The organism is Spirillospora sp. NPDC048911, assembly GCF_043198015.1.
Taxonomy (GTDB): Bacteria; Actinomycetota; Actinomycetes; order Streptosporangiales; family Streptosporangiaceae; genus Spirillospora.
In genome coordinates this window covers 5,228-60,918 of the sequence record NZ_JBICUD010000004.1, presented here as the reverse complement: position 1 = coordinate 60,918, position 55,691 = coordinate 5,228, and the positions used below count along the sequence as shown (strand labels likewise).

51 protein-coding genes and 2 pseudogenes (1 of these 53 cut by a window edge) are annotated in these 55,691 nt (G+C 71.8%); 19 read left to right on the top strand and 34 right to left on the bottom strand.

All coding sequences use genetic code 11. The annotated features are described in order from the left end of the window. Window positions 1-30: the start of a hypothetical protein gene (locus tag ACGFNU_RS18455; protein WP_392595032.1), read on the bottom strand. The gene continues 420 nt to the left of window position 1, outside the view; the window shows 30 of its 450 coding nt (coding positions 1-30); the start codon lies at window positions 28-30; its stop codon lies off the left edge, out of view. 140 nt (window positions 31-170) lie between these two features. Here ACGFNU_RS18455 and ACGFNU_RS18450 point away from each other — a divergent pair, with 140 nt between their 5' ends. After that, window positions 171-776 carry a DNA-binding response regulator gene (locus ACGFNU_RS18450; RefSeq protein WP_392595030.1) on the top strand — a complete coding sequence of 202 codons (606 nt, stop codon included), beginning with the start codon at window positions 171-173 and terminating at the stop codon, window positions 774-776. A gap of 18 nt (window positions 777-794) precedes the next feature. Here ACGFNU_RS18450 and ACGFNU_RS18445 read toward each other — a convergent pair whose 3' ends face one another. Together ACGFNU_RS18445 and ACGFNU_RS18440 are read right to left on the bottom strand one after the other, a co-directional pair. After that, window positions 795-2,774 carry a right-handed parallel beta-helix repeat-containing protein gene (locus ACGFNU_RS18445; RefSeq protein ID WP_392595028.1) on the bottom strand — a complete coding sequence of 660 codons (1,980 nt, stop codon included), beginning with the start codon at window positions 2,772-2,774 and terminating at the stop codon, window positions 795-797. A 196-nt stretch (window positions 2,775-2,970) separates the two neighbouring features. Further along, a complete protein-coding gene (locus ACGFNU_RS18440) occupies window positions 2,971-3,450 on the bottom strand; it encodes a MarR family winged helix-turn-helix transcriptional regulator (RefSeq protein WP_392595026.1) in 480 nt (159 codons plus the stop codon). A 66-nt stretch (window positions 3,451-3,516) separates the two neighbouring features. Here ACGFNU_RS18440 and ACGFNU_RS18435 point away from each other — a divergent pair, with 66 nt between their 5' ends. From ACGFNU_RS18435 to ACGFNU_RS18420, 4 genes and pseudogenes are all read left to right on the top strand, one after another. After that, on the top strand, window positions 3,517-4,968 hold the full coding sequence (locus tag ACGFNU_RS18435; RefSeq protein WP_392595025.1) for an MFS transporter: 1,452 nt from the start codon (window positions 3,517-3,519) through the stop codon (window positions 4,966-4,968). Between the two features lie 55 nt (window positions 4,969-5,023). After that, window positions 5,024-5,488 (top strand): annotated as a pseudogene (locus ACGFNU_RS18430) (Scr1 family TA system antitoxin-like transcriptional regulator); the annotation flags it as partial. Between the two features lie 25 nt (window positions 5,489-5,513). Beyond that, a complete protein-coding gene (locus tag ACGFNU_RS18425; RefSeq protein WP_392596515.1) occupies window positions 5,514-5,771 on the top strand; it encodes a hypothetical protein in 258 nt (85 codons plus the stop codon). 173 nt (window positions 5,772-5,944) lie between these two features. Further along, complete coding sequence (locus tag ACGFNU_RS18420) at window positions 5,945-6,172, top strand: hypothetical protein (protein WP_392595023.1); 228 nt, start codon at window positions 5,945-5,947, stop codon at window positions 6,170-6,172. On the opposite strand, the gene ACGFNU_RS18415 is transcribed toward ACGFNU_RS18420, so the two are convergent. Continuing rightward, window positions 6,160-7,203: a zinc-dependent alcohol dehydrogenase family protein gene (locus ACGFNU_RS18415; protein WP_392595021.1), complete on the bottom strand. Its 1,044-nt coding sequence runs from the start codon at window positions 7,201-7,203 to the stop codon at window positions 6,160-6,162. The genes ACGFNU_RS18420 and ACGFNU_RS18415 overlap by 13 nt on opposite strands. 28 nt (window positions 7,204-7,231) lie before the next feature. Then, window positions 7,232-8,455 carry an MFS transporter gene (locus tag ACGFNU_RS18410; RefSeq protein WP_392595019.1) on the bottom strand — a complete coding sequence of 408 codons (1,224 nt, stop codon included), beginning with the start codon at window positions 8,453-8,455 and terminating at the stop codon, window positions 7,232-7,234. A gap of 211 nt (window positions 8,456-8,666) precedes the next feature. Between ACGFNU_RS18410 and ACGFNU_RS18405 the strand changes: the two genes are divergently transcribed. Then, window positions 8,667-9,227: an AAA family ATPase gene (locus ACGFNU_RS18405; protein WP_392595017.1), complete on the top strand. Its 561-nt coding sequence runs from the start codon at window positions 8,667-8,669 to the stop codon at window positions 9,225-9,227. Here ACGFNU_RS18405 and ACGFNU_RS18400 read toward each other — a convergent pair. The 4 genes from ACGFNU_RS18400 to ACGFNU_RS18385 form a co-directional block, all read right to left on the bottom strand. Next, a complete protein-coding gene (locus ACGFNU_RS18400) occupies window positions 9,208-10,296 on the bottom strand; it encodes a hypothetical protein (protein ID WP_392595016.1) in 1,089 nt (362 codons plus the stop codon). The genes ACGFNU_RS18405 and ACGFNU_RS18400 overlap by 20 nt on opposite strands. Window positions 10,297-10,536: 240 nt before the next feature. Further along, complete coding sequence (locus ACGFNU_RS18395) at window positions 10,537-11,493, bottom strand: winged helix-turn-helix transcriptional regulator (protein ID WP_392596460.1); 957 nt, start codon at window positions 11,491-11,493, stop codon at window positions 10,537-10,539. Window positions 11,494-11,521: 28 nt separating this feature from the next. Next, complete coding sequence (locus ACGFNU_RS18390) at window positions 11,522-13,042, bottom strand: carotenoid oxygenase family protein (protein ID WP_392595015.1); 1,521 nt, start codon at window positions 13,040-13,042, stop codon at window positions 11,522-11,524. Further along, on the bottom strand, window positions 13,032-14,255 hold the full coding sequence (locus ACGFNU_RS18385; protein WP_392595013.1) for an acetyl-CoA acetyltransferase: 1,224 nt from the start codon (window positions 14,253-14,255) through the stop codon (window positions 13,032-13,034). The genes ACGFNU_RS18390 and ACGFNU_RS18385 overlap by 11 nt, the downstream gene beginning before the upstream one ends. Window positions 14,256-14,301: 46 nt before the next feature. On the opposite strand from ACGFNU_RS18385, the gene ACGFNU_RS18380 reads away from it, so the two are divergent. After that, complete coding sequence (locus ACGFNU_RS18380; RefSeq protein WP_392595012.1) at window positions 14,302-15,483, top strand: acetyl-CoA C-acyltransferase; 1,182 nt, start codon at window positions 14,302-14,304, stop codon at window positions 15,481-15,483. Window positions 15,484-15,970: 487 nt separating this feature from the next. On the opposite strand, the gene ACGFNU_RS18375 is transcribed toward ACGFNU_RS18380, so the two are convergent. From ACGFNU_RS18375 to ACGFNU_RS18365, 3 genes are read right to left on the bottom strand one after another with little or no spacing between them, the layout of a single operon-like run. After that, window positions 15,971-16,705, bottom strand: a complete 735-nt coding sequence (locus ACGFNU_RS18375) for a hypothetical protein (RefSeq protein WP_392595010.1) — start codon at window positions 16,703-16,705, stop codon at window positions 15,971-15,973. A gap of 52 nt (window positions 16,706-16,757) precedes the next feature. After that, window positions 16,758-18,410: a class I adenylate-forming enzyme family protein gene (locus ACGFNU_RS18370; protein ID WP_392595009.1), complete on the bottom strand. Its 1,653-nt coding sequence runs from the start codon at window positions 18,408-18,410 to the stop codon at window positions 16,758-16,760. Between the two features lie 9 nt (window positions 18,411-18,419). Continuing rightward, window positions 18,420-19,385 carry an LLM class F420-dependent oxidoreductase gene (locus ACGFNU_RS18365; RefSeq protein ID WP_392595007.1) on the bottom strand — a complete coding sequence of 322 codons (966 nt, stop codon included), beginning with the start codon at window positions 19,383-19,385 and terminating at the stop codon, window positions 18,420-18,422. A gap of 191 nt (window positions 19,386-19,576) precedes the next feature. Between ACGFNU_RS18365 and ACGFNU_RS18360 the strand changes: the two genes are divergently transcribed. From ACGFNU_RS18360 to ACGFNU_RS18350, 3 genes are all read left to right on the top strand, one after another. Further along, window positions 19,577-20,662, top strand: a complete 1,086-nt coding sequence (locus tag ACGFNU_RS18360; protein ID WP_392595006.1) for an S-(hydroxymethyl)mycothiol dehydrogenase — start codon at window positions 19,577-19,579, stop codon at window positions 20,660-20,662. Continuing rightward, a complete protein-coding gene (locus ACGFNU_RS18355) occupies window positions 20,662-21,291 on the top strand; it encodes an MBL fold metallo-hydrolase (protein WP_392595004.1) in 630 nt (209 codons plus the stop codon). The genes ACGFNU_RS18360 and ACGFNU_RS18355 overlap by 1 nt, the downstream gene beginning before the upstream one ends. A 134-nt stretch (window positions 21,292-21,425) precedes the next feature. Beyond that, a complete protein-coding gene (locus ACGFNU_RS18350; protein WP_392595002.1) occupies window positions 21,426-22,211 on the top strand; it encodes a hypothetical protein in 786 nt (261 codons plus the stop codon). A 15-nt stretch (window positions 22,212-22,226) separates the two neighbouring features. Here the strand turns inward: ACGFNU_RS18350 and ACGFNU_RS18345 are convergent, their stop codons facing one another. Beyond that, on the bottom strand, window positions 22,227-23,813 hold the full coding sequence (locus ACGFNU_RS18345; protein WP_392595000.1) for an adenylate/guanylate cyclase domain-containing protein: 1,587 nt from the start codon (window positions 23,811-23,813) through the stop codon (window positions 22,227-22,229). Between the two features lie 171 nt (window positions 23,814-23,984). Between ACGFNU_RS18345 and ACGFNU_RS18340 the strand changes: the two genes are divergently transcribed. Both ACGFNU_RS18340 and ACGFNU_RS18335 read left to right on the top strand, forming a co-directional pair. Further along, the gene (locus tag ACGFNU_RS18340; protein ID WP_392594998.1) at window positions 23,985-24,317 is read left to right on the top strand and encodes an SPW repeat protein; all 333 of its coding nucleotides are present in this window, start codon (window positions 23,985-23,987) and stop codon (window positions 24,315-24,317) included. Window positions 24,318-24,387: 70 nt separating this feature from the next. Next, window positions 24,388-24,963, top strand: a complete 576-nt coding sequence (locus tag ACGFNU_RS18335; protein WP_392594996.1) for a TetR/AcrR family transcriptional regulator — start codon at window positions 24,388-24,390, stop codon at window positions 24,961-24,963. A gap of 15 nt (window positions 24,964-24,978) precedes the next feature. On the opposite strand, the gene ACGFNU_RS18330 is transcribed toward ACGFNU_RS18335, so the two are convergent. After that, complete coding sequence (locus ACGFNU_RS18330; RefSeq protein ID WP_392594994.1) at window positions 24,979-25,473, bottom strand: winged helix-turn-helix transcriptional regulator; 495 nt, start codon at window positions 25,471-25,473, stop codon at window positions 24,979-24,981. Window positions 25,474-25,583: 110 nt separating this feature from the next. On the opposite strand from ACGFNU_RS18330, the gene ACGFNU_RS18325 reads away from it, so the two are divergent. Next, on the top strand, window positions 25,584-26,990 hold the full coding sequence (locus ACGFNU_RS18325; RefSeq protein WP_392594992.1) for an MFS transporter: 1,407 nt from the start codon (window positions 25,584-25,586) through the stop codon (window positions 26,988-26,990). Window positions 26,991-27,002: 12 nt separating this feature from the next. Here the strand turns inward: ACGFNU_RS18325 and ACGFNU_RS18320 are convergent, their stop codons facing one another. The 3 genes from ACGFNU_RS18320 to ACGFNU_RS18310 are packed head-to-tail and all read right to left on the bottom strand — an operon-like array spanning window position 27,003 to window position 29,752. Then, on the bottom strand, window positions 27,003-28,412 hold the full coding sequence (locus ACGFNU_RS18320) for a VWA domain-containing protein (protein WP_392594990.1): 1,410 nt from the start codon (window positions 28,410-28,412) through the stop codon (window positions 27,003-27,005). Window positions 28,413-28,414: 2 nt separating this feature from the next. Further along, window positions 28,415-29,323: an AAA family ATPase gene (locus tag ACGFNU_RS18315; protein WP_392594988.1), complete on the bottom strand. Its 909-nt coding sequence runs from the start codon at window positions 29,321-29,323 to the stop codon at window positions 28,415-28,417. 3 nt (window positions 29,324-29,326) lie between these two features. Continuing rightward, the gene (locus tag ACGFNU_RS18310; RefSeq protein ID WP_392594987.1) at window positions 29,327-29,752 is read right to left on the bottom strand and encodes a hypothetical protein; all 426 of its coding nucleotides are present in this window, start codon (window positions 29,750-29,752) and stop codon (window positions 29,327-29,329) included. A 152-nt stretch (window positions 29,753-29,904) separates the two neighbouring features. Between ACGFNU_RS18310 and ACGFNU_RS18305 the strand changes: the two genes are divergently transcribed. Then, window positions 29,905-30,270, top strand: coding sequence for a hypothetical protein (locus tag ACGFNU_RS18305; RefSeq protein WP_392594985.1), 366 nt, complete (start codon window positions 29,905-29,907; stop codon window positions 30,268-30,270). A gap of 108 nt (window positions 30,271-30,378) precedes the next feature. Here the strand turns inward: ACGFNU_RS18305 and ACGFNU_RS18300 are convergent, their stop codons facing one another. From ACGFNU_RS18300 to ACGFNU_RS18250, 11 genes and pseudogenes are all read right to left on the bottom strand, one after another. Next, entirely contained in the window at window positions 30,379-32,574 is a 2,196-nt protein-coding gene (locus tag ACGFNU_RS18300; protein ID WP_392594983.1) for an acyl-CoA dehydrogenase, read from the bottom strand. Between the two features lie 112 nt (window positions 32,575-32,686). Next, window positions 32,687-33,700 (bottom strand): TerC family protein, encoded by a 1,014-nt coding sequence (locus ACGFNU_RS18295; RefSeq protein ID WP_392594981.1) that lies wholly within the window; start codon window positions 33,698-33,700, stop codon window positions 32,687-32,689. 239 nt (window positions 33,701-33,939) lie between these two features. Further along, on the bottom strand, window positions 33,940-35,184 hold the full coding sequence (locus ACGFNU_RS18290; RefSeq protein WP_392594979.1) for a glycosyltransferase family 4 protein: 1,245 nt from the start codon (window positions 35,182-35,184) through the stop codon (window positions 33,940-33,942). Continuing rightward, entirely contained in the window at window positions 35,177-36,802 is a 1,626-nt protein-coding gene (gene murJ, locus ACGFNU_RS18285; protein WP_392594977.1) for a murein biosynthesis integral membrane protein MurJ, read from the bottom strand. The genes ACGFNU_RS18290 and murJ overlap by 8 nt, the downstream gene beginning before the upstream one ends. 13 nt (window positions 36,803-36,815) lie before the next feature. Next, the gene (locus ACGFNU_RS18280; RefSeq protein ID WP_392594975.1) at window positions 36,816-37,904 is read right to left on the bottom strand and encodes a hypothetical protein; all 1,089 of its coding nucleotides are present in this window, start codon (window positions 37,902-37,904) and stop codon (window positions 36,816-36,818) included. Beyond that, a complete protein-coding gene (locus ACGFNU_RS18275; protein WP_392594973.1) occupies window positions 37,901-38,860 on the bottom strand; it encodes a copper transporter in 960 nt (319 codons plus the stop codon). Before ACGFNU_RS18275 ends, ACGFNU_RS18280 begins: the two co-directional genes overlap by 4 nt. Then, window positions 38,857-40,095 carry a putative cytokinetic ring protein SteA gene (gene steA, locus ACGFNU_RS18270; protein WP_392594971.1) on the bottom strand — a complete coding sequence of 413 codons (1,239 nt, stop codon included), beginning with the start codon at window positions 40,093-40,095 and terminating at the stop codon, window positions 38,857-38,859. Before steA ends, ACGFNU_RS18275 begins: the two co-directional genes overlap by 4 nt. A gap of 222 nt (window positions 40,096-40,317) precedes the next feature. Next, window positions 40,318-42,015, bottom strand: coding sequence for a DNA repair protein RecN (gene recN / locus ACGFNU_RS18265; protein ID WP_392594969.1), 1,698 nt, complete (start codon window positions 42,013-42,015; stop codon window positions 40,318-40,320). A 235-nt stretch (window positions 42,016-42,250) separates the two neighbouring features. Then, window positions 42,251-43,126 (bottom strand): annotated as a pseudogene (locus tag ACGFNU_RS18260) (NAD kinase); the annotation flags it as partial. An 11-nt stretch (window positions 43,127-43,137) separates the two neighbouring features. Next, a complete protein-coding gene (locus ACGFNU_RS18255; RefSeq protein WP_392594968.1) occupies window positions 43,138-43,947 on the bottom strand; it encodes a TlyA family RNA methyltransferase in 810 nt (269 codons plus the stop codon). Beyond that, complete coding sequence (locus ACGFNU_RS18250; RefSeq protein ID WP_392594966.1) at window positions 43,944-44,285, bottom strand: hypothetical protein; 342 nt, start codon at window positions 44,283-44,285, stop codon at window positions 43,944-43,946. The genes ACGFNU_RS18255 and ACGFNU_RS18250 overlap by 4 nt, the downstream gene beginning before the upstream one ends. Window positions 44,286-44,765: 480 nt before the next feature. Here ACGFNU_RS18250 and ACGFNU_RS18245 point away from each other — a divergent pair, with 480 nt between their 5' ends. Further along, window positions 44,766-45,107 carry an SCP2 sterol-binding domain-containing protein gene (locus ACGFNU_RS18245; protein WP_392594964.1) on the top strand — a complete coding sequence of 114 codons (342 nt, stop codon included), beginning with the start codon at window positions 44,766-44,768 and terminating at the stop codon, window positions 45,105-45,107. 52 nt (window positions 45,108-45,159) lie between these two features. On the opposite strand, the gene ACGFNU_RS18240 is transcribed toward ACGFNU_RS18245, so the two are convergent. Beyond that, window positions 45,160-46,200, bottom strand: a complete 1,041-nt coding sequence (locus ACGFNU_RS18240; protein WP_392594962.1) for a glycerophosphodiester phosphodiesterase family protein — start codon at window positions 46,198-46,200, stop codon at window positions 45,160-45,162. 173 nt (window positions 46,201-46,373) lie between these two features. Between ACGFNU_RS18240 and ACGFNU_RS18235 the strand changes: the two genes are divergently transcribed. Continuing rightward, a complete protein-coding gene (locus ACGFNU_RS18235; RefSeq protein WP_392594960.1) occupies window positions 46,374-47,660 on the top strand; it encodes a vanadium-dependent haloperoxidase in 1,287 nt (428 codons plus the stop codon). 32 nt (window positions 47,661-47,692) lie between these two features. Here the strand turns inward: ACGFNU_RS18235 and ACGFNU_RS18230 are convergent, their stop codons facing one another. Then, entirely contained in the window at window positions 47,693-48,697 is a 1,005-nt protein-coding gene (locus tag ACGFNU_RS18230) for an HAD-IIA family hydrolase (protein WP_392596458.1), read from the bottom strand. A gap of 41 nt (window positions 48,698-48,738) precedes the next feature. Then, window positions 48,739-49,176, bottom strand: a complete 438-nt coding sequence (locus ACGFNU_RS18225) for a tetratricopeptide repeat protein (protein WP_392594958.1) — start codon at window positions 49,174-49,176, stop codon at window positions 48,739-48,741. Between the two features lie 66 nt (window positions 49,177-49,242). Here ACGFNU_RS18225 and ACGFNU_RS18220 point away from each other — a divergent pair, with 66 nt between their 5' ends. After that, window positions 49,243-50,556 (top strand): DUF1015 family protein, encoded by a 1,314-nt coding sequence (locus ACGFNU_RS18220; RefSeq protein WP_392594956.1) that lies wholly within the window; start codon window positions 49,243-49,245, stop codon window positions 50,554-50,556. Here ACGFNU_RS18220 and ACGFNU_RS18215 read toward each other — a convergent pair. Next, window positions 50,553-50,933, bottom strand: a complete 381-nt coding sequence (locus ACGFNU_RS18215; protein ID WP_392594954.1) for a single-stranded DNA-binding protein — start codon at window positions 50,931-50,933, stop codon at window positions 50,553-50,555. The two genes, ACGFNU_RS18220 and ACGFNU_RS18215, sit on opposite strands and share 4 nt — an antisense overlap. Before the next feature lie 107 nt (window positions 50,934-51,040). On the opposite strand from ACGFNU_RS18215, the gene ACGFNU_RS18210 reads away from it, so the two are divergent. Next, window positions 51,041-51,979: an MBL fold metallo-hydrolase gene (locus tag ACGFNU_RS18210; protein ID WP_392594952.1), complete on the top strand. Its 939-nt coding sequence runs from the start codon at window positions 51,041-51,043 to the stop codon at window positions 51,977-51,979. Between the two features lie 38 nt (window positions 51,980-52,017). On the opposite strand, the gene ACGFNU_RS18205 is transcribed toward ACGFNU_RS18210, so the two are convergent. Then, entirely contained in the window at window positions 52,018-53,187 is a 1,170-nt protein-coding gene (locus ACGFNU_RS18205; protein ID WP_392594950.1) for an alkaline phosphatase PhoX, read from the bottom strand. 166 nt (window positions 53,188-53,353) lie between these two features. Between ACGFNU_RS18205 and ACGFNU_RS18200 the strand changes: the two genes are divergently transcribed. After that, window positions 53,354-53,530: a hypothetical protein gene (locus ACGFNU_RS18200; protein WP_392594948.1), complete on the top strand. Its 177-nt coding sequence runs from the start codon at window positions 53,354-53,356 to the stop codon at window positions 53,528-53,530. Window positions 53,531-53,888: 358 nt separating this feature from the next. Here ACGFNU_RS18200 and ACGFNU_RS18195 read toward each other — a convergent pair whose 3' ends face one another. Further along, on the bottom strand, window positions 53,889-54,956 hold the full coding sequence (locus ACGFNU_RS18195; RefSeq protein WP_392594946.1) for a hypothetical protein: 1,068 nt from the start codon (window positions 54,954-54,956) through the stop codon (window positions 53,889-53,891). Window positions 54,957-55,691: the final 735 nt, after the last annotated feature.

The following is a 55,691-nucleotide window of genomic DNA, read 5'->3' as shown; positions in this document are numbered from 1 at the left end:
GCCGACCTGGGCTTCGTTCGTTGGCTGCATGGTGCCGAGTGTCGTCTCACCTGGGCGGACGCGACCAGTGCCGGAAGCGCGAACCCGCGGTGGAATGCGCACGGTCTCCGATGTGCATTCTGCATATTCACCGGTGTTAGGTTGATGGCTGATCACGCCGGGAGGAACAGATGATCCGGGTCCTGATCGCCGAGGACATGCGCATCCTCCGCGACACCCTCGTCGCCCTGCTGGACCTGGAAGAGGACTTCGAGATCGTCGCCGCGCTCGCCGACGGCGACGGCATCGTGCCGGCCGCGCTCCGGCACCGCCCCGACGTCGCCGTCCTCGACATCGATCTCCCGGGCACCGACGGGCTCACCGCCGCCGCGCGACTGCACGAGCGACTGCCGGAATGCCGCACGCTGATCCTCACCGGCCTGGGCAGGCCGGGCACGCTCCGCCGCGCCCTCGCCGCGCACGTGTCGGGCTTCCTGCTCAAGGACGCGCCGTCCCAGGAACTGATCGACGCGGTCCGGCGGGTGGCCGCCGGAGACCGCGTGATCGACCCGAAGCTGGCGCTGGCCGCGCTCGAGACCGCTGACAACCCGCTCTCGCCCCGGGAGGCCGAGGCCCTCAAACGCCATGCGGCCGGGGCCTCGGCCAACGAGATCGCCGCCGAGATGTACTTGTCCTACGGCACCGTACGCAACTACCTGGCGTCGGCCGTCACCAAGCTTGGCGCGCGCAACCGGGTGGACGCCGCACGCATCGCCGACGAGGCGGGCTGGCTGTAGCCGAACCCGGCCGCCCGCTCAGGGCGTGTGAAGCAGGTGCCGGAAGGGCGGCAGCAGCCCGGCATTGCGCACAATCGCCGCGCAGGCTGGATTGCCGGCGCAGGCCTGGCCCGGGTTGGACGGGGTCAGCAGCGTGTTGCGTTCGAACGTCAGCTTCCGGGGGTCGCCGCAGCCCTCCTCCGGGTTCTGCTCGTCGGCGGGCGGCCAGGCCCCGGGATAGTCCCGGCGCTTCAGCCATTCCGGTACGGCGTCGTCCCAGAAGTTGCCGCGGTACCGCACGTTCTGCACGGGCCGGTTGCCCCACTCCTCGCTGCAGCCGCCGATGGAGGCCACGTAGCCGTAGACGACGTTGCGGTCGACGGTGAACCAGTTGGAACTGTCGTCGGTGTAGATCCCGACGTTCCATTCAGGAGTGAACTTGCTGTCGGTGACCGCGTTGCCGCTGACGACGGCGCCGTTCGCGAAGGACGTGCCCTGCTCGCCGCGCAGGTAGATCCCGCCGCCATCGGCCAGGAGCCGGTTGGTGCGGAAGACGCGGTTGTCGACGATGCGGTGGCCGCGCGTGATGCCCCGCAGGTCCTCGCTGGGCCCGGACAGGATGCCGCTGTACGGCACGTCGTTGACCTGGTTGTGCGCGATGGTCGTGTCCTGGGTGGCGGTGTCCCAGATGGCGGACGACGCGCGGTAGTCCGCTCCGGTGCCGTGGATCCAGTTGTTGGTGAGCTGGTTGCCGCGGTTGGTCCCCGTCATGTCCGGCACGGTCACGCCGATGAGGATGCCGCCGTCGGAGATGTCGGTGATGACGTTGCCGTTGACGACGTTGTACGAACTGTTCTTGGAGAACTCCAGGGCTTGGGCGCCCAGGTGGACGAAGCGGTTGCCCTCGACGGTGATCCGTTCGGCCGTGCGGAAGGCGACGTTGCCCGGCACGGTCAGCATCGTGGCGTCCTCGCCCTTTCGCGGCCGCATGTACATGCTCCAGGCGGCGGCGAATCCGGCGGGCCGGCTGGGCTCCGGCCAGCCCGCGTGAGCGAACGTCAGCCCCTTGAACGCGACGTCGCGCAGTGGGCGGCCCGGCCGGCCCGTGCCGCTCACGAGGGTCTCCAGGACGGGAGCGATCACCTCGACGCGGCGCATGTCCTCCCCCGGTCGCGGCCGGTAGAGCAGCGCGTGCCGGCCAGGCCGCGTACGGTCGAGATACCAGCCGCCGGGCTTGCGCTCGAAGGCGGTGGAGTTCTCCACCGCGAACCAGTCCTTGAGCGAGTCCGCGCCGTAGAGATCTTGTGCCATCTTCCAGCAGGGCTGATCCATGGTGATCGTGGTCCGCCTGGAATCGCTGGAGATCCCGGCCACGCCGCACCGGCCTTCGAGGTAGCCGAATCTGTAGATGAACTCGATGTCGCGGGGCCTGCTCCAGGTTTTCGGGATGGCGCTCGTGGTGGTGTAGCCGGTCTTGGTCATCTTCAGCTTGCCGGCGAGACCCGAGTTGCCGCGGACGAATCGCGACGCTCGCTTGTCATCGACGTAGAGCTGGCGGGTTTCGAGGCCGCCGACGTCCGCGCGCCAGAACCCCTTCAGTTTCTCGTCGGGCCGCCATCCGGTGATCTGCCGTCCACCGCTGACGGTCACCTTCTCCTGGCGAGGCGTCCCGTACCCGTACGCCTGGTAGATCACCCGATGGCCGTGACGCCCCGAGTCGCCCGCGGCCTCGGTCAGCTTGAGCGGAGCGTTCAGCCGGTAGGTCCCGGCGCGGAGGTTCACGACGATGTCCGACGCCATCCGTGCCGTGCGTTCCCGTACGGCCTTCTGCGCGCGGGCCGGTGTGGCGAAGGGCTGCTTGATCGTGCCCGGCCAGGTGTCCTTGCCCCATGGCGCGACGTACAACTGCTCGGGGCCGGCCTGTGCCGAAGCCGGCACCGGCATCATCCCTGCGGCCCCTCCGATCACCAGCGGCGCCACCACGCCCGCCGCCGCCGCACGCTTACCAAAGATTCCCATTCCGCCTCCCGGCCGGGTCGATGGACCTCGCCTCAACCCTGCGCACGGGCGGGCCGGGTGCGCGTCGGCCGATCGTCGACCGTGTGCTCATCCTTAGGTCGCGCGATCACTAGACCTCGGATGGACGCGTCGAGCCGGTCGCCGGATTCGCCGGCGCCGGGCGGCTCGGCGGGCTTGGCCCGGCTTTCCCGCGGGCCTAGGAGCGCGGCCAGGGACGTCCGCTGCGACGTTCGATGCTGGTGTTGAAACGCCTGAGATACGACGCGAAGGCGGTGATGTCTTCGTCGGGCCAGTCGGACATGATGTCGTCCAGGGCCTCGATGAAGGTCTCGCGCGCCTCGTCGAGCTCGCGTTCGCCCTTGTCGGTGACGCGGAACTTGCGGGCGATCCCGCCGTCGGGGTCGGGGATGCGTTCGAGCAGGCCGGCGCGCATCGCCGCCGCGGTCTGCCGCGTCAGCGTGGAGAAGTCGAGCGCGAGCGCGTGGCTCAGCTCACCGACCGCCATCGGCCCCTGGGCGCGCAGCCGGCTGAGCAGGACGTAGGCGCTGCGGTCCAGCGCTCCGGTCCGGTGGCGCCCGATCTGGTAGCGGCTGAGCAGCATCTGCTCGTACTCGATCTCATCGGTGGGCCTGCCCACGTACGCCTCCTGCCGGTACCGGTACCTCCATTCTCCCACCTTTGCATCGTACAAGTTATGTGTAGACTGCAAACGATTTGTACGATGCAAGTCGGAGGAGTCTCCATGGAAGTCCCCCAGCCCACCGCCCGCGCGGGCGGCGTGGTCGCCACGCTGGCCCTGGCGGGCACCACAGCGGCGATCATGCAGACGCTGGTCACCCCGCTCATCGCGGATCTGCCGCGGATCCTGCACACCACCTCCGCCAACGCCGCCTGGGTGATCACCGTCACGCTGCTGGTGGCGGGCGTCTGCGTGCCGGTGGTCGGCCGCCTGGGCGACCTGGTGGGCAAGCGCCGGATGCTGCTGGCGTGCTCGGTGCCGCTGGTGGCGGGCTCGATCGTGTGCGCGCTGTCGTCCTCGGTCATCCCGATGATCGTCGGGCGCGGGCTGCAGGGGATGGGCATGGGCATGGTCCCGCTCGGCATCGCCCTGCTGCGCGACGTGGTGCCGCAGGAGAAGCTCAGCTCGTCCATCGCGCTGGTCAGTGCGTCCATGGGCATCGGCGGCGGGCTCGGCCTGCCGATCGCCTCCGCGGTCGCCGAGTACGCCAGCTGGCGCGTGCTGTTCTGGGGCTCGGCGATCCTGGCCGCGGCGATCGCGGTGATGATCTGGGCCCTGATCCCGAACGTGCCGGCCAGCGCCAAGGGTCAGCGCTTCGACGCGCCCGGCGCGATCGGCCTGGCCATCGGGCTGGTCAGCCTCCTGCTCGCCGTGTCCAAGGGCGCCGACTGGGGCTGGTCGTCGGCCACCACGATCGCCCTCTTCGCCACCGCCGTGATCGCGCTCGTGGCCTGGGCCTGCTGGGAGCTGCGCACCCGCGAGCCCATCGTCGACCTGCGCACCACGGCCCGCCCCCGCGTGCTGCTGACCAACCTCGCCTCGATCTTCGTCGGCTTCGGCATGTACGCGTCGATGCTGATCGTGCCGCAGCTGCTGCAGTACCCGACGGCGACCGGCTACGGCCTGGGCCAGTCGATGCTCGCGGCCGGCCTCTGGATGGCCCCCGGCGGCATCATGATGATGATCGTCTCCCCGCTCGGCGGCAAGCTCACCAACGCCCGCGGCCCCAAGGTCACCCTGATCAGCGGCATCCTCGTCCTGGCCGCGGGCTACGGCGCCTCCCTCGCCCTGATGGGCTCGGCCTGGGGCCTCATGCTCGCCCTGATGATCATCAACAGCGGCGTCGGCCTGGCCTACGGCGCGATGCCCGCCCTGATCATGGGCTCCGTCCCCCTCTCGGAGACCGCCGCCGCCAACGGCTTCAACACCCTCATGCGCTCGATCGGCACCTCGGTCGGCGCCGCGGTGATCGGCGTGGTGCTCTCCCAGCTGACCCTGACCATGGGCGGCCACACCCTCACCTCCGAGGACGGCTTCCGCACCGGCCTCATGCTGGGCGCCGGCATAGCCCTCCTCGCCGCCCTGATAGCCGCCGCAATCCCCAAAGCCCGCCCCACCCCCACCCCCGACGCGTCCTCCGCTCCCGCCAGAATCCCCACCACCCAAGAAAACTAAATGCCGGTGCGGTGGGGGCTGGGGTGGTGGAGTCGGGGGGCTCGGGAGGTGGTTTGTGGGCGGTGATCTTGCCTTGGGGGGTGGGCCGGTGTTGTCGCGGGTGACGTTGGGGCTTCGGCTTCGGCGTCATCGGGAGGCGTGCGGTCTTTCGCAGGAGAAGGCGGCTTCTGTCGTTCGGGCCGCGGTCGGGGAGTTGGAGGTTGGCCGGACCGCTGTCGACCTGCGGCAGGTGATCGAGCTGTGCGACCTGTACGGGGTGCGCGACCATGTGGAGCGCACGACGTTGCTCGGGCTGGCGCGGGAGTCCGATACGCCTGGCTGGTGGGAGCCCTATGGGGTTCCTTCATGGTTCGAGCAGTTCCTCGGTCTGGAGCAGGCCGCGCGCGTGATGCGGGGTTACGAGGTCCAGTTCATACCGGCGCTGCTGCAGACCGAGGAATACGCGCGTGAACTCGTTGGGGATGACGAGTTGCGGCTGGAGCTTCGGATGCGGCGTGGGCGGATCTTGCACCGGGATGATCCCCCGCATCTGTGGGTGGTCATCGATGAGGCGGCCCTGCGGCGTCCCGTCGCAGGACGCGTTGGCTTTGCTGACCGACGCCGCCGCCACCGGTCATGTCGAGGCGCTGGCGTTGCTGCAGGCCAGTCCGCGAGATTTGGACAGGTCATTGACTGTCCGCCATGCTCATGAGCTGGCCAGGGCCGCGCACGACGCCGGTTTCGCCGGGGCCTCGCTGGCCTTCTACGAGTGCGTCGCGCGATTCACGGTGGCCGCGCACTTCACGGAGTCCCCCCAGGTCTGAGCGCGTGCGTCGGCTGGACGTCCGGCGGTCGCGGGCCGTTCTGCCGCGTTCTTTTCGGCTCCGCGGCGTTCCGATGGCCGGGTTTCTCCGGTTTGCAAAGGGGCGAGGAGCATCGTTGTTCTCGCAGGCTCAGGTTCCGCCATGCCCCCGCTAGAACGAGAGAAGCCGCCGACATGCAGGTGCCGTCCCCCCTCGCGCACGGAGGCGTCCCGCCGTGTCCGGCGTCCTGGGACCGGCAGGCGCTCCATGGTCCGCGCTCGGCCGACGAGGCCGTCCTCGCCATCGCCCTCACCCTGCGATGGATGCTGAGCACCGGACGCCGGCTCCACGAGTGGCCGCAACCGCACGAGCTGGGCGGCGAGAACCTCATCGAGTTCTGGGCCGATGATCACATCGGGTGACGGGGTGGGACGATCATCGTCACGCCCGGGGTGTTCATCGCGGCCAGGGCCGCGGGGGCGTCACCGAGGCCGATGGTCCGGCTCACCAGCAGGTCCGGCCGGAGGGTGCCCGCCCGCACCATCGCCATCATCGGGCCGTAGGCGTGGGCGGCCATGCCGTGGCTGCCCAGGATCTCCAGCTCGTGGGCGATGACCAGCTCCATCGGGAGATCGGCGCGCCCGGCGGCCGTCGGGAGCAGGCCCACCTGGACGTGCCGGCCGCGGCGGCGGAGACCGGCGATCGACGCGCGTGCCGTCGCCGGGCTGCCCAGGGCGTCCAGCGAGACCTGTACACCACCCTCGCTGATGTCACGGACGGCTGTGGCGGCGTCCGTTTCGGACGCGTCCACGGTGGCGACGGCACCGAGGCGGGAGGCCAGGTCGAGCGAGGCCGCCGAGACGTCCACCGCGATGACCCGGGCGCCGGCGGCCGCCGCGATCATCACCGCGGACAGGCCGACGCCGCCGCAGCCGTGGACGGCGACCCACTCCCCCGGCGCGACGCGGCCCTGGGCGACGACCGCGCGGAACGCCGTGGCGAACCGGCATCCGAGGCCCGCCGCCGTCGTGAACGCCATCTCGTCCGGCATACCGACGAGGTTGACGTCGGCGTTCTCGATCACGACGTACTCGGCGAACGAGCCCCAGTGCGTGAATCCGGGCTGCGTCTGGTTCTCGCAGACCTGCTGATCGCCGTTCAGGCACGACCGGCAGCGTCCGCACGCGCACACGAACGGCACGGTCACGCGGGCGCCGGGCTTCCAGCCGGTGACGCCCGGCCCCAGCTCGGCCACGGTCCCGGCGAGCTCGTGCCCGGGCACGTGCGGGAAGACCGTGATGTCCGCGTCGTGGCCCTGCCAGCCGTGCCAGTCGCTGCGGCACAGGCCGGTCGCCTCGACGCGGATCACCACCCCGCCGGACGGGGCCACCGGGTCGGGCGCCTCGCGGACCTCGAGGGGCGCGCCGAACGCCTCGTACATCACGGCCTGCATCGACCCTCCTCAGGTGATCGATCAGAGCCTATTCGGCCGTCGGCCGCGAGGTTCCGCGCAGGGCCACGGCGGTGGCGAGCGTGGCCAGCAGACCGCCCGTTCCGGCGGCGATGAGGGCGGTGCGCGGGCTGGTGAGGTCGAGCAGCAGGCCGCCGCCCAGATAGGAGAGCGCGGCGGCGACGCCGATGGCGCCGTAGAGGGAGCCGAAGACGCGGCCGAGCAGCTGGGCGGGGACGTTGCGCTGGATCAGGGTGTTGGAGGCGACGTCCATCGCGGCGAGGCCGATGCCGCGGGTGGCCTGGACGGCGAAGGCGGCGCCGACCGCCCAGGCGAAGCCGGTGAGCAGGTTGCCCGCGCTGCTGATCGCGAATCCCGCCAGGAGGAGGACGGGCAGCGCCAGACGGGGGCGGGCGAGCAGGGCGTAGCCCGCGAAGAGGCCGATCCCGACGGCGGCGAGGAGCAGCCCGACGGCGGCGTCGCCGCCGTGCAGGGTGTCCTTGGCCAGGAAGACCAGCGCGACGTCGTCGATCCCGTTGCAGGCGACGACGGCGATGAAGCCGAGGCCGACGGCGCGCAGCAGCGGCGTGGTCACGATGTACCGGAGGCCGGTGATCGTGTCGTTCAGGACCGTCGACGGCTCGTCCGCGACGGGCGGCCGCGCGGCGGGCAGGAACGCCAGGAGGACGGCCGACAGCAGGAAGCTCGCCGCGTCGATCAGCAGGACGCCGCGCACGTCGAGCAGGGGCAGCAGCACCGCGGCGAGCAGGGGCCCGAGCGCCTCGCCACCGTTCGTGCCGAAGCCGATGGCCGCGTTCGCCCCTTCAAGATCACGGTCGCGGACGAGGGCGGGCACGACGGCCCGTGACGCGGGCTGGAAGACCTGCCCCGCGATCGACCGCAGCCCAACCAGGACGAGGATCACCGGCAGCGGGAACGCCGTGACGCCGAGCGCGATCGCCGCGATCAGGGCGGCCTGCGCCAGCTCGCAGACGATCATGACCCGGCGCAGCTCGAACCGGTCGGCGACCACGCCGGTCAGCGGGCCGAGCAGCGCGGGCGCGAAGTCGCCGACGAGGAGCAGGAGCGCGACGGCCAAGGCCTGGCCCGTGGTGTCCGCCACGTACACCATCAGGGCCACGAGGCTGAGCGAGTCGCCGAGGAAGGAGATCGCGCGGGCGGTCCACAGCCGGCGGAACGGGGGGACGGTGCGGAGGAGACGCACCGCGCCCATGCCGTCGTTCTCAGTGACCATGAACGGCAGTTTTCCGCATGATGAGACGCCCTTGTCCGTGATCTCCGATACGGTGGCCCATCCCCCGCCGGAACCACCGGCGCCGGGTGTTCGTTGTTCTGACCACCGCCGATCTCGGGGACCGAGACCAGGAGAGACAATCCGCGAACTCAACGAAAGGGCCACCACCGCCGCGCAGGTCACCGAGCTGCGCTATCCGGCCGGATCGCTGGTGCTCGTCGCCGGGCTGCCCGGCGCGGGAAAGAGCACCCTGCTCGACCGGCTGTACGGCCTGCGCGGCGACGAGACCCTGCCCGTGGTCTCCGGCGACGCACGAGTGATCGACTCACGGCAGTCCCGCAACTGGTGGGCGCGCTTCCTGGCCCCCGTGCCGCAGCGGGCCCGCGTCCCGATCGTGCATGCCAGCCACGTCTGGCGCATCGCCCGGGCGATGCGCCAGGGCCACGCCGTCGTCGCCCACACCCGCGGCACCTGGCCGCACATCCTGCGCGGCTTCGCCTGGCTGGCGCGGCGGCGCGACGCCGAGGTGCACCTGATCCTGCTCGACGTGGACGCGCGGACGGCGCGCCGCGGCCAGCACGCCCGGGGCAGGGTCGTGACGACCACGGCCTTCGCGCGGCACGTCCGGCGCTGGCGGCCGCTGATGGAGCGCGCCCGCGAGGGGCACCTCCCGCCGGCCGACGGCGTCACGGTGCTCGACCGCGCCGCCGCCGACCGCCTGAAGGCCATCGCGTTCGACGAGAGGGCCGGGGCTACGCCGCGAGCGCGCTGAACCAGCGGACCGCCCGCGCGGTGCCCGCCACGTTGGCTCCCAGGTGACGGGAGCCGCCGTAGGCGTGGTCGCCGAGGTCCACGACCGGCACGTCCACGCCGCGCCTGCTCAGCGCGATCCGGCAGTGGCCGGTGTTGAGCGTGCCGGCCTGCTCGTCCCTGCTCACCTTGTAGAGCCGGATCGGGACGCGCGGCGTCCAGGCCTCGCACACCTCTCCGTCCACGGTCAGCGCCCGCGCGAACGAGCCGCCCGGCTTGCGCAGCAGCTCGAACCCGCGCGGGGTGAGCAGCTCGTCGATCGTGTCGGGCAGGCCCTTCAGCATCTCCTGGCCGGGGGTGGTGCCGTCGAAGAGCTTCTCGACCCTGCTCGCGTACGGCTCCTGGAAGACCTCGGCGGGCGTCTTGTAAAGGCCGTGCTGGCGGTTCCAGGAGGTGAGGAGGTACGAGGTGTAGGCAACTGTCATCTTCGGGTGCAGTTCACGGCGGAGCATGGCGGGGATCTGCGCGCCCTTGAAGTCGTACGCGCCCGCGATGGGAGCGACCGCCCGCACCCGGAACCATGGGTCCTGGCCCTCCTGGAGCGCCCGCGCGAGCCCCAGCGCGGCCGAGGCGCCCTGAGAGAATCCCGTGGTGAACACCTGGCGTTCCAGCGTCCGGCCCGTGCGCGGCGCGAACTGCTTGGCGGCGCGCAACATGTCCAGCGAAGCGGTCGTCTCGGACGGGACGTCCTTCCACGGGTGCACACCGGGCCCGAGCCCGAGGCCGAGGTAGTCGGGCACGACGGCGGCGAAACCGGCGGCCGCGAAGGTCACGCCGGGCGCCTGGCCCCAGACCTCCGGATCCGTGGAGGGCGCGTCGGGCTTGTAGCTCGCGGTGCCGTGCGTGTACGAAACGGTGCGCAGCCGCCGGGCGTCGTTGCGCGGCAGCACGAGGAGGCCGCTGGCGGTCGTCGGCCGGTTGCGGGTGTCAACGGTGCGGTAGATCAACCTGAACGTGTCCACTCCATGACGGACGGCTTTCGCGTCGAATCCGTCGCTGGCCAGCCAAGCGCGCGTCCCCTGGGCCGTCATGCCCCGGAGGTATTCGGCGGAGACAAGCTCTCCCCTCGCGGGGGCGGCAGCTTGACGACCGGGGGAATCGGAAGCGGCGGCCACTGCGCCGCCCGCGAGCGCGGCACCGGTGGAGGCGATCAATGCGGTTGCGGTGAAACGTGTCATCGGGTGGGCCATGCCGGTCCCTCTCAAGGTCGTGTCGATGTGCCTCAAGCGTGTTGCGCGGCACACCGGACCCGCATCGCCCGCCCTGGTTATCTAGCTCGTGCTACTTGAGAGCGAGGATTCCTCGACCACCACGACGTCCTTCTCGATCAGCGTCTCCCCGCACCGGTCGCAGACCAGCCGCGGCTCGAAGCCCGCCCCGCACGCGCGATGCACCGACACCAGCGCGGGCCCGTCGGGCGCGTGGAACCACCGCTGTCCCCAGCCGATCGCCGTCATCACGACCGGGAAGAACGCGCGGCCCTTGTCGGTGAGGCGGTAGGCGTTCCAGTCGGCGCGGTCGGCGCTGGGCTCGCCGACGAGCACGCCGAGACCGACGAACGTACGGAGCCGGTCGGCGACCATCGCCGGCGGCGCTCCCATGATCTGCTGGAACTCCCCGAAGCGACGCGCGCCCAGGAACGCCGCGCCGAGGAGCATCACCGACCAGCGGTTGCCGAGCAGGGCCATCGTCTCGGGGAACAGCCCGGCCCCTCCCCCCGCCCCGGACGCCGCCGACCGGCGCCGGGTGGCGGCGGCGGGTATGGAACGCCCGTCTCCGCCGCTGGGGCCGAGCGTGCTCCGCACGTCGCGCGGCTGGACGGTCTCGCCGCAGGCGGCGCAGGCGAGTCTCGGCTCCATGTGGCCGCCGCACGCGCGGTGCCGCATCCACGGGAGACTCTCGGTGTGGCCGGGCACCCAGCGGTACTCCCACGCCCAGATGGCCACCAGAATGGGCCACACCTCGCGGCCCCGGGGCGTGAGGCGGTACTCGTACCTCGTCGGCCTCGTCTGGTACGCGTCGCGCGCTAGCAGCCCCATGCGGGTGAGCAGGGCGAGCCGTGCCGACAGGACCGAGTCGGAGATGGCCAGCCGCTCGCGCCAGCCGGCGTAGCGGCGCACCCCCTGATGGGCGTACCGGAGGATGAGCAGCGTCCACTCGTCCCCGATGAGGCCCATGGTGACGCCGATGGCGTTCTCGCCGCCGGCACCGAGCCGGGTCGGCGTCACCTCGTCCAAACGTCGGCCTTCCTGAGCCTCAGAGCCCGATCGCGTCCGGCGCCTCGCGCGCGTCCCGGTCGCGCCAGCCCGGCAGCGCCGAGCCGGGCGCCCACGCCGAATGGGTGCCGCTGGAGATCCGCTCCGGCAGCCGGACGCGGGCCACCGGCCCGTCGGTCAGCCGCGCCGCGTCGAACACCAGGCATTCGGAACGATCGGTGTTCATGTCCGTCGTCAGTGTAATCAGATAGCCGTCGTCTTCCGCGCTGCCGCCCGACCTTGGCGCCATCGCGGTTTCGCTGCCGTAGACACCCTCGGGCAGCGCGAAGCGTTCCTCCGTACCTGCGATGAGGTCGTGCTTGACGATGCCGTCGAACAGGAACCAGCTCGGCTTCTGGGTGGTGGCGTAGGTATAGCGGTACGAACGGCCCCCACGGCTCGGATTGATCATCCCGAACTCGGTGCAGCGCTCGCTGAGCCGCTCCTCCTTCGCCTGCCCCGTCGCCAGGTTGAGCCGCCATCTGTGCAGATGGGTCTGCATGCGTTCCAGGGCGAGGAACCGGAACATCCGCTGGTAGACGCCCTCGCCCTTCGGGTCCAGCGGCTCTGGGCAGCCCTGGAAGAAGCCGTCCAGGATGATCTCGTCGCCGTCCTCGTACGCGTTCACGAAATGCAGCACGTACGTGGGATCGGCCTCGAACCACCGGATCTGCGAGCTGTCTCCCCGGCGCGGGATCACTCCGAACCGGCTCGGTATGTCCTTGTGGAACCGCGAGGCGTACTTGCCCCGGGCGAGCAGCTCCGGCTCCCAGAACAGCGGGAAGTCGTTGAGAATCGCGTAGTTCTCGGTGAACGCCATGTCGTGCGGGAGGCGCGCCCCCGGCAACGGGACGTCCACGTAATGCGCCAGCCGATCATCAGCGTCCACCACCCCGTACCGCAGGTAGGGCGCCTCGGTCGCATAGCTGAAGAAGAGCAGCTCACCGGTGTGGTCGTCGGTCTTGGTGTGCGCGGACACGCCCCAGCCGGATGGAAAACCCCCGCCCCATGTCGCCTTGCCCATCGTCTCCAGCGTGAGGGGGTCGAGTCTGTAGAGGTCGCCGCACTGCCAGAAGCTGCTCAACGCCACTCCGTTGTGCACGACGACATCCGTGCTGGAAGCGTCTTTCATCCGCGTACGCGCGCCCCAGCCGTCGCTGCGCTTGGAAAGCGCGGGCCGGTCTGCGATGCCCGCCCACAACGACTCGCCCGCCTCCTGCTCCGCGACGAACCCGTCCGTGCGCACGAACCGGTTGCGATAGAACGCCTTGCCGTCGCGGAACCCCACGACATGCACCATGCCGTCGCCGTCGAACGGGTGGTAGAGCCTGATCGCCGGATGGACGGGGTTCTCGGTGTTGCGCAGGTAGACCCCGTCCAGATCAGCCGGGATCTCGCCCACGACTTCCAGATCGTCGGCACGCCACTCGGTGGTCTGCGGCCGCCAGGGCCCGGTGCGGTACGGGTGGTCGTCGTCCTCCGGAAGGGTCGACAAGGCACGGCCCACGACCTCAACGTCCATCGGTGCCCTCCTCCACGACCAGCGACACGGTGGTCGTCGTACTGCCGCCAATGTTGAGCGTGCCGAACCGGCGCGCCCCCTCGACCTGGTAGTCCCCCGCCTGCCCGGTCACCTGCCGACTCGCGTCGAGCAGCATGCGGACGCCGGTCGCGCCCACCGGATGACCGCCCCCGATGAGGCCGCCGCCGGGGTTGACGGGGATGCGCCCGCCGATCTCCAGCTCGCCGTTCTCGACGGCCTTCCAGCTCTCGCCGGGCCCGGTGACGCCGAAGTGGTCGATGGCCATGTACTCCGACATCGAGAAGCAGTCGTGCGTCTCGATCCCGTCCAGCTCGTCCACGCCGCCGATCCCGGCCCGCCCGAACGCGTCGAGGACCGCCTGCCGCACGTGCGGCAGCACGTAGGCGTCTCCCGCACTCCGCTCGATCTTCCGCCGGAGCGGCAGCCCCACGGTCCGGTGCCCCCACCCGGAAATCCTCGCCACCCTCCGCTTCTCCGGATGAGCCTGAAGCCACCGATCCGAGACGAGCACCACGCCCGCGCCCCCGTCGGTCATCTGGCTGCAGTCCTGGCGCCGCACGCGCCGCTCGACCAGCGGGTTGGCCTCGTCATCGGCGGTGAAGCTCGCCGCGGTGAACGTCCAGCCGCGCGTCTGGGCGTTGGGATTGGCACGCGCGTTCCGGACGTTCAGCTCGGCGATCGCGTGCAAATGCTTGTCATCGAGCCCGTACCGCCGGTCGTACTCGTCGGCCAGCTCGCCGAACATGTAGGGCCACATGAACGTGGCGTCCTGCCCCTCGTGACCCGTCCACGCGGCGGCCCCCAGGTGCTGAGCGGCGACATCACCGGGAACGGTCTTCTCCAGCTCGATGCCCACGACCAAGGCACAGTCGTACCGTCCGGCCTCCAGATCGGCCATGGCCGCGAGAACCGCGATGCCGCCCGAAGCACAGGCCGCCTCATGCCGCGATGAAGGCACTCCCCAGAGCCGTTCCTCCACCGTCGCGGGCATGCCGCCGAGCTGCCCCTGCCCGGTGAACAGCTGGCCGAAGGCGTTCCCGACATGAATGACCTCGACGTCCTCCGGCTCGACCCCGGCGCTGCTCATCGTGCCCGCGACCACCTCGGCCGTGAGATCGGAGAACTCCAGCCCGTCCCGTGCCCAGTTGCGCGCGAAGTCCGTCTGATGACCGCCCAGCACCCAGATGCCCATGTGCGTCACACTACAACTAACAGAGTTACTAGCGAAGGGGTCCGCCATGACTTCCGCCTACGTCCTCGACTACCTGCGCACCCCGCGCGGCAAGGGCTCCCCACGCGGCTCCCTTCACACCACCAGCCCCGTCGATCTGGTGGTCACCCTCCAGAGAGCCCTGGCCGAACGCGGCCTGGACCCCTCCGCCGTCGAAGACGTGATCATCGGAACGGCCACGCAGGTGAACGAGCAGGGCGCCAACCTCGCCCGCACCGCGAACCTCCTGGCGGGCTGGGGCGCCACGGTCCCCGGCGCGACGGTCAACCGCTTCTGCGCCTCCGGCGTGGACGCCGTCGCCCAGACAGCCGCGCGCATCCGATCAGGCGACCTCACCCTCGCCGTGGCGGGCGGCGTCGAGAGCACCTCCCGGGTCCCGATGTTCAGCGACAACGGCCCGCTCTTCTGCGACCCCGCCACGATCGAGCGCATCGGCTCGGTCCACATGGGCATCGCCGCCGACCTCAACGCCACCCTCGAAGGCTGGACCCGCGACGAACTCGACTCCTACGGCCTGGAAACCCAGCAGAAAGCCGCCAAAGCCTGGGCCGAGGGAGCCTTCACGAAAAGCGTCGTCCCCATCTCCGGCCTGACCCACGACGAGCTGATCCGCGAAACAACACCGCAAACGCTCGCCGCCCTCCCACCCGCCTTCGCCGAGCTCCCCGACCAAGACAAGATCGCCCTGGCGGCCCACCCCGAAGCAGGCGAACTCCGTCACCTCCACACCGTCGGCACCTCCCCCGCACTGGCCGACGCCGCCGCTCTCCTGCTCCTCGGCGACGACAAGGCCGCCGAACGCACCGGCCTCCGCCCCCGGGCCCGCATCGTCGCCTCCACCACCACGAGCACCGACCCGGTCATCATGCTCACCGCAGGCCAGTCAGCGGTCGAAAAAGTGATCGCCAAAGCAGGCCTTCGCCCCGCCGACATCGACGTCTTCGAGTTCGCCGAAGCCTTCGCCGCCCTCTGCCTTCGCTTCCGCCGCGACCTGGACGCGGGCCCCGACCGCCTCAACCCGAACGGCGGCACCATCGCCATGGGCCACGCCTTCGGCGCCACCGGCGCCATCATGGTCGGCGGCTGCGTAGACGAACTAGAACGCCGCGACGCCCGCTACGGCGTAGCAGCAGTAAGCGGCGCCGCAGGCCTAGGCACAGCAGTCCTCCTAGAACGCCTCCCTACCTAGCCCCAGCCGGGGGGAAGACCGCCCCTATGCATTCGGATTCGCCCGCCGAGAAGATCCGGATCGCGGAGAGCCTGGATGCCATCGATGTAAACGACGACGGATGGATTGGACGCCAGCGGCGCGAGGTCGACACCTTCGGCGATCCATCGATGAAGAGTGTGGTCAGGTGGGGCAACTCGGCCAGTGGAGTGAGGTCACGGACATTCTGGCAGTCACCGAGGACCAGTGACTGCAGCCGCCGAAGCCCGCGAAGCGGCGAGAGATCCTCGATCGCCGTGGTGTGCAGGCTGAGCCCCTGCAACCCGTGGCACGCGGCCAGCGGAGAGAAGTCCTGAATCTCCTCACAATGAGCCAGGTTTGCGCAGCTTGATGACGAACGGCGTCCGGCCGTTCTCCTCGCTCAGATCGCCAGCAAACATTCCACGCACGGCGCTGACGGCGAGCCAGCGCAGGAGGGTGCTCTTGCCCGCGCCAGCCTCGCCACGAATCAGCAGCTGAGGCTGATGTACGCCACGCTCAGGGTGGTGCGGGGCCGGTAGCGCTCGATGCGGACGCCGAATAGCTCAATGGTGTCGAGGGTCGCGCCGATGTGGGTGAGATAGCGGCGGCGGAATTCCTCGTCGTCCGCCCTGCCTTCCGGGGCGTCCAGAGTCCTGGCGGGAAGGCGTTCAAGGATGTCGGTGACCATCTCGGCCAGGCCCGACATGCGCGAGAGCATCTCGGCCGAGGCGCGCGGGCCGAACTGTGGCAGGTGGCGGACGATCTGGATCAGGCATTCGCAGCACTCTTCTAGCACGACGTCATAGAGGCGAGTTCCCGCTTCGCCCAGCATCGCGGCCGTGCCGGGCCTGCTGTGGGCGGCTCGGATCTCACGGGCCAGACGGGCCGGGTCGGTGTCGAGGTCGAGGAGTGCCTCGTCCGACAGGTCGGCGGCGTCGAGGGCGTCCACGACCGCATGGAGGGCGGCGGTTTTGTCGTTCTCGCTCAGGCCGCCGTATTCGGGGCCACAGAGCCTGATGACACGCTCGGCCACAGTGTCGGCGATCTCGGTGAGCTGGCGTTCGATCCGGCGGCGATGAATGCGGTCCGGGAAGCGGAGCTGGATCAGGTCGATGAGATCTTTGTTGCGCTCGTCCTTCGCTTGACGTCCGGCCAGCCAGAGTCGACCCGCGCGTCCGCCTACGGCTTTTCCGACCGCGAGCGCCACCGTCTCGATCGCCAACGCGTCCTCCCCTGGGACATATCAGGATCTCTCCCGAATCGTCCCACGGGGGTCAGAGGGTGGTGCGGAGATTTCGTTTGAGGACCTTGCCCACCGGGTTGCGCGGTAGGGCTTCTCGGAGTTCTAGGCGTTCGGGGAGTTTGTACGAGGCGATCCTGAGGTCGCGCAGGTAGGCGACCAGGGCATCCAGGGTCAGGGTCGTGCCGGGACTCGGGACTACTACGGCGCAGATCTTCTCGCCCAGAACCTCGTCGGGGTAGCCGATGACGGCGACCTCGGCGACGGCGGGGTGGCCGGCGATGAGGGCTTCGAGTTCGGCGGCGGCGATGTTCATGCCCCCGCGGATCACGAGGTCCTTGGCGCGGTCGATGTAGCGGATGAACTGGTGGCGGTCTCCGGCGATCTCGAAGATGTCGCCGCTCCTGAGGTAGCCCTGGTCGTCGAAGGGGCTGGCGAGCTGAGACGCGTTCAGGTAGCCGGCGAAGACCTGCGGGCCCTTGACGCGCAGCTCGCCGGGACGGCCGGGTTCGGTGATGTCCTTCTCGGTGACCAGGTCGACGATGCGCATGGTGGTCCAGTCGGCGGCGCGGGTCGACCAGGTGGTGCCGGGGACGCCGTAGCGGGGGAAGTAGCGCGCGCGTTGATCGGGGTCCGGCACGTCGTACGGGTCGGTGAGCATGCCGACGCCTTCGTTGGAGCCGAAGAAGTTGATGACGCCGATGCCGTGTTCCTCCTGCCAGCCGCGGACCATCGCCGGAGACAGCGGCGCCGAGCCCGAGCCGATGCGGGTCAGGGAGGAGATGTCGATGGCCTGGAGCAGATCCTCGCGGGCCAGCAGCATGGTGAGGAGCGCCGGCGCGGCGACGGTGTAGGTGACGCGTTCCTCGGCGATCTGCCGCAGGAACGTGGGCAGGTCGAACGGGTGGTGCTGGACGAAGACGCCGCCGGCCAGCAGCCACGGCAGGAAGAGACCGGCGAAGCCCGCCATGTTGACCATCGGGAACGGGTTGAGCAGCACGTCGGACGCCGTCATGCGCGGCGCCTCCAGGCAGATCGTGGCGATCGCCAGCCAGTCGTCGTGGCACCGGGGAACGCCCTTCGGGGTGCTCTCGGTGCCGGACGTCCAGCAGATGGTGACGCAGTCGTTCGGGTCCGCCTTGTGGACCGGGGCCGGTTCGCAGGGCTTGGCGAGCTCCTCGTCCAGGGAGATGACGTCCGGTGGAAGATCGGTGCCGTACGCCAGGGTCGGCAGGCCGAGCACCATCGCTTCGGCGGCCATCGCGCGATCACTGAAGCGGCCGACGGTGACGTACGCGTCGAATCTCGCCAAGCGAGACAGCTGGGTGGTCTCGTGTTCGCGGTACTGCATCGGCATCGGTGAGACGACCACGCCGAGGCGCCAGCAGGCGAGATAGAAGGCGACCTGCTCGACCGTGTTAGGAAGTTGGACGCCGACGACTTTGCCCTGGGTGAGGCCGTACTTGGCCAGGACGGCGGCGAGGCCGTCGACCTCGGCGTCCAGTTCCCGCCAGGTGAGACGGCGGGCCTCGCGGCCGGTCAGGGCGGCCTTGTTCGCGGGGTCGACTACGGCCAGGCGGTCGGGGCCCTCCGCGACGCGGGCGCGGAAGAGCTCGTCGAACGTGCCGTTCCCCCACCAGCCCGCCGCCGTGTACTCGGCGACCCGTTCGGCCGGGTGCAGTCCCATCGTTCCTCCTCAGATCAGCGACCTGATGGCCCGGAGCGTGCGCTCGCCGCCGGGGTCGTCGTCGGTACTGGCGGGGATGAGCACGACCTCGTCCGCGCCCGCCGCGGCGTACTCCGCCAGGCGGCCGGCGACCGCGGCGAGATCGCCCACGAGGCCGATGGCGGCGATCGCCTCGGCGGGCACCGCGTTCAGGAGCTCGCGCGGATGCGGGCGGGTCCGCGCGAAGGCCACGAGGTCCCCGAAGCCCGCCTCGATGAACATCTCTCCGTAACCCGGCGCGGCCAGGTAGCCGACGATGCCGCGCCGGAGCTGTTCCAGCGCGGCGGGCGACGGGTCGACGGCGGCCGTGACCCAGACGGCGACGCGCGGTGCCCGCTCGCCGGAGGCGGCGCGCATGTCGCGCACGAGGGCGGCGGCCGAGGCGGGAGTGATCAGGTTGAGGACCATGCGATCGGCGAGGGCGGCGGCGGTGCGGACGGCGGCCGGGCCGAACGCGGCGATCGTCAGCTCGGACTTCGGCGCGGGCAGGCGCAGCCGGTAGCCGCGGGTGCGGACCACCGCGCCGTCGAGCGTGACCTTCTCCCCGTCCAGGAACGCGCGGACCGCGGTGGCGGACTCGCTGAGGGCGAGGGCGGGGCGGCGGCGGTCGCGGCCGTGCCATTCGGTCACGACGACCGGGCTGGACGTGCCGAGGGCGACGCCGACGCGGCGTCCGGTGAGGTCGGCGAGGGACGCCACGCCGCGGGCGATCGACATGGGGTCGCGGACGGCGACGGCCAGCGGCCCGACCGTGAGCGCGATGCGCTCGGTGCGCTGGGCGACGGCGGTGGCGAGCGCGAAGACGTCGTAGGTGGCCATCTCGCCGAGCCACAGCTCGCCGTAGCCGAGCCGGTCCGCCGCCTCCACCGTGGGCGCCCACTCCGAGGCCGGGCGGTCCTGCCAGTACCCCGGCGAGACCGACAACACAGGCAGCATGCGCCGTCCCTCTCCCTCGTCACGCGGACCAGGCCAAACTACAATAAACGAAGTTACTCGGGAGGGGCCCGTGGCCGGACCCGGACGGCCGAAGGCCGCGCGGGGACGGGGGCGAGGTCCGCCTGGAGCCGAGCCGCATGCTGATCGGTAGGGTCGTACCGGGCTATAACGAGGAGAGGCGGGCAGCGGCAATGGCGCAGCAGGTACGCGGAGTGATCGCTCCGGGCAAGGGCGAGCCGGTCCGGATCGAGACCATCACGATCCCCGACCCCGGGCCGGGCGAGGCGGTCGTCCAGGTGCAGGCCTGCGGGGTCTGTCACACGGACCTGCACTATCGCGAGGGCGGCATCAACGACGAGTTCCCGTTCCTGCTCGGGCACGAGGCCGCCGGCATCGTGGAGTCGGTGGGCGAGGGCGTCACCGAGGTGGCGCCGGGCGACTTCGTGATCCTCAACTGGCGCGCGGTGTGCGGGCAGTGCCGGGCCTGCCTGCGCGGTCGTCCCTGGTACTGCTTCAACACCCACAACGCCGCGCAGAAGATGACCCTCAGCGACGGCACCGAACTCTCCCCCGCGCTGGGCATCGGCGCGTTCGCGGACAAGACCCTGGTGGCCGCCGGGCAGTGCACCAAGGTCAACGCGGCCGCCTCGCCGGCCGCCGCCGGGCTGCTGGGCTGCGGCGTCATGGCGGGGCTCGGCGCCGCCATCAACACCGGCAACGTGGGCCGCGGCGACAGCGTGGCGGTCATCGGCTGCGGCGGGGTCGGCGCGGCCGCCGTGCTCGGCGCCCGGCTGGCCGGCGCGGAGAAGATCATCGCCATCGACCTGGACGAGCGCAAGCTCGCCACCGCCACCGGCCTGGGCGCCACGCACACCGTCCACGCCAAGGACACCGACGTCGTCGAGGCCGTGCAGGAGCTCACCGGCGGCTTCGGCGCCGACGTGGTCATCGAGGCGGTGGGCCGTCCCGAGACCTACAAGCAGGCCTTCTACGCCCGCGACCTGGCCGGCACCGTCGTGCTGGTCGGCGTCCCCACGCCCGACATGAAGCTGGAGCTGCCGCTCCTCGACGTGTTCGGCCGCGGCGGCTCGCTGAAGTCCTCCTGGTACGGCGACTGCCTGCCGAGCCGCGACTTCCCGATGCTCATCGACCTCTACCTTCAGGGACGTCTGGACCTGGACGCGTTCGTGTCCGAGACGATCCCGGTGGACGGCGTCGAGGCCGCCTTCGAGAAGATGCACCACGGCGACGTCCTCCGCTCGGTGGTGGTCTTCTGATGGCCGCACGCATCGATCACCTCGTCACGTCCGGCACGTTCTCCCTGGACGGCGGCACGTGGGAGGTCGACAACAACGTCTGGATCGTCGGCGACGACGCCGAGGCGATCGTCATCGACGCCGCGCACGACGCCGACGCCATCGCGGCGGCCGTGGGCGACCGCCGGCTGGTGGCGATCGTCTCCACCCACGGCCATGACGACCACATCGACGCGGCGCCCGCGCTCGCGGCCCGCACCGGCGCGCCGGTGTTCCTGCACCCGGACGACCTCATGCTCTGGAAGCAGAAGCACCCCGACGTCAGCCCCCAGGCCGAACTGGCCGACGGCCAGACCATCTCGGTCGCCGGGACGGACCTGACGGTGCTGCACACGCCCGGCCACAGCCCCGGCGCGGTGTGCCTGTACGCGGCCGGCCTGGGCACGGTCTTCTCCGGCGACACCCTCTTCCAGGGCGGCCCCGGCGCGACCGGACGGTCGTTCTCCGACTTCCCGACGATCATCACGTCCATCCGGGACCGGCTGCTCACCCTTCCGGCCGAGACAGTGGTCCGTACCGGACACGGTGACAGCACCACCATCGGCGACGAGGCCCCGCACCTGGAGGAGTGGATCGCGCGCGGCCACTGACCGCGCCACCGCCACCGCCACCGCCACCGCCACCGACACCGACAAAGAGCACCGAACCGGACACCTCGGGCGCATCGACGGGATAGAGTCCGCATTCGGTGCTACAGATGGTGGCCGCCGAGACGGGAGAGGCGATGCGGGGCAGAGCACGGCCCGTTCCGGCCGCCCTGCTCGCCTTCGCCGCCCTCTCCGCCGTCGCGACCACGGGGTGCGGCACCGGGTCCTCCGCGTCGGCCGACGCGCCGCCGGTCGCCATCCCGCCCTTCGCCAGCGAATACCCCATGACCCCGGTGACGCCCGTTCCGGATCCGGGCCGGGCGAGCGAGCCTCCCCGCCCGCTCTCGCCCGGCCCCGGCAGCAAGCCGGTCGGCAAGCCCGGACGCTGGCGGGTCACCGTCTACTACACGCTGGTCGAACGGTTCCACCACGGGAAGCCCAAGGCCGTGCGTGGGTGCACCGAGTTCCACTGCGAGTGGGGCAAGAAGCCGCTCGGCTCGTACCCGGAGGACTTCGTCAAGGCCGTGCAGATCGAGGGCAGCGGCCGGATCACCGCGGGACCGCAGCGCGGCCGCTACCTCAACTGGTCGTCCAGTGTCGGCTGGTGGCTGGACGACACGACCCGCGACTCGGCGGGCAAGCCGCTGCGCCCGTGGAGCACGGCGGCGGCCGACCGGGACGTGCTGGCCCGTGGCCGCAAGTTCCTCATCACCGACTGCGGGAAGAACGATGACGGACGCCGGATCAAGGCCGCCACCTGCGCGAAGTTCCGGTCCCACGAGTGGACGGTGACCGACGTCTTCCGGCCGGGCTGGGGCGGCGACCACCACGCCGACATCTACATCGGCGAAGAGACCGGCCCGAACTTCACCAAGTCACCCCTCTACACCGAACTCCACGGCGCCACCCTCTACACCCGCTGACCGCGCTCCACGCGGTCAGCGTTCGGGTTTGCGGGGTTCGGCGAGGCGGGTCGCGGCGGCGCGGCCTCGGAGCGTGACCTCCTCGCCCAGCCACCAGCGCGCGGCCTCCTCCGGGTCGGCCGCCTGGACGACCGAACCGGCGGCGAGGACGCGGCCGGCGGTCGACTTGGCCAGGTCGGTAAGGCGGGCCGCCTCGTTCACGGGGTCGCCGATCACGGTGTACTCGAAGCGTTCCTCGGCGCCGATGTGCCCGGCCACGGCCTCGCCCGCCGAGACGCCGACGCCCGCCGCCACGCCGGGCACCTCGTCCCGCAGCCGCTCGGCCAGCTCGCGCGCGGCGGCCAGCGCCCGGGTGGTCGCGCCGTCCAGGTCCAGCGGCGCGCCGAAGATCGCCAGCGCGGCGTCGCCCTCGAACTTGTTGATCCAGCCGCCGTGGCTGCCGATCACCTCGACCACGACGGCGAAGAAGTCGTTGAGCAGCTTGACCACCTCGGTGGGCGGCCGGTCGGCGGCCAGCCGGGTGGAACCGACGATGTCCACGAAGATCACCGCGACCTCGCGCAGCTCGCCGCCGAGGTCGATGCCGCGCTCCAGCGCCACCCGCGCGACGTCCTCCCCCACCTGCCTGCCGAAGAGGTCCTGGAGCCGCGCGTGCTCGCGCAGGCCGGACGCCATGTGGTTGAACCCCGCCTGGAGCAGGCCGACCTCGCTGGCGTCGTAGACGGGCACCTCCACGTCCAGGTCGCCGCGCTCGACGCGGGCCAGGCCCAGCCGCACCGACTCGACCGGGTCGGCGATGGCCCGCGCGGCCCCGTAGGTGACGCCGAGGCCGACGACGAGCGCGATGCCGCCGAGCGCCAGGACCGCCAGCGCGAAGTCGCGGACGGTCACCCTGGCCAGCAGGAACGAGCCGACCGCCAGCACGATCAGGCCGAGGATGGGCACAGCCGTGCCCAGCGCCCAGGCCAGCACCGACCTGGCCACCACGCCCGGCAGCCCGGTGTGCTGCGGCATGCCGGTGTGCAGCGCCGTGGTCACCGCGCGCCGGAGGATGCGCTCGCTGAGCAGGTAGACGACGGTGCAGGTGGTCAGGCCGCCCAGGAGGCTGGTCAGGCCGAGCTTGACCGCCAGGAGGGCGTCGAACGGGGCGTTGATGATCACCCAGCCGACCGTGCCGATCCCCCACAGCGTGAGGTGGACGGCCATCAGGCGCAACGGCCCGTACAGCAGCAGGAGGCGCTCGCGCTTGTCGGGCGCGCGGTCCAGCTCGACGAGCCGCCGGGCGCGCCGGAAGAAGCGCTCGCCCAGGACGAGGCCGACCGGCACCGCCGCGATCACGTACGCGCCGAAGACCAGGAAGTTGATCAGGGCCAGCCGGTCGGAGACCGGGCCGTCGGGATTGGGGACGATCACCGTGAACAGCAGCACGACCAGGGCGCCGACCAGGTTGGCCAGCCCGGTGGAGACGGTCACCAGCAGCCGCGCGCGGCGGACGATCTGGCCGCGGGAGTCGCCGGGGCGGCCGTCGATCAGCCGCCACAGGGGACCGAACGGGGTCCGCTGCGGCCGCACCGCCACGGCGTCCGCCTCTTCGATCTCCATGAGGGTGCAGGTTATCCGGTGATTTCTGGTGTTCCGCTCCCGGGCCGCCTGGAGAACCTCACCACGCCGCCACGGAGCGCGACCGTCCACGGCGGATTGACCGGCCGGTCAATCCGGGAATCATTCGAAATGGACAAAGAAGTCCAAACGTGATCCCCCTGGAGGTGGGGAATGGACAAGATCGCATGGCAGGACGCCGTCGCCTTCGTGGCCGGCGTCGCCGCGCTCCTCGCGCCCGAACTGTGGGCGGACGGCATGGGCCGGGAGCCCCTGATGGTGCTGGGCGCCCTGCTCGCGCTCGCGGGCCTGTACGCGCTGCTCGGCGCGGCCGGGCCGTCGGGATGGACGGCCACCGCGTTCGCGCTGCTGCTCTTCGTCGCGCCGTGGGCGTTCGGCTTCACCGGTGAGAGCGCTGCAGCCTGGACGGCATGGATCGCCGGCGGCGTCGCGACTATCGTCGGCCTGTGGGGAGCCACCCGGGCACGTGGCGTCGCCGCGGCCTGAACGACGGTCCCGAGGTGGTCCCTGGCGCGCGAGCGCCCAGGGGCCACAAGCCTTTTCAGGAGGCGCCGGCATGAGGGCATCGAAGAAGGACGACGAGGCCGATGCCCGCACCCGCATCCTGGACGCGGCCGAGAGCCTGTTCGCCGAGCGGGGCTACGACGCGAGCTCGACGGCCCGCATCGCCCGGCTCGCCCGCGTCCCCAAGGGCCTGGTCTTCCACTACTTCCCGCAGAAGATCGACGTCCTGATCGCCCTGATCGACGAGCGCACGTTCATCGAGGAGCTGACCGAGGAGGCCGTCGAGGCGGTGCCCGGCGATCCCGCGGGCACGCTCCGCCGGCTGGCCCGCCGCTTCCCGCTGCGCGCCTCCCCGGCCATGCGCCGGATCCTCTTCCGCGAGGCCGACACCCACACGTCCGTCCGCGACCGGCTCGGGCGGCTCAACAGCGAGGTCTTCGGCCGGGCCCGGCGCGCCCTCGAACTGGCCCTGCCCGGCGCCCGCGGCGACCAGGCCCGCCTGGAGGCCGCCGCCGCCACGTTCGCCGCCGTCCTCATCTACCAGGAGAACCTCTCCCAGCTCACCGGGCAGGCGGTGGACCCCGACGCCGTCGCCGATCTCATCGCCCGTGCGCTGGGCGCCACCTGACCACGTTCGCCGCCTTCAGGGACGGATCGGCTCGAGCATGCGGTGCGGCTCGCGCAGGAGCTTGCTGACCGGGTCGTCCCGGCGTTCGGAACCCGCCCCGGGACGCAGCTCGATCTCGCCGGGGGCGACGAGCGCGGTGCACGAGGGGCAGCGGCCGTCGGGGTCGATGCGCGTGCCGCAGGAGGCGTGGAAGAAGAGGCGGTACGGGAGCGAGCCGTGCAGGTCCTCGCCCCAGCGGCCGAGGGTGTGGACGACCGGCCACAGGCCGAGCCCGCGGGACGTCAGGACGTACTCGTGGCCCTGCTTGTCGAGCACCCCGGCCTCGACGAGCTTCTGCAGGCGGTCGGAGAGCACCGCCTTGGGGACGTCGAGGTGCGAGCGGAAGTCGCTGAAGCGGCGGACGCCGTAGAACGCGTCGCGGACGATCAGGAGCGTCCAGCGCTCGCCGACGATCTCCAGGGCCCGGGCCAGGGAGCAGTCCTGCGAGGTGTAGTCCTTGCCGAGTGCCATGCCCGCAAGACTACCCGCCAGGGAGTTCATTCACCGAACCACATGTGCTAGCGTCCCACCATTGGTTCGTTCACTGAACTTACAGGATGTGCGAAGAGCTTGGAGAGCGCATGACGACCTTGGTCTCCCCCCGTGCCGGTGCCCGTCCCGGCGCCTCCACCGCGGCGCTCGTCCTGCCCGGCGCGGCCACGCTGCTCGCGCTGATGAACTACACCGCGCCCCTGGCCACGCTCACCGACACCTCCGCCGGCCTGCACGCGGGCGCCACCGCGCAGATCTGGGTGATGAGCTCGATCAGCCTCGGCCTCGCCGCGTCCCTGCTGGCGGTCGGCAGCCTCGCCGACGACCACGGCCGCAAGCGCCTGTTCGTGATCGGGGCGGTCCTGCTGGCCGTGGCGAGCGCCGCCTGCGCGATCGCGCCGACCGCCGCCGTCTTCATCGCCGGACGGATCGTCCAGGGCGCCGCCAGCGCCGCCCTGCTCGCCGCCGGCCTCGGCATCATCGGGCACTCCTTCACCACGGGCCCCGAACGCGCCCGCGCCACCGGGATCTGGGGGGCGATGCTCGGCCTCGGGATCGCGCTCGGCCCGATCGCCTCGGCGGGCCTGGCCGCCGCCATGGACTGGCGGCTCTGGTACTGGGTGACGCTCGCGGCCTCAGCCCTGCTCGCGGCCGCGGCCGGCACCCTCACCGAGTCGCGCGCCGCCCGCCGCCGGGGCCTCGACGTGCCGGGCCTGGTGACCATGACCGCGGGCGTCGCCGCGCTGCTCAGCGCGATCACCCTGGGCCGGACGGGCTGGACACGGCCCGGAGTCCTCATCCTCTTCGCGGTGGCGGGCGCCCTCCTGGCCGCGTTCGTCGCCGTCCAGGCCCGCGGCCGCGAGCCGATGCTCGACCTCGCGCTGTTCCGCCGCCCCCTCTTCCTCCTGTCGATCATCGGCGCGCTCGTCACCGGCCTGGCCGTCATCGGGGTCATGAGCTACCTGGCCACCGTGATGGACCTGGCGCTCGGGCTGACCCCGCTCACCTCCGCCCTGGTGCTGGGGGTCTGGTCGGGCATGTCGTTCGTCGCCGCCCTCCAGGCCCGCAGGCTGCCCGCCCGGCTCTCCGCGCGCCACCTGCTGGCCATCGGCCTCGCCCTCAGCGCGCTCGGCGACGTCGCCATGCTCGGCCTCACCCCCGGCGAGCACTGGTGGCGCCTGGTGCCCGGCCTCGCCGTGGCGGGGATCGGCAGCGGCCTCGCCAACGCCATGCTGGCCCGCCTGGCGGTCGAGAGCGTCCCCGCCGACCGCGCCGGCATGGGCTCGGGCGCCAACAACACCGCCCGCTACGTCGGCGCCTCGGTCGGCGTCGCCATGGTGGTCGCGATCGCCACGAGCGGCGTCGACGCGCACGCCCCGGACGCCGCCCGGGCCCTCACCCACGGCACCGACATCGCCCTGCTCGTCTCCGCCGCCCTGGCCCTCGCCGGCGCCGCCCTGGCGATCCTCATCCGTGAACGGCCTCAAGCCCGGTGACCCCGGCGTTCGTTACGCGAGTTCCTCGATGAATTCGGCCAGCTGCGTCAGGTTGCGGCACTCGTACATCGGCACGAGCTCGCCGTAGCGGGAGGCGGCCGAGTCGCCGGTGTCCCACTGGGAGCGCGGCTCGGGGTTGAGCCAGTACGCGTGCCGCGCCTGATCCACCATGCGGCGCAGGATCGGCAGGGACAGCTCGCCGTAGTTGGAACGGGCGTCGCCGAGGACGAGGAGCGAGGTCTTCGGCGTGATCGCGTCCGCGTACTTCTCGTCGAACACCTTGATGGCGTGGCCGTAGTTGCTGCGCCCGGTGATCCAGACCAGGTCGGCCTCCCTGGCCATCCGGGTCATCGCGTCGACGACGTCGGTGCCGGGCGCGAAGTACTTGGTGATCTCGTCGGTCGCGTCGATGAACGCGAACGCGCGGACCTTGCTGAACTGCTCGCGCAGCGCGAACGTCAGCAGCAGCGTGAAGTGCGCGAACGCCGAGACCGAGTCGCTGGCGTCGCAGAGGATCACCAGCTCGGGCTTGTGCGGCCGGCGGGGCCGGTGGTGCGTGGTCAGCGGGACGCCCCCGGTCGCCAGCGACGCGCGCACCGTCCGGCGGAAGTCCAGACGGCCCCGGTTGCCCAGCCGGTGCTTCTGGGCGAGCCGCGAGGCCAGGCGGCGGGCGAGCGGGTAGACCTCGCGGCGCAGCGCGGCCAGGTCGGCGCGGGAGGCGGCGGCGAAGTCGAGCCGTTCCAGCGGCGGGCGGACGGCCAGGCGCGCGGTCCGTTCGACCCCGGTGTCCTCGGCGATCCGCCGGCGGACCTCGGTGGCGACCTGGCCTTCGAAGCGCGAGATCCGGTCACGGAAGGTCCGGCGGGCCACCTGCTCGGCCATGCCACCGCGGTCCCGGCCGGTGAGCACGGCGTTCAGCAGCCGGGCCATCAGGGTCTCGGGCGACATGGCGCGCAGCACGCCGGACGAGAACCACGACTCCTGGCCAGGCGTCTGCCCGTACTCCGCGACCGCCGTCCGCGCGAACTGGCGCAGGCCCTGGTCGTCGCCCGACAGCAGCAGCTCGAAGAGCTCCTCGCGGCGCGCCTGGACCTCCGGATCGAGCGCGGGCGGTACGCGGCGTTCGCCGGGATCCCGCCGCCGGAGCGGCCGGTCCGGCTGGACCGCGCCGTCGCCGAGCGCCGCGGGGAACCACAGGTCGAAGAGCGTGTCGAACGTCCGCCGGTGCACGGGCCGCTTGACGAGCGTGGCGGCGTACGCGGCGCGCAGCGACTCGCGCTCGACGAGGTCGATGACCTGCATGGCGCGGACCGCGTCCAGGCCCTCGGCGACCGACACCGGCAGGCCCGCCTCGCGGAGTGCGGCGACGAAGGCGGTGTGCCGGTCGACGAGCGAGCGCCGGGCGCCGGTGGGGGTCGTCATGGTCAGCTCTTGAGGCCCAGCTTGTCGAGGCCCAGCTTGTCGAGGCCCAGTTCCCTGGTCGCGCGTTCCTGGTCGGAGACGTGCTTGAGGACGACGCCGAGCGTGCGGGCGACGGCGGCCTCGTCGAGCTCGTCCAGGCCGAGGGCGAGCAGCGTCCGGGCCCAGTCGATGGTCTCGGCGATCGACGGCGCCTTCTTGATCTCCAGGCCGCGGAGCGTTCCCACGGTGCGGACCAGCTGCTCGGCCAGTTCGGCCTCGATGCCGGGGACCTGCGCCAGGACGATGTCGCGCTCGCGATCGGGCCGCGGGTAGTCGAGGTGCAGGTAGAGGCAGCGGCGCTTGAGCGCCTCCGACAGCTCGCGGGCGGCGTTGGACGTGAGGACGACGAACGGCCTGCGCACCGCCTTGACCGTGCCCAGCTCCGGGATGGTCACCTGGAAGTCCGACAGCACCTCCAGCAGCAGCCCCTCCACCTCGACGTCGGCCTTGTCGGTCTCGTCGATGAGCAGCACCGTGGCGCCGTTGCGCCGGATGGCGGCCAGCAGCGGGCGTTCGAGGAGGAACTCGTCGGTGAAGATGTCGTCGTGCGTGGAGTCCCAGGCCTGGTCGCTCGGCGCCGCCTGGATGCGCAGGAGCTGCTTCTTGTAGTTCCACTCGTACAGCGCGCGGGCCTCGTCCAGGCCCTCGTAGCACTGCAGCCGGATCAGCTCCGCGTCGGCGGCCCTGGCGACCGCCTTGGCCAGCTCGGTCTTGCCCACCCCCGCCGGCCCCTCGACCAGCAGCGGCTTGCCGAGCGCCTGCGCCAGGAACACGGTGGTGGCGATCGAGTCGTCCGCGAGATAGCCGGCGTTGGCGAGCTCCCGCGCGACGTCGGCGGGCGAGATGAAGAGCGAGTCAGGATTGAGGCTCAAAGATCATGCCTTCGCTTTCGTGTAGGTCTGGTTCGTGCCGGCGAAGGTCATCTTCTTGCCGTCGGCGCTGACCTCCGCGCCCCAGTACGAGGCGGTCTTCGGGTCACCGCCCTGCCAGGAGAAGCGGAACTTGCTCCTGCTCTCCGGAATGGCCTGGCCGCTCCAGAGCGTGTTCTTGTCCTTCATCCAGACGCCCGTGCCGTCCGGCTTGAAGAAGAAGTAGTCCTTCCGGGTTCCTACCCAGCGGCCGGCGAGCGCCTTCACGTCGGCGGGCGCCACCTTGGGCAGCGGGGCCAGCTTCGTGGCCGCCGCCTCGGTCTTGTCCGGGGAGTCGGCCTTCTTCTCGCCGCCGCCGCAACCGGTGAGGACGAGAGCGGTGGCGGCCGCCGCGCCGGCCAGGGACAGGATCGAACGGGCCCGCACGCTCACGTGGACCTCCGGAAGGAGAGGAGGGAGGAAGGACGAAGAGTCGGCAGTTTACCGGCGCGTAGCACCCTGACCCCCCTCATCCCTGGGAGGTACGTGACGTTTCGTTCCCAGGAGGGAAGCGGGCGCCCGTACCGGCGGCCTATAACCGAAGAATGACGACTCCACGCCTGCCCCGGGACGATCTCACCGCGGCGCTGGCCGCCCGCAGGGAGCTGGGTCCCGACTATGACGACGCCTTCATCGAGTCGGTCGTCGACCGGATCGAGCAGACGCTCGACGCGCGCATGGGCGTGCAGCCGCGCCCCGCGCCGATGCCCGCGTACGCGCCGCCTCCCGCGCCGCAGCGGGCGGGCACCGGCGGCGGAGCCGACCTCGCGCTCGCCATCGTGTCGCTGGCGGCGGCCATCCCGCTGACCGCCATCGCCGTGGTGAACGAGGGGATGGGCGCGCTGATCATCGTGTGGTTCGCGATCGTGGCGATCAACGTCGCGCACGCGATGCGCCCCCGGCGCGGCTGAGCGGCCCGGCTCGAACCGGCACAGTTCGGAGCGCCTCCGCCCGGCCGGGAGCCAGGGCGCGGCCGGAGGCCACGTCCCGGCACACCGGGGTACGCTCACGCGCCGGTCCTACTTCCCGGGCTCGGGGTCGCGGGGCAGGCCGAGCAGCCGCTCACCGATGATGTTGAGCTGCACCTCGGTCGTTCCGCCGTAGATCGTCATCGCCCGGCTGAACAACATCGCGCGCGCGACGATCCCGCTTTCGGCCATCGTCACCTGGGTCGTCGCCGTCTCGCCCTGGGCCGCCCAGCAGTAGTCGGCCACGTCCTGGTTGAACTGGACCCCGAGGAGCTTGCGGACGCTCGCCTCCGCGCCCGGCTCCACCCCGTTCAGCTGCTTGAGCGTGGTGCGCAGGCCCAGCAGGTCGATGGACTGGCCCTGGGCGACGAGCTTGCCGACCTCGGCCGTGGCGACCGCGTCCAGCTCCCTGTCCTTGAAGAACGCGAGCAGCTCCGGGACGCCCATGCCCATGCCGCCGCCCGTGGACAGCGACACGCGCTCGTTGCTGAGGGTGTTGCGGGTGACCTGCCAGCCCTTGTTGACCTCGCCCACGACGCAGTCGTCGGGGACGAAGACGCCGTCGAGGAACACCTCGTTGAACAGGGACTCGCCGGTGAGCTCCTTGAGCGGCCGCACGTCGACGCCCTCGGACTTCATGTCGACGAGGAAGTAGCTGATGCCGTCGTGCTTGGGCGCGTCCGGGTCGGTCCGCGCGATGCAGAAGCCCCACTGGGCGAACTGCGCGACCGAGGTCCAGATCTTCTGCCCGGTGAGCCTCCAGCCGCCCTCGACCCGCTCGGCCTTCATCGACAGGGACGCGAGGTCGGAGCCGGCGCCCGGCTCGCTGAACAGCTGGCACCAGACCATCTCGCCGCGCAGCGTCGGCCGCAGGAACCGTTCCTTCTGCTCCTCGCTGCCGTAGCGGACGAGGGACGGCACCAGCCAGGCGCCGATCACGAGGTTGGGCGCCTTGACCTTGGCGGCCTTGAGCTCCTGCTGGATGAGGATCTGCTCGACCGGGCCGGCGCCGCGTCCCCAGGGCTCGGGGAAGTGCGGCACGGTCCAGCCGTCGTCGCCCATCGTCCGGTTGCGCTCGTCCTTGTCCTTGATCGCGGCGAGCTCGGCGATCTCGGCGCGGACGCGCTCGCGCAGCGGCTGCGTGTCGTCGTCCAGCTCCAGCTCGACGGAACGGCGGCCGCCCGCCAGCGCGAGCTCGGCGACCTTGGCCGCCCAGCCCTTGCCGCCGCCGAGCAGCGCCCGCAGGGTCAGCGCGCGGCGCAGGTAGATGTGCGCGTCGTGCTCCCAGGTGAAGCCGATGCCGCCCAGGATCTGGATGGCATCGCGAGCGGTCTGCACACCGGCGTCGGCGGAGATCACCGCGGCCACGGCGGCGGCGAAGCCGGCTTCGTCGGCCCCCTCGTCGAGGGCGCGGGCCGCGTCCCAGGCGGCGGCGCGGGCCTGCTCGGACGCGATGAGCATCCGGGCGGCCTTGTGCTTGACGCCCTGGAACTGGCCGATCGGACGGCCGAACTGCTCGCGCACCTTGGCGTACTCGGCCGCGGTCGTGACCAGCCAGCCGGTCAGGCCCGCGGCCTCGGCGCCGAAGAGCGCGGCCGCGAGGTCGCGGACCTGCGCGGTGGTGACGCCGTCCAGCACACGGTCGGCGGCCACGGAGACCTCCGGCACCTCGACCTTGGCGACGCGGCGCACCTTGTCGAGGCTCTCGACCGGCGTGACGGTCAGCTCGGCGGCGTCGACCGCCACCCACTGCTCGCCGTCGTCGGTGGCCACCGGCAGCACGATCACGTCGGCGAGCGACGCGCCGAGCACCGTGGCGGCGCTGCCGCCGACCACCAGCGCGTCGCCGTCGCGGCGGCCGGTCAGCTCGCCGGAGAGAGCGATCGCGGCGGTCCTCTCCCCCTCGGCGAACAGGGGCAGCAGCTCGCCGCGCGCCTTGGCGTTGCTGGAACCGTCGACCACGGCGCTCGCGAGCACCGTCGGGAGGAACGGGCCGGGCGCCGCGGCCCGGCCCAGCTCCTCGATGACGACGGCCAGTTCGAGCAGACCGTAGCCCTGCCCGCCGTGCTCCTCGTCCAGGTGCAGGCCCAGCAGGCCCTGCTCGGCGAGGGCCGGCCAGAACGAGGGCCTGGCCTCCTCGCCCGCCTCCAGTGCGGCGCGCACGACGGTCGCCGGAATGTTGCGCTCGGCGAACCCGCGCACCGAATCGGCGAGCGCCTCGTGCTCCTCGGTCAGCCCGATGGCCATTCGTCACCTTCTCCCAAGAGCCCATGCCGTTCCCGAACCAGGGCGCTCCGCGAACGCTGTCGACACCAATTCTAGAACAACGTTCTGGTCCTCTGGAGGAGTGACCTTACTCTCACACCGAATCCGACTCCAGCGTCGTGGCCCGCTCGCCGGACGTGTCGTCGGGCGAGGCTTCGGACACGGCCTTGGCGGGACGCTTCGGACGGGCGAGGCTCGCCACGGTGACGGCGACCAGGGTGCCGCCGATCACGCCGAGGGACAGCCAGATCGGGATCTCCGGCGCCCACGACACGCCGTACTCGTGCAGCGCGTGGAGGATCAGCTTGACGCCGATGAAGCCGAGGATGAAGGCCAGCCCATGGCCGAGGTAGACCAGGCGCTCGGCGAGCCCGCCGAGCAGGAAGTAGAGCTGCACCAGGCCCATCAGGGCGAACGCGTTGGCGGTGAAGACCAGGTAGGGCTCGGTGGTCAGGCCGAAGATCGCGGGAATGGAGTCCAGCGCGAACAGCACGTCGGTGGAGCCGATCGCGATCATCACGATGAGCAGCGGCGTGACCATGCGCCGGCCGTTCCGCCGGGTGACGATCTTGTTGCCCTCGTACTCGTCGGTCGTGGGGATGAACCGCTTGGCCATCCGCAGCAGGCGGTTCTCGTTGAACTCGTCCTCGTCGTCACCGCGCACCAGGCCGATCGCGGTCCAGATCAGGAAACCGCCGAAGATGAAGAAGACCCACGTGAACTGCGAGATGGCCGCCGCGCCGACCGCGATGAAGACGCCGCGGAGCAGCAGCGCGATCACGATGCCGACCATCAGCACCTTGTGCTGGGCGTGCTTGGGGACGGCGAACCTGGCGAGGATCACCATGAAGACGAAGAGATTGTCGACGCTGAGGCTCTTCTCGGTGACGAAGCCACCGAAGTACTCGGCCGCGTAGCGGCCTCCCGAGAAGGCCCAGACACCGAGGCCGAAGGCAACGGCCAGACCGATGTAGACGACGGACCAGAACGCGGCCCTGCGGGTGGTGAACTCCTTGGTCTCGTCCCTGTTGATCAGAAACAGGTCGACCGTGATGATGGCGAGGATCCCGATCAGGGTCAGGGCCCACACCCATGGCGATACGTTCAACGTGACACCTCCGGCGGCATGACGAAGCGCCGGAGGTCTCTCCCGCCTGGGCTGGCAGGCCGACGGCCCCGGGCCGATATGGATCGACCGTGCTGACGAGACCGCCGCGCAGGGATACTCCCCTCCACTACTCCCTTCCAACGCCCGCCACGATCTTTCCGTTCCAGGTCGCGGGAACTTTTTGCGAAAACCTCGAAACTCGCCCCGAGCACCGCGAACTCAGCACCCGCGAAGGCCGTCTAAGGCGCCTTCGCGTGGAGCTGGAGGTAGAGGGCGGCGAGCTGGTCGACGGCGTCGGCCTCGGTCGGGAGCGCCGTGGCGCGCTGGGCCGCGGCCGCGCCGAGCCGGACGGCCAGGGCCGGGTCGTCGAGGATGCGGCTGACGGCCCGTTCCAGCGCCGCGGCGTCACCGGACGGCACCAGCAGCGCGGCGTCGCTTTCGGGCCCGTGCAGCAGCGGCCCGCCGGCGGCTGAGCCGGGCGCCGCCGCGTCCTCCACCCCGACCATCGCCGGGATCCCGCCGACGCGGGTCGCGACCAGCGGCCGTCCCGCGCGGAGGATCTCCTGGACGATCAGCGGCTGTCCCTCCCAGACGCTCGGCACCACGGCGATGTCGGAGGCGGCGAGGAGGGCCGGGACGTCCGGACGGCGGCCCAGGAGCCGCACCGGGAGGTGTTCGGCCTCGATCCGGGCCCGGAGATCGGCCTCCAGCGGGCCGTCACCGGCGATCACGACCAGCGGGGCGGGGCTCCGGCGGCCCCAGCCCGCCGCGGCGTCCAGCAACGCCGGGAGGCCCTTCTGGTCCGCGAGCCGCGCCACCGTGAGGATCAGGGGCCGCTCCCCCACGCCGAGCTCGGCCCGCACGTCCGCCCGCACGGCGGGGCCGGGCTGCGTCAGGGGCGCCGGGGCGGGGACGAGCGCGTGCCCGACCGACCGGGCTCCGAGGGCGCGCATCCGTTCCTCCAGGTCCGGCGACACGCCGAGGACCTCATCGGCGCCACGCGCCACGACCCGTTCCAGGGCCCCGTAGACCGCGGCCGTCCTGCCGCCGGTGATCACCGCGTTGTGGAGCGTCACGACCAGCGGGGGTCCGCCCTTGGCGAACCGCAGCGGACCGGGCGCGACCCGGGCGCAGGCGGCGACCGCGAGCGCCCCGGCCCGCAAGCCGTGCGCGTGGACGACGTCGGCGTCGCGCAGCAGCGTGCGCAGCCTCCGGACCGCCTTGGCGTCACTCAGCGGGCGCGGGCGATCGGCGAGATCGACCTCGGCGAACCGCGCGCCCACCCTGGTGAAGCCGAACAGGTCCTCGGTCGCGGCGGGCCCGCACACCAGGACGCGGGCGCCGGCCCCCGCCAGTCCCGCCGCCGTGGACAGCACGTGCCGCCCCACCCCGCCCGCGCTGGTCCCCAGGACGAGCGCGACCCGCAGGCCCGCCGGCCCCCTGGACGACATCGCGTCGGTTTCGGACTTCGCCCGGTCAGACATTGCGCGTCACCTTCCGGCTGAGTACGGCCCGCAGATCCCGGCCGTCGATCATGAACGCGACCAGCAGGAACACCACGGCCGCGACCAGGGCCGCCAGCGCCCCGACCCCGGCGTTGGCCACCTGGCCGCCGGTGCCGAACGCCGCGGCGGTGGCGTATCCCGCCGCGCCGCCCGCACCGCCGCCGGCCAGGCCGGCGGCCAGCGCGCGCGGCACGCCGTGCACCGCCGCGCGGCCCCTCGCCCGGACGAGCGTCCCCAGCAGCAGTATCCCGGCCACGGTCATCCCGGCGGCGTTGCCGAAGCCCAGTGCCGCGACGACCCACGTCTCGTCCACCGACAGGACGAGCACCAGGTCGGCGGCCATCACCACCAGCCATCCCGCGACGACGGCGAGGGCACCCATCCTGCCGCGGTGGCACGCGAACAGCACGCGGCCGAGGTGGGCGACCAGGCCGTAGCCGAGAAGCCCCGGCGCGAACGCGTACACGGCCCGGCTGAGGACCTCCTGCTGAAGCGGCCGGCCGGGGTTGAACAGCGCGGCGACCGGCAGCGCCACCGCGACGAGCGCGGCGGCGCCCGCGCAGGAGACCAGGATGACGCCGCGAGTGGTCGCGGCCGTGATCTGGTCGAAGCGGCCGGTGTCGCCCTCGCTCAGGCGCGCGGACAACATCGGGAACGCGCTGGTCGCGATGGGCACCGCGAGGATCGCCCAGGGCAGCAGATAGATCGCCCAGGCGTACTGGTAGTTGGCGAGGGCGCCGCCCGTCCCCTCGTAGCTGAGGCGGACGACGAGCAGGGCCGAGAGCTGCTGTGCCGCGACCGTGGCGAGCCCGGCGACGGCGAGCCGCCGGACGCGCCGCGCGACGCCGTCGGGAAACCTCAACGTCGGCCGCAGCCCGAGGCGCAGCCGCCATGCCGCGACGCCCGCCGTGACCGCCATCGCGACGCCGCCCATCGCGGTGCCGATCGACAGCACCAGCTCGGCGGAGAGCGGCAGGTGCTCCAGGTCGTTCTCGAAGCCGCGCCCGAGCGGCGCGTACACCAAATACGCGCCGATCACGACGAGGCTGGACATCAGCGGCGCGAGCGCGGGTGCAACGAACCGGCGGTGCGACTGCAGGACCCCGTAGAGCACCACCGACAGCCCGTACATCACCATCTGCGGCGCCATGATCGCCAGCATGCCGGAGCCGGTGGAGACGATCCCCGAGCGCGAGCAGCCGCTGAGGTCGCCGCCGACCATCAGCCGCATGACCGGGCCCGCGAGCAGCGCCATCAGCGCCGACAGCGGCACCATCAGCACGACGATCCAGGTCAGCAGCGCCGAGGTGATCCGCCGTACCTCCTCGCGGTCACCGCGTTCGGCGGGCCCCGCGAGCACGGGGATGACCATGCTGGCCAGCGCGCCGCCCGCCACGATCTCGTACACGATGCTCGGGAACTGCGTCGCCGTGAAGTACGCCTGGCTCAGGCACGACGTCGTGACCGTCTGCGAGAAGGCGTACGTGCGCCCGAACCCCGCCAGCCGGGACAGCACGGTGATGATCCCGATGACGACGGCGGCCCCGGCGAGGCCGCGCGTGAGGCCGCCGCTGAGACGGCGGGAACGAGGTGACAAGGTGCCGCGACCGTCAGCCCGTAGGGTCTCCCGCGCGCGAGTCGCCGGGCTCGGCATCGCCGGGCTGGGAATCGCGAGGCTGGGAAGCTTCGGGGCGGGGATCGGCCGCGGACTCCACCAGGTGCAGCCGAGCCAGCCGCGTGACGCGCCCGGACCCGGCAGGTCCGGACGTCGCGGTCGACGCGGCGGCACCGGCTCCCTGCGCGGTGTCGGCGGCGGGCTGGCGCGTCTGCGCGGCGGCGGGCTGTACGGCGACCGGGCGGCGGCCGAGCATGTCGACCCAGTCCAGCGCCGGGGTCTGCTTGATCACCTTGGTGAAGCTGACGAACTCGCTGGCGGTGTTGAGGCCGACGAGACCGGCGAGGACCGCCAGGCGCGGGCCGCGGCCCAGCCGGGTGGCGGCGAGGCCGAGCAGCGCGCCCAGGGCGTTGGAGCCGGTGTCGCCGAGCATCGCGCGTTCGCCCAGGTCTTCGGGGAGGAGCGCGGCGGCGGCGCCCAGGGGGGCGGCGACCACCGCGCCGGCGGACGAGGTCAGCGCCAGCGGCGTGCCGGTGATCAAGCCGACCTTGATCGCCCGGCCGGGACGCAGGTCGAAGAGGTTCATGAGGTTGGCGCCGCCCGCCACGAGGGCGCCGTTCACCAGGGTGTCGAACGCGCGGCCACCACGGCTGGGGGCGCCGGATCCGGCGATCGCGGCGGCCGCCAGGCCGGTGGCGCCGATGCCGAGGATCTTCACGGCGCCGCTGGTGACCTCACCGCGGGCCAGCGCGGTCAGGTGTCCCTTGAAGCCGCGCGAGGACGTCGTGCCCGCGAGGTCGTCGTAACCGCCGAGGACTCCGGAGCCCACGCCCGCGAGCAGCGCGGCGGCACGCATCCGGCCGCCGAGCCCGGGGGCGAGCAGGCCGCCCGCCGCGGCCCCCGCGACGAACGCGGGGCCCTCCAGCAGGGTGACGGGCTCGCCGCGATGGTTCGTCCGGCCCCACACCTCGTCGCCGGGCTGCCCGTTCACGCCGGGGGGACGCCGCGTCAGCGCCACGTAGGCCGCGCGGCCCGCGACCGCGCCGAGGGCCGTCCCGAGCAGGATCCGCCGCACCGCCGTCACCCGCTCTTCCCGGCGGCGGGCGCGGGCGAGGGCAGGTAGCCGCTCGCGTCCGGCCCGATGCCGTACTGCCCGGCCTTGCCCGCCAGCTCCTGCTGGAGCGCCAGGATCATCACGACCTGCCCGGAGGGCTGGTCGGCGACGTCGACGGAGGAGACGTTCTTCTCGGCGTCGGAGCCGCGCAGCGCGGCGATCAGCCCGCCGTTCTTCTGGGCCGCGGTGTTGGGGCCGCCGAGGGCGGACCCCCGGTCGGCGGCGTCGAGCGCGGTGGTGAGGGAGAGCAACGCCTGGTTGTCGGTCTCCCCGCCGCCGCCGGTGTAAGGGGTGGAGGGTGCCATCACGACGGCGAGTGTCGCATGCTGGCCGGGCTTCCCGCTGGTGGTCACGTAACCCGCCTGCTTGAAGCTGTTGAGGATCGTGCCGCCGGAGGCGTCCTCCCGGCCCGCCTTGGCCGCGTCCTTGGTGACGATCGCGCTGGCCAGGACCGCGCCGGCCTTGTCGTAGGAGTCGGCGTCGCCGGCGAAGGCGACCCCCTCGGGCTTCAGCTGGTTGGCGAGCTCCTCGACCGTCTGCTTCTGGTTGTCGTCGAGGAACTTCGTCTGGAGCGTCACCCGGCCGGTCACCGCGGCGCCCGCCTGCTGCGCGAGGTCGCTGAGCTGCTCGAGCGCGTCGCTGCCGGCGCCGGGCAGCTCGACGAAGACCACCGACTGGCCCCTGAGCCGGTCGGCGACGGTCTGCGGCCCGAGCACCTGGGCGAACTGCTCGTCCCCCTTGATCTGCTTGCTCAGCTGCGCGTTCTCGTCGCGGAGCCGGTCACCGCGCTGCTGGGCCGCGTTGGCCTGGCTGCGCAGGCTGTCGGCGACCGACTGCGAGAGCGTCGTCGAGCCCAGGATGATGCCGAGGGCCAGCGCCAGGAAGATCGCGACGATGGAGACGAGGTGATAGCGGAAATCGATCACGTGAAGAGTCCGGTCAGCCAGAAGAGGAAGGCGTGCCAGCGGTCGGCCAGCAGCGGGAGCAGGACGTCCCCGGCCGGCGACATGATCACGGCGGTGGTCATGGCGATGAACGCGCCGAGCACCAGGAACAGCAGCGACCAGGTGGAGATGCGGCTGCGGTAGAGGCGGCTCACGCCCTTGGCGTCGACGAGCTTGCTGCCCACCCGGAGCCGGGTGAGGAACGTGCTCGCCATGCCCGCCCGGCCCTTGTCGAGGAACTCGACCATGTTGGCGTGCGTGCCGACCGCGACGATGAGCGTGGCGCCCTTGTCGTCGGCGAGCAGCATCGCGATGTCCTCGCTGGTGGCGGTCGCGGGGAAGGTGACGGCCTGCTGGCCGAGCTCCTCCACCCGCTTGAGGCCCGGCGCCCGGCCGTCGCGGTAGGCGTGCACGACGATCTCGGCGCCCGAGGTCAGCGCGTCGTCGGAGACCGAGTCCATGTCGCCGACGATCATGTCGGGCCGGTAGCCGGCCTCCATGAGCGCGTCCGCGCCGCCGTCCACGCCGATGAGCACCGGCCGGTATTCGCGGATGTACGGGCGGAGGGCGGCGATGTCCTCGCGGTAGTGGTAGCCGCGCACGACGATGAGGACGTGCCGGCCCTCGATGCGGGTGCTCACCTCGGGCACGCCGACGCCGTCGATGAGCAGGTCGCGCTCGCGCTTGACGTACTCCATCGTGTTGGCGACGAACGCCTCGAGCTGGTGGGACAGGCCCGCCTTGGCCTCGGTCAGCGCCGTCTCGACCGTCTCGGGCGTCTGCACGGTGCCCTTGGCGATCACCTCGTCGCCGCGGTAGACGGTCTCGTCCTCGATCCGGACGGGCTCGCCCTCCTTGAGCTTGGCGAAGATCTCCGGGCCGACGTCGTCCAGCAGCGGGATGCCGGCCTCGACGAGGATCTGCGGCCCCAGATTGGGATAGCGGCCGGAGATGCTCGGCGCGACGTTGACCACCGCGGCCACCTGGCAGGTCACCAGCGCCTCGGCGCTCACCCGGTCCAGGTCGACGTGGTCGATCACCGCCACCTCGCCCGCTTCCAGGCGTTTGGTGAGGTCCTTGGTGCGCCGGTCGAGCCGTGCCGTGGCGCTGATCCCGTGCTGGCCGTCCTCCCGGCCACGGCCCAGGGCGCGCACGCGCCGCTGGAGCTTCGGCGAGATCCGCGCGCGACGCTCGGTGATGGGAGACGGGTCGTTCATCGGATGACATCCTGCCAGAGCGCGGGAGGGGAGACCTGTAACGACGAGCGGCGAGGCGTGTTCGTTCGCGCACTCTCGGTCGCTTTGGACCGTTCGGCCGGTCCCGGTCTCGCGGACGGTGCTCCTCGCGCGTCAACGATCGCCGCCGCGCGGGTGTTCCGCCGGGACGGCCGTTCCCCGACGAGCGGATGCTCCGCGGCGACATGCGGTGCGTGGCCGCGGTCAGTGTTCCTCGGCGGCGAGCTGCAGAAGCTCCTCCGCGTGTGCTCGGCCCAGCTCCGAATCCTCCAGGCCGGCGAGCATGCGCGACAGCTCGCGCAGCCTGCCCTCGCGGTCGAGCGCGGTGACGCCGCTGCGGGTGACGAGGCCGTCGTCGGACTTCTCGACGAGCAGATGCTGATCGGCGAACGCGGCCACCTGCGGCAGGTGTGTGACGACGATCACTTGGGCGTTGCGGGCGAGCCGGGCCAGCCGCCGGCCGATCTCCACCGCGGCCTTGCCGCCGACGCCGGCGTCGACCTCGTCGAAGACGAACGTCGGGACGGGGTCGGCGCCGGCGAACACGACCTCGATGGCCAGCATGACGCGCGACAGCTCACCGCCGGAGGCGCCCTTGTGCAGCGGCAGCGGTTGCGCGCCCGGGTGGGGCGCGAGCCGCACCTCGACCTCGTCGGCGCCGTGCGGCCCGTAGTCGGGCGTCCGCGTGACCGAGACGACCACGCGCGCGTGCGGCATCGCGAGCGCGGTGAGCTCCTCGGTGACCGCCTCGGAGAACCGCTCGGCGGCGCGCGTGCGCACCTCCGTCAGCTCGGCCGCCTCGGCGGCCAGCCGTTCGGTGAGCTCGGTCTCTTCGGCCTGGAGGGCCTCGATGCGGTCGTCGTCGCCTTCGAGCTCGGTGAGCCGCGCGGCCGACGTGCGCGACCATTCGAGGACCCGGTCGAGGGTCTCGCCGTATTTGCGGGTGAGCCCGATCAGCTCGGCGCGGCGTTCCTGGACGGCGGCGAGCCGCGCCGGGTCGGCCTCGACGGACTCGGCGTACGCGGCCAGCTCGGTGCCGACGTCCGACACGAGGTAACCCGCCTCGGCCAGACGATCGGCGAGCGCGGCCAAGGCCGGGTCATGGTCGCGCACGGCGTCGAGCGCGTTGCGGGCCGAACCGAGCAGGCCGACGACGTTCGCCGCCTCCAGCACCGCGGCCGGATCACCGAGCAGCGCCTCGTGCGACGTCGTCGCGGCGGTGCGCAGGGCGTCGGCGTGCCCGAGCCGCTCCTCCTCGGCGGCCAGCTCCGCGTCCTCGCCCGGCTTGGGATCGACCTTCTCGATCTCCTCCAGGCCGAAGCGCAGCATGTCCGCCTCCTGCGCGCGGTCGCGCGCCCGGGTGGTCAGCTCCTCCAGCAGCGCCGTGACCTGCCGGTGCCGCTGGTAGGCGGTGGTGTAGGCGCGCATCGGCTTGGTGAGGGCGCCGCCCGCGTACCGGTCGAGCGACGCGCGCTGCCGGCCCGCCTGCAGCAGCCGCTGCTGGTCGGACTGCCCGTGCACGGCCACCAGGTCGTCGGCGAGGTTGATGAGCAGGCTGACCGGTACCGACCGGCCGCCGAGGAACGCGCGCGAGCGGCCCTCCGCCGAGACCGACCGGGTGATGATCAGCGTGTCGTCGTCCAGCTCGCCGCCGGCCTCCTCGACCCGGTCGAGCACCCGCCCGCCGGGATCGACGACGATCCGTCCCTCGACGGTCGCGCGTTCCGCGCCCGGCCGCACCCGCTGCGGATCGGCGCGGCCGCCGAACATCAACCCCAGGCTGGTGACCACCATGGTCTTGCCCGCGCCGGTCTCGCCGGTGACGACGTTGAACCCCGGCGACAGGTCCAGCACGGCCTCGTCGATCACGCCGAGGCCCTGGATCCGCACCTCATCGACCATCGGACGCACCAGCGTCAACCCCTCGCAAACAGTTCCCGGTTCCGCGCCTCGCTGTCTCGCTGTATCGCTGGTGAGATTATCGCTCTTGTCCACGTCCGGATTCCTCGCCCGCGGCAGGGATTTCGTCACAGACCGGTGCCACGCCCTTCGCGCCGTCGCCCGCGGCGCCGTCGTCGATGGTGTCTTCGCGCTGGACGCCGTCCCGATCCGCGGCCTCGGCGGCCTCGGCGTCGGCCTGGCGGACGCGGCCGCGCCAGCCGGTGACCGGCAGGCCGAACTTGGTGACCAGGCGGTCGGTGAACGGGGTCAGATGCAGGCGCGCGAGCCGCACCGGCTCGGCGCCCCGGCGCACCTCGATCCGCGCGCCGGGCGGCACGTCGAGCGTGCGGCGGCCGTCGCACCACAGCACGGCGCGCGGCGTGCCCGGCAGCACCTCCATCGCCACCACCGAACGCGGCGACACGACCATCGGCCGGGCGAACAGCGCGTGGGCGCTGATCGGCACGACGAGCATGGCCTCGACCTCGGGCCAGACGATCGGGCCCCCGGCGGAGAAGCCGTAGGCGGTGGACCCGGTCGGGGTGGCGCACACGACGCCGTCGCATCCCCAGTGGGACAGCGGCCGCCCGTCGATCTCGACGACGACCTCCAGCATGCGCTCGCGCTCGGCCTTCTCCACGGTGGCCTCGTTGAGCGCCCACGTGGTGCCCGTGACGGACCCGTTGCGGCGGACCGTGACGTCGATGGTCATGCGTTCTTCGACGTCGTAGCGCTTGGTGACGACACGTTCGACCGTGGCCGTCAGATCCTCGCGCTCGGCCTCGGCGAGGAACCCGACATGGCCGAGGTTGACGCCGAGCAGCGGCGTGCCCGCGGGCTTGGCGAGATCGGCGGCGCGCAGCAGCGTGCCGTCGCCGCCGAGCACCATGACGACCTCGGCGTCCACGGCGGCGGCCGCGGACGGCGGCATCACCTGCACGCCCGCGCAGCCGATGTCCTCGGCCTCGCCGACCAGCACGCGGACGCCGATCCCGGCGGCGGTGAGCCGCTCGATGACCAGCTGCGCGCTGCGCACCGCCTCCCGCCGCCCGGTGTGAGCGATGACCAGCACCGACCTTGTGCTCACTGGGGCCCCTCCGTGATGGCCTTCTTCAACTCGGACTCGTCCAGGGCCGGCGCGCCCGCGCGCAGCCACAGGAAGTACTCCACATTGCCCGATGGGCCGGGCAACGGGCTGGCGGTCACGCTTTTCACGCCCAGGCCGAGCGTCCGCGCGTGGGACGCCACGTCGCGCACCGCCTCGGCGCGCAGCTCGGGATCCCGGACCACACCGCCGGCGCCCACCCGTTCCTTACCCACTTCGAACTGCGGCTTGACCATGAGCGCGTAGTCGGCGTCCGGCGCGACGCACGCCTTGATCGGCCCGAGGACCAGCTTGAGGGAGATGAACGACAGGTCGCCCACGACGAGAGCGGGCGGTTCGTCGCCCGGCTGTCCCAGCTGCCCGGGCGTCAGATCACGGATGTTGACGCGTTCGAGCACGACGACGCGTTCGTCCGTGCGGAGGGACCAGGCGATCTGCCCGTAGCCGACGTCCACCGCGTAGACGCGGGCGGCGCCGGCGCGCAGGAGCACGTCGGTGAAGCCGCCGGTCGACGCGCCCGCGTCGAGGCAGACCCGCCCCTCGACGCGGAGATCGGCGAAGGCCTCCAGGGCCCCGGCGAGCTTGTGCCCGCCGCGCGACACGTACTCCGGTCCGCTCTCGGCCGTGTCGACCACGATCGCCGCGGCGGTCTCGACCTGCGTGGCCGCCTTGGCCGCGATCTGCCCGCCGACCTTGACGCGCCCGTCGGCGATGAGCTGCCCGGCGTGCTCCCGTGACCGCGCCAGCCCGCGCCGTACCAGCTCTGCGTCCAGCCGTCGTCGGCTCATCGCCCGTAGCCACCCGGCGGCATGCCGCCGCCCTGCCTGGGCGGCCCGCCACTCCCGTACCCAGGCCGCGCACCCCCCTGCCCAGGCGGCGTGCCGCCCTGCGCGGACGGAACGACGCCCGGACCTGGTGGACGGGGAACGGGCGGCCCGGATGGCCCGGCCTCCTCCTCGTCGGCGGAGACCAGGAGCTCCTGCAGCCGCTGGTGGACGTCCTCGAAGATCTCGACGTGGTCGGCCACCTGCGTACCGCCCAGCCCGCCCAGCGGCGCGAGCGCCGCGTCCACACGCGGGTCGCCGGTCGGCTCGGGCGGCGGCCCCGGACGGAACGGAGGCGCCACATAAGGCCCCGGCACCTGCCGCGAGCCCTCTCCGGCACCCAGCGGCCCCTGAGCGGTCGCAGACTCGTTCTCCGGCGCCTCGAAGCCCGCCACAGGCCCGGACGGCCCACTCCGTGCGGCAACGGGCGTCTCCTTCGCAAATGCCCCACCGCCGACCGTCTGCCCCCTGGGCGTCTCCCCCGCAGTCGTCTCAGCGTCGGCCGGTTGCCCCGCGGGCGCCTCAGGCGCGGTGGCCTCCGCTTCGGGCGCTGCGGGCAGGGGCGTCTCGGGCGTGGGCGTCTCCGGGTGGGGAGCGCCGTGTCCTGCCCCGGTCACGGGGCCGGGCGGGGTCGCCGCCTCGTGCTCCCCCGCAGCCTCGCCAGACGTCACGTTTACCTCCAAGATGACCCTCGCCGCGTGCCGCGGGTCGCTTCGGGTTCGGTCAGAACGCTACCGTCCCTTCACGACATCGTTGTCGAACGGACGGGGAACGGCCTGACCATGGCGAACGAGGAGGAGTGCCGCACCGCCCTCAACCTGGTGGCGGAGCGGCTCGCCGAGGTGGATCCCGGCAAGCTGGAGGAGCACGTCGTCGAACGGACGATCAGCTGCCGGATCCCCGACCTGGGCGTGGCCTACCTGACCAGGATCCACGCGGGCGGGCTGGACACGTTCGAGGCCACGCCGGACCCGAAGGCCGCCCAGGTCCGGTTGACGGTGAACAGCGACGACCTGGTCGCGCTCGCCAACGACGAGCTCAATCCCGCCAAGGCCTGGGCCAGCGGCCGGCTCAAGATCGAGGCGAGCATCTTCGACCTGCTCCGCCTCCGCAAGCTGCTGTGATCTCGAAAGCCCCGCCGTCCGTGGGCGGTAGGGCCTTCGCGCCGGCTCCGGATCAGCGTGCGTGATAGCGCCGCGGCAGCTTGAAGCCGCGCTCGGCCATCAGGACGCGCAGCCGGTCGGGATAGTCGGTGATGATCCCGTCGACCCCGTCGTCGATCAGCTTGTTCATGGTGGCGGGGTCGTCGACCGTCCAGGGGATGACCTTGATCCGCATCCGGTGCGCCTGGTCGACCATGGTCTTGGTGACGTACGGCCGGTAGTCCGGGTCGGTGACCTTGCCGTTCTGCGGGAAGCCGTGGACCGGCGAGAACGCCGCCGCGCCGAACGTCTTGATGGCCTTCAGCGGATCGCCGCCGAAGTCGTCGATGTCGATCCCGCCCAGCCACGGTGACCTGCCGGGCTGCCCGACCTGCAGAAAGTCGAAGTTCGTCAACGCCACGAGCGGCAACCGGCGTTCGACCTGGCGCATCCGCATCAGCGCGCCCCAGTCGAAGCTCTGGATCGTGACCTGCCGGAGCAGCCCCGCCCGGCGCACCTCGCGGGCCGTCACCCGCACGAACTGCTCGCGCGGCGCGGTCTCGCTCGGCGCCCCGGCCTCGACCTTGGTCTCCACGTTCAGCTTGACCCCGTACGCCCGGTACCGGTGGACGAGCCCGAACACCTCGCGCAGCAAGGGCATCTTGGCTCCCGGCACAGCGCGCTGACCGGGGAACTCGGGCAACGTCTGCGAGCCGCAGTCCATCGTCCGCACCTGCTTCAACGTCAGCGTGTTGATGTATTTGCCGACGTACGGGAACTCTGGGTCGCCGGCTATGGCCGGGGCGGTGTCCTTGCACTTCCTGGGGTTGATCCGCCGGTCGTGCGTGACGACCGCCTGCCCGTCCTCGGTGATCTGGACGTCGAGCTCCAGCGTGCTCACGCCCAGTTTCAAGGCGTTGGCGAACGTGGGCAAGGTGCTCTCGACCATCAGGCCGAGCCCGCCCCTGTGGGCCTGCAGATCGAAGCTCCTCCGCTGCCCCGCCCAGGCCGGTTGGACCGTTCCGACCGCCAGCGCGCAGCCGACGGCCGCAGCCACGACACGACGATTGCTCATCCGGGTACCCCTTCCGTCGGACCCACGGTCTGGCACGCGCGCGTCCCCCCGATGATTCCAAGAGGAACGATCAATGACGTCCAGGTGCCGATCTCGGCCAGGCCGATGCCGGTCCGCGCCATTGCCCGCGGCCACTCCAGATGGTCGGCTCAGGCGACGACTGCGAGGTGACCATGAAGAGAATCGTGTTCTGCTGCCTCCTGATCATGGCGCTGGCGAGTGCCCAGCCCGCGTCGGCGAAGCCCCGGACCGCCCTGGATCCCGTCGCCGTCTGGAACGGGCTGGCGCTGGAAACGATCCGGCTCACCCGCGCCAGTGACGCCGACGCCGCCCGCTCGTACGCGATGGTGAACGCGGCCATCTACGACGCGGTGAACCCCCTCTCCGGCAAACGTCGCGCCCACCTGCTGAAGGCCCCCGACGGCGCGCCGCGGCACGGCGACCAGCAAGCGGCGGCCGTCACCGCGGCGCACGCCGTCCTCACCCGCCTCTACCCGGACCGGCGCGATCGCTTCGACGAACAACTGGCCGCGGACCTGGCCAAACTCGGCACAGGCCCGCGCGTGTCCTCTGGCCGCGCGTGGGGTCAATCCGTCGGGACGTACATCTTCAACATCCGGGCCTCGGACGGATCACGCCCGGTGGAGACCCAACCGGCCGGTTCGGGCCCGGGGATCTTCACGCAGTCGTGGTCCGGCGCCCAATACCGGAACATGGTCCCGTTCGGCATCCTCGACGCCGCCCGCTACGTCGCCCTCGGCCCGCCCCCGCTCACGAGCCTCGACTACGCGGCGGCCTACTCCGAGATCAAGCTGGTCGGCGACGCCCGCATCCCGGACGCCGGCAAGTCCGCGCTCTACCAGTACTGGTCACTGCCCAGCGGCTCGGCCCAGCCCCCGGGCGAATGGCTCAAGATCGCCCTTGAGGTGTCGACGCCGCTCAGGCTGGCCGAGAAAGCACGCCTCTTCGCCCTCCTGGGCACCGCGCTCTCCGACGTCTCGATCCCGACCGTCCGGACGAAGTACGTCCACCGGCATTGGCGCCCGGAGACAGCGATCCAGCAGGACGACGGCAACCCGTACACCGAGAGGGACCCCGACTGGAGGGCTCGCGCGGGGAGCCCCGGCAGCACGCCCGAGTACGTCTCCGGCCACAGTTCGTTCAGCGCCGCCGCCGCGACCGTCCTGGCGGGTTTCTTCTGCGCCGACCGCATGAGATTCACCCACGTCACCGACTCGGCGCCCGCCGACCCGGCGACGGGCCGTCCGATGGAACGGACCTTCGCCGGCTTCTCCGAAGCCGCCGCCGACGCGGGCCGCTCGCGCGTGGTGGGCGGCACGCACTTCGAGTTCAGCAACCAGGCCGGCCTGACCATGGGCCGCACCGTCGCGGCGGAGATCCTCTCCCGCAAGCTCCTCCGCACGACCGGCCCAACCCACCACGGCCACTGCCCTCTGTAATAAAACGAGCACTGCCCTTCGCAACGAGCTGCTCAGTGGAGGGCTAGGTGGGTCAGGGCTGATTTGACGGATTCCGGGGTGGCGGGGATGTCGGTTCGCCAGGCGGCGGCCGCCAGGGCGCGGAGGCCGTCGTAGGGGTCGCCCTCGCCGGTGAGGGCGATCTGGTCGCCGTCCCAGCGGGCGGTCCAGCCGACGCACTGGTAGGCGTCGCCGTCCTGGCGTACGTCCGGGTGCGGGACGAGCAGGCCGGTGAGGTCGGCGGCCAGGTAGGTCGGGCGGTGGCGGGGCTCGGCGGTGAGGGCGGTGAGGGGGTCGGTGACGCCGGTGAAGACCAGCAGGCTGTCGGCCTCGCCGTTGTTGGCGCCCTCGATGTCGGTGTCCAGGCGGTCGCCGACGACGAGGGGACGCTGGGCACCGGTACGGATGATGGACTCGTGATGGAGGGGCCGCTCGGGCTTGCCGGTGACGATCGGCTCGACCCCGGTCGCGGTACGGATGACCTGCAGCAACGAGCCGTTGCCGGGCTTGGGCGGGCCGTCGGCGCCCGGGATCGTGAAGTCGCCGTTGGAACCGAGGAACAGGGCCCCCTCGCCGACGGCCTTGGCGCCTTCGGCGATCAGCCCGTAGGAGAGGTTGGGGTCGTAGCCCTGGACGACGGCGGCGGGGCGTTCGGAGGCGGTGGAGACGGGCCGCAGGCCGCGGGTGTAGAGCGCTTGGCGCAAGCCCATGCCGCCCACGACCAGGACCTTGGAATTCGCGGGCAGGCGTTCGGCCAGCAGGCGGGCTGCGGCCTGGGCCGAGGTCACGACGTCCTCGGCGGTGGCGGGCACACCCACCCGGGTCAGGAGCGCCGCGACCGCGCTGGGCGTACGGGAGGCGTTGTTGGTGACGAAGGCGAGCCGCTGACCAGCCGCGCGTGCCTTGGCGAGGGACTCGGCGGCGGCGTGGACGGGATGATGCCCCACGTAGACGACGCCGTCGAGGTCGAGCAGAGCGACGTCGTACGCCTCGCTCAACGGCCGGTCGCTGCCCCTCATCGTGCCCCTTTCGCCGCTCATGCCTTGATCGTACGGGGAGGTCATCTACGGGCGGCCAGGGTGGCCCGGACGTGCCGCAGCGCCTTGGAATAGTCCTTGTTCTCCGGCCGCATCGCGACCGCGAGCGCGAGGTGCTCGACCGCGGCCTCGAACTCGCCCATCCGGCTCAGCGACAGACCCAGCCCGAACAGCGCGTAGTCCTCCGCCGGGTCGGCCTCGACGATCCACCGGAAGCTGGCCGCCGCCTCGTCGAACAGCCGCGCCCCGTACTGGGCCCTGGCGAGCGCCTCCCGCACGCTGCGAGAGGTCGGCTCCGCGTCGGCCGCGCGCGTCAGCAACTGGACCGCGGCGGCCGGGCTGCCCGATCTGAGAAGCTCCAGGCCGCGCGTGTACCACTCGTAGACCCCGCCGTCGGGTGCGGCGGGCCCTGGATCCTCGCCCGGGGAATCCTCCGGCCGTCCCCGCCCTTGAACACTCACGTGGACCTCCCCTTCGACCCTCTCGACGGTACCCGGAGGCGGCGCGCGTCCCCGTCCCTGGTTACCATGCCCACAGTGGACGACGATCTCCCTTCCGGACTGGACCCAGAAGCGTTCAGCGCCTGGATCTTCGGCGCTCCCGGCCCGGCCGAGGCCGCCGGGCTGGAGCTGGCCCCGTTCCGGGGGGTGCGCTTCGCGCCCGAGGTCGTCGGCGATCTGGCCACCGTCACCTCGCCGCCGTACGACCTGATCGACGACGAGGCCGTCGCCCGCCTGATGGCCAGCGACGGGCACAACATCGTCCGCCTGATCCTCCCGCCGACGGCCGAGGAGGGCGCCGCCACGCTGCGGCGCTGGCTCGCCGACGGCGCGTTGACCATCGACCCGGAACCGGCCCTGTACGTCTACGAGGCGGCCCGGGACGGCACGCCGCTGCAGCGCGGCCTCATCGGCGCGCTGGGCCTGCGCGCCGAAGGCGACGGGGTCGTCCTCCCGCACGAGAACGTCTATCCGGGCCCGGTGCGCAACCGCCTGGAGCTGATGGCCGCCACCCGGGCCAACCCTGAGCCGATCTTCCTGGTCTACGAGGGCGACGGCGACGCCGCGCAGATCATCGACGAGATCGCCGGCACCGCCCCGCTCGTGGAGGTGCGATCGGACGGCCTGGTCCACCGGCTGTGGCGCACCACCGACCCCGTCGATCACGCCCGCGTGGCGGCGGACCTCGGCCCCCGCCAGGCGTTGATCGCCGACGGGCATCACCGGTACGCCACGTACCGGGCCCTCCAGGCTCGCCACCACGCGGCCGGAGACGGCCACGGGCCCTGGGATCACGGCCTCGCCCTCCTCGTCGACTCGACCCGCTATCCCCCGCATCTCGGCGCCATCCACCGCGTCCTGCCCGGCCTCCCGCCAGGCACCGCCGTGGAACGCGCCGCCGAGGTCTTTCACGTGACCGACCTGCCGGACCTCCCCACCGCCCTCGCGGCCCTGGCCGGCGCCGAGGGCCCCGCGTTCGTCCTCGGGGGCGCCGGATTCCACCTCCTCACCACCCCCGACTCGCTGCGCCTGCTCGACGCGATGCCCGCCGGCCATTCGGAACGCTGGAGCCGCCTGGACACCGCCGTCCTGGACACCCTCCTGATCGACGGCGTCTGGAACATCCCCGAAGACGAGCGCAGCGTCGAGGTCGTCCACGACGATCCCGCCGCCGCGATCGAACGAGCCCGCCGCACCGGCGGCACCGCTGTCATCCTCAACCCGCTCAAGGTCCAGGACGTCCTCGCCGTGGCGGGCCAGGGCGAACGAGTCCCCCGCAAATCCACCTCGTTCGGCCCCAAACCCAGAACCGGCCTGGTCCTCCGCCTCCTGGGCCGCTAAACGGCGTTGGGGGGTGACGTCGTCGCCGCTGGTGTGCTTTTCGCGGGTGAGGTGGGGGCTACGGCTATCAGGGCCGCCTCGTGTACTTCCACCTCGTATCGGCCTATGCCCAGCTCGTCCGGGCGCCAGAAACGGCGGCGCAGGGAGCCGTGAACCTCGATCAGGTCGCCGGCGCGCCAGGTGGGCGTCTGATCGATCACGGCGGGCTCGTACGTGGCGCAGGCGAGTGTGTCGACGACGCGACGGCCGGGGCTCTTGCGGGGGCGGTCCACGATCAGGCGCCAGGCCACGACCAGGCCGCCCGGTAAGGGGCGGCGGGCAGGATCCTCGGCCAGCCTTCCCAGCAAGGTCACGTCGTTGATGTGCGGGTAGACCATGAACGCTCCTCTCGGTGTGGAGTCCACGCTGCAACACGCGACCTCGGGAACGGAAGACCGGAGCGAAACTGTGGATAACCGCGCCACGACGGAGTGATGATCTACCAATGGACACCGAGACCACGGTCACGCCGCTCGGCGGTGACGTCTACGAGATCGACACGCGGATGGCGGGATACACGGGCATCACCGCCGGGTACCTGATCCTCTCCGACCGGCCCTGCCTGGTGGAGCCGGGCACGGCGGGATCGGCGCCCGTGGTGCGGCGGGCGCTGACCGAGCTGGGCGTGGGCCCGGCGGACCTGGCGAGCGTGGTCGTGACGCACATCCATCTCGATCACGCGGGCGGGGTCGGGGACATCGCCGAGATGTATCCGCAGGCCGAGGTGGTCGTCCACGAGAAGGGAGCGCGGCACCTGGCAGGGCCCGAACGCCTGATGCGCAGCGCTCGCATGGTGTACGGGGACGCGCTCGACACGCTGTTCGGCGAACTCAAGCCGACGGAGGCCGCGCGGATTCGCACCGTCGAGGACATCGGAACGATCGACCTCGGCGGTGGACGGCGCCTCGAGTCGTACTACTCCCCCGGGCACGCCAAGCACCATGTGGGCCTGATGGACTCACAGACCGGCGACCTGTACGTGGGCGACGCGGCCGGGATCTACATTCCCGAGACCGCGGACGTACGGCCTCTCACGCCGCCACCGGACTTCGACCTCGAAACGGCGCTGCGGTCGCTCGCCAAGTTCCAGTCCCTGCAACCTGAACGGCTGCTGTTCGCGCACTACGGCCCAGTGTCGGAGGTGACCGACACACTCGAACGGTCGGCCGAGGAGCTCCGGGTCTGGGTCGACGCCGTGAAGGACGCCCGGGACGAAGGGCTCGAACTGGACCACGCGGCCGCGATGGTGCTGGAACGGACGAAGGACCGCTACCGCATGACGAAGGAGATCACCGACCCCGAGTCCATCGAGAAGTACGAGATCCTCAACAGCGCGGTGAGCAACGTCGCCGGCATCATGCACGCCCTGGACCGGCACGCCTGACCGGTCGCGAGCCGCGATTCCGGCCGTGGGCGCGGCTCTCAGCGGCGGAACGGACCCGTCACCTCGAAGGTGTGGCCGTCCGTACCGGCGACGAAGCCGCTCTTGCCGCGCTGCGACGAGAAGTAGAGACGGGTGCCGTCGGGCGAGAAAGCCGGGCCGGTGATCTCGGACTTGTCATGGCCGAGGACGCGCAGGAACGGGGCGACCACGCCGCCGGGCGTGATGAGGTTGATCTCCATGTTGTCGCCGTCCTCGGCGATGTAGAGGTCGCCGGAGGCCGCGCCGGTGATGTTGTCGACACCGCGCAGCGGAGCCGCGCCGCCGGTCACGAGGTCGTCGTCGTACGCCAGGTCGAGCCGTTCGTTGACGGCGTCGTAGGCCCAGACGCGGTTGTCGCCCTTGGTCGTGAAGTAGCAGACGCCACCGGCGTAGTAGCAGCCCTCACCGCCGTTGAAGCGCATGGCGCCCGCGACCTGGTCACGGGTGGGAGTGATCCAGATTTCGGGATTCGGGACCTGCGCCCACCGCACGGCGCCGACGCCCGTGCCGACCAGCACCTCCAGGGTGCCGCTGGAGAGGTCCCCCCACGTCCTGGGCCGGAACCTGTAGAAGCAGCCGTTCCCCTGGTCCTCGGTGAGGTACACGACCTTGCGCACCGGGTCACTGGCGGCCGCTTCGTGCTTGAAGCGCCCCATGGCCGGGTGTGACTTCGCCGACTTCTGCCCGTAGGGGTCGGTCTCGTAGACGAGGCCGTAGTCGTGTTCCTCGCACGACAGCCAGGTGTTCCAGGGGGTCGCGCCGCCGGCGCAGTTGAGCGTCGTCCCGTTCAGGATGCGATAGGCGGACGTGATCTTGCCGGTCGCGTCGAACCGCACGGCCGAGACACCGCCCACGAGGGGCACCTCGGAGTTGCTCACATAGATCCAGCCGTCGCCGTCGCGGTAGCAGGCACCGCCGTCGGGCGCGGCGTGCCAGGTGTGCCGCGTGCCCTCGACGCGCTGCAACGAGCGCGCCACGATCCGGCTGGTGAAGCCCGCGGGCAACTGGACGCCGTTGCCGTCAGCCGCCAGCAGCGGGCCGTACGGGCTGGGCCCGGGCTGTGCGGGCCCGGCGAACGCCTGCTGCCACAACGCGCCGGAGAAGGCGGTCGTGCCGCCCGCGACGGCGGTGGCACGCAGGAACATGCGTCGGTTCAAGGAGATGGCCATGGTGCTCCTCACAGGCTCCACGCGACCGATGGAGTCCATCGCCACCGGATGACTCCGGTGACCCCCCGAACGACACGATCATGCGAATATCCGGTGAAATGCCCGCAGCAGTCAAGGCCCCGGCGGCAATCGCCGCAAAGGGGCCGGGGGCCGTCTCCAGCGGCGCATGGCAGACGGGCGCCAGACCGTCGAGATCCGCCCGCTGGTGATCATCGGCGTCCAGCAGAGGATCCACGCTCAAAGGCATTACCTGCGAGGTCTCAAGTCGGCGACGCCGAGCGCCGCCAGGGCTTACTTCGCCCTGGCGGCGGCACTGCCGACCAGACCAGCGCCGGAACGCTGACGAGTTCGGACGACCAGTTCAGAGCCCCGACCACCTCTACCAACGGACGCACCGATGCTCCCGCCCAACTCGCTAATGGGCCCAGCGGATGCGGCGGTGTCCCCGCCGTGCCCCACCGACGGGCCCAGCCGACGCGGCGGTGTCCCGCTGTGCCCCGCCGGTGGGCGCAGCAGTCGCAGTGGTGTCCCCGCCCTACCCCGCCGGTGGGTGCAGCGGACGCAGTGGTGTCCCCCGCCCTACCCCGCCAATGGGTGCAGCGGACGCAGTGGTGTCCCCCGCCCTACCCCGCCAATGGGTGCAGCGGACGCGGCGGTGTCCCCGCTCTACCTCGCCGGTGGGCCCAGCAGGGGGCTCGGCCCTACTCCGATGGCGGGCGCTGCTCCTGACCCGGGTCGTCGGTCGTCTTCGGCTCAAGGAAGACGACCGAGGGCTCCGGCGTATCGTCGCTCGGCTCCGTGCCGACGTCGGCGGCCTCGACGTCCTCAGCGGGCTGGAACGCGATGGCCGTGGGGTCGGGCGTCTCCAGAACCCCGATCTCCACGCCGTCGGGCACGAGCGACTCGGGCTCTTCACCAGACGGCCCAGCGGTCTCCTCGTCTTCCTCCGAAGCCTCGTCGGCCTCTGCAGACGCCTCGACCTCGCCGGCCGGAGAGTCCTCGACCTCGGCGCCTGCCGATTCCGGTGCCTCCGGCTCGGTAAGAGCGACGGTGGCCTCCGCCTCCGGAAGTTCGCCGACGAACTCCTCGTCGTCCTCGGTGTCGAGGATGTCGAGGCCTTCGATCTCGGCGTAACGTTCGGCGGCGTCGGTCTCGTCGTCCCGGTCGGCGGCGGCGGCACGCGCGAACCAGTCGCTCGCGTCCTCCATGCGGCCCGCTTCGGCGAGCGCGTCGGCGTAGGCGTAGAAAAGCCGTGCCGACCACGGACGCAGCCGCCGGTCCTTGAGCTCGGGAATCTGCAGCGTGACCACGGCGGCGTCGTACTGCCCCAGATCACGCCGGGCACCTGACTCGACGATGCGCAACTCGATGCGTCCCGTCTGGTCCAGATTCTTGGCCTCGGCCGACTTGATCAGGTCAAGGGCCCGCTCGGGACGCCCCAGGCCACGTTCGCAGTCGGCCATCACCGGCAGATAGGCGTCGTCGCCAGTGCTGAGCCGACGCGCGGCGCGCAGCTCGGCCAGGGCCTCCGCCCACTCGCCGGCGCGGTAGGCGGCCAGCCCGGCCGCCTCGCGGACGAGCCCGACACGGGAAGCCAGCCGCCGCGCCTCCCGGGCGTGCTTGTACGCCGCCTCAGGGTCTTCCTCGGCCAGCCTTCCGGCCATCACGAGGCGACGGGCCACCCGCTCGGCCAGGTCCTTCGGCAGGGTGCGCAGCTCTACGCGCGCGTCCGCGTCCAGTTCCTCGCCGGTGACGTCCTCGGGCAGCATCGGAAGGTCGGACGGAGGGGCCTGCCCCTCGCGATCGCGCTGAGCCCCGCGGTCGCGCGGCGGCCCATAGGACCGGCCGTCATCCTCACGCGGACGACGGTCGCGATCGCCGAACGGCTTGCCCCGGCCACCGCTGCCGCCGCGCGGCCTGTCCCGGTCACCGAACGACTTGCCCGGACGCGAGCCGCGCCTGTCGTCCCGATCGCCATACGGCCGCGAGCCGCCCCCACGGGGCTTGTCGCGGTCGCCGTACGGCCTGGAGCCGCGCCGGTCGTCCCGATCGCCGTACGAGCGCGAGCCACCGCGATCGCCATAGGCCCTCGGACCGCGCCGGTCATCGCGGTCGCCGTAAGGCTTCGGCCCACGTCTGTCGTCACGATCCCCGTAGGGCTTGGAACCGCCCCGATCGTCCCGGTCACCATAGGTTCCGGGGCCACGCCGATCGCGATCACCGTAAGCCTTGGGCCCACGCTTGTCGTCACGATCGCCGTAGGGCTTGGAACCGCCCCGGTCATCACGGCCGCCGTAAGACTTCGGTCCGCGCTTATCGTCGCGATCCCCGTAAGCCCTGGGCCCACGCCGATCATCCCGGTCGCCATAAGCCCTCGGACCACGCTTGTCATCGCGGTCACCGTAGGACTTGGAACCGCCCCGGTCATCACGGCCGCCGTAAGACTTCGGTCCGCGCTTATCGTCGCGATCCCCGTAAGCCCTGGGCCCACGCCGATCATCCCG

Bases quoted from the DNA above. Each gene is read 5' to 3' on its own strand.
- ACGFNU_RS18290 (WP_392594979.1), bottom strand. From the start codon at position 35,184: ATGTCTGACCGGGCGAAGTCCGAAACCGACGCGATGTCGTCCAGGGGG.
- ACGFNU_RS18300 (WP_392594983.1), bottom strand. From the start codon at position 32,574: ATGGCCATCGGGCTGACCGAGGAGCACGAGGCGCTCGCCGATTCGGTG.
- ACGFNU_RS18195 (WP_392594946.1), bottom strand. From the start codon at position 54,956: ATGCTGCCCGAGGACGTCACCGGCGAGGAACTGGACGCGGACGCGCGC.
- ACGFNU_RS18205 (WP_392594950.1), bottom strand. From the start codon at position 53,187: ATGGCCATCTCCTTGAACCGACGCATGTTCCTGCGTGCCACCGCCGTC.
- ACGFNU_RS18420 (WP_392595023.1), top strand. From the start codon at position 5,945: ATGCAGGTGCCGTCCCCCCTCGCGCACGGAGGCGTCCCGCCGTGTCCG.
- ACGFNU_RS18355 (WP_392595004.1), top strand. From the start codon at position 20,662: ATGGCCGCACGCATCGATCACCTCGTCACGTCCGGCACGTTCTCCCTG.
- ACGFNU_RS18345 (WP_392595000.1), bottom strand. From the start codon at position 23,813: ATGGAGATCGAAGAGGCGGACGCCGTGGCGGTGCGGCCGCAGCGGACC.
- ACGFNU_RS18360 (WP_392595006.1), top strand. From the start codon at position 19,577: ATGGCGCAGCAGGTACGCGGAGTGATCGCTCCGGGCAAGGGCGAGCCG.
- ACGFNU_RS18230 (WP_392596458.1), bottom strand. From the start codon at position 48,697: ATGAGGGGCAGCGACCGGCCGTTGAGCGAGGCGTACGACGTCGCTCTG.
- ACGFNU_RS18255 (WP_392594968.1), bottom strand. From the start codon at position 43,947: ATGAGCCGACGACGGCTGGACGCAGAGCTGGTACGGCGCGGGCTGGCG.
- recN (WP_392594969.1), bottom strand. From the start codon at position 42,015: ATGGTCGATGAGGTGCGGATCCAGGGCCTCGGCGTGATCGACGAGGCC.
- ACGFNU_RS18220 (WP_392594956.1), top strand. From the start codon at position 49,243: ATGCCCACAGTGGACGACGATCTCCCTTCCGGACTGGACCCAGAAGCG.
- ACGFNU_RS18390 (WP_392595015.1), bottom strand. From the start codon at position 13,042: ATGGACGTTGAGGTCGTGGGCCGTGCCTTGTCGACCCTTCCGGAGGAC.
- ACGFNU_RS18330 (WP_392594994.1), bottom strand. From the start codon at position 25,473: ATGGCACTCGGCAAGGACTACACCTCGCAGGACTGCTCCCTGGCCCGG.
- ACGFNU_RS18415 (WP_392595021.1), bottom strand. From the start codon at position 7,203: ATGCAGGCCGTGATGTACGAGGCGTTCGGCGCGCCCCTCGAGGTCCGC.
- ACGFNU_RS18235 (WP_392594960.1), top strand. From the start codon at position 46,374: ATGAAGAGAATCGTGTTCTGCTGCCTCCTGATCATGGCGCTGGCGAGT.
- ACGFNU_RS18450 (WP_392595030.1), top strand. From the start codon at position 171: ATGATCCGGGTCCTGATCGCCGAGGACATGCGCATCCTCCGCGACACC.
- ACGFNU_RS18200 (WP_392594948.1), top strand. From the start codon at position 53,354: ATGGCAGACGGGCGCCAGACCGTCGAGATCCGCCCGCTGGTGATCATC.
- ACGFNU_RS18385 (WP_392595013.1), bottom strand. From the start codon at position 14,255: ATGGGCATCTGGGTGCTGGGCGGTCATCAGACGGACTTCGCGCGCAAC.
- ACGFNU_RS18445 (WP_392595028.1), bottom strand. From the start codon at position 2,774: ATGGGAATCTTTGGTAAGCGTGCGGCGGCGGCGGGCGTGGTGGCGCCG.
- ACGFNU_RS18370 (WP_392595009.1), bottom strand. From the start codon at position 18,410: ATGGGACTGCACCCGGCCGAACGGGTCGCCGAGTACACGGCGGCGGGC.
- ACGFNU_RS18210 (WP_392594952.1), top strand. From the start codon at position 51,041: ATGGACACCGAGACCACGGTCACGCCGCTCGGCGGTGACGTCTACGAG.
- ACGFNU_RS18340 (WP_392594998.1), top strand. From the start codon at position 23,985: ATGGACAAGATCGCATGGCAGGACGCCGTCGCCTTCGTGGCCGGCGTC.
- ACGFNU_RS18240 (WP_392594962.1), bottom strand. From the start codon at position 46,200: ATGAGCAATCGTCGTGTCGTGGCTGCGGCCGTCGGCTGCGCGCTGGCG.
- ACGFNU_RS18325 (WP_392594992.1), top strand. From the start codon at position 25,584: ATGACGACCTTGGTCTCCCCCCGTGCCGGTGCCCGTCCCGGCGCCTCC.
- ACGFNU_RS18365 (WP_392595007.1), bottom strand. From the start codon at position 19,385: ATGCTGCCTGTGTTGTCGGTCTCGCCGGGGTACTGGCAGGACCGCCCG.
- ACGFNU_RS18425 (WP_392596515.1), top strand. From the start codon at position 5,514: ATGAGGCGGCCCTGCGGCGTCCCGTCGCAGGACGCGTTGGCTTTGCTG.
- steA (WP_392594971.1), bottom strand. From the start codon at position 40,095: ATGAACGACCCGTCTCCCATCACCGAGCGTCGCGCGCGGATCTCGCCG.
- ACGFNU_RS18215 (WP_392594954.1), bottom strand. From the start codon at position 50,933: ATGGTCTACCCGCACATCAACGACGTGACCTTGCTGGGAAGGCTGGCC.
- ACGFNU_RS18350 (WP_392595002.1), top strand. From the start codon at position 21,426: ATGCGGGGCAGAGCACGGCCCGTTCCGGCCGCCCTGCTCGCCTTCGCC.
- ACGFNU_RS18335 (WP_392594996.1), top strand. From the start codon at position 24,388: ATGAGGGCATCGAAGAAGGACGACGAGGCCGATGCCCGCACCCGCATC.
- ACGFNU_RS18305 (WP_392594985.1), top strand. From the start codon at position 29,905: ATGACGACTCCACGCCTGCCCCGGGACGATCTCACCGCGGCGCTGGCC.
- ACGFNU_RS18410 (WP_392595019.1), bottom strand. From the start codon at position 8,455: ATGGTCACTGAGAACGACGGCATGGGCGCGGTGCGTCTCCTCCGCACC.
- ACGFNU_RS18400 (WP_392595016.1), bottom strand. From the start codon at position 10,296: ATGACGGCCCAGGGGACGCGCGCTTGGCTGGCCAGCGACGGATTCGAC.
- ACGFNU_RS18245 (WP_392594964.1), top strand. From the start codon at position 44,766: ATGGCGAACGAGGAGGAGTGCCGCACCGCCCTCAACCTGGTGGCGGAG.
- ACGFNU_RS18380 (WP_392595012.1), top strand. From the start codon at position 14,302: ATGACTTCCGCCTACGTCCTCGACTACCTGCGCACCCCGCGCGGCAAG.
- ACGFNU_RS18435 (WP_392595025.1), top strand. From the start codon at position 3,517: ATGGAAGTCCCCCAGCCCACCGCCCGCGCGGGCGGCGTGGTCGCCACG.
- ACGFNU_RS18320 (WP_392594990.1), bottom strand. From the start codon at position 28,412: ATGACGACCCCCACCGGCGCCCGGCGCTCGCTCGTCGACCGGCACACC.